A 57,671-nucleotide genomic window follows, 5' to 3' on the forward strand; every position below is an offset into this window, starting at 1 on the left:
GCTGTTGAGAACAATACAGAAGAATAAGGAGAGAACACATATGTCAGTACAACCAGGGATTAATAAACGCTTAGTGCTAACCGGTTTAATTATCGGGATGTTCTTTAGTGCACTTGAACAAACCGTAGTTGGGACAGCAATGCCAACTATTATCGCTGAGCTAAACGGTTTTTCTATTTTTGCGTGGGTAACCACGGCTTATTTAATTACTTCCACCACTGTTACACCAATCGTGGGGAAACTATCGGATTTATATGGTAGACGTTTATTGTATTTGATTGGGGTCATCATTTTCATTATCGGATCGGGCTTGTGTGCAACGGCCACTTCCATGGAGCAGCTCGTTCTATATCGCGGTCTTCAAGGGATTGGCGGAGGAATGATCATGCCCCTGTCCCAAACGATTATTGGGGATATCTTCACAGCTGAACAGCGTGCAAAGTGGCAGGGGGTATTTGGAGCATTATTCGGATTAAGCTCCGTGATCGGTCCATTTATTGGCGGTTTCATTGTGGACACCATCAGCTGGCACTGGATTTTCTTGATAAACGTACCATTTGGTTTATTATCGGCACTCCTATTGTTCATCGGTTTGAAGTATGAAAATGTAGGACGCCCGACAGATAAGGTAAGCATTGATTACTTGGGGATCATCACCCTGATTCCGGCGTTAGTGCTATTACTGATAGGGTTGAATTTCGGAGGAGACAAATTCGAGTGGACGTCAGGAACTAGCTTTCTGATTTTTGGTGGTGCCATCGTGTTACTGCTTCTGTTTGGTTTCATCGAAAACAAAGCAAAAGAACCAATCCTGGATCTAAGCCTGTTTAAGAATAGAGTGTTTGCGACGACGAATGCGTTAGGTTTCCTTCTTGGTCTGGGAATGTTCGGAGCGATTATGTTTGTACCGATGTTCATGCAGGGTATTCTCGGAGTTACACCAACCCAGGCAGGTTCTACGATGACTCCAATGATGATCGCGATGATTATGGCAAGTATCATCGGAGGCAGATTATTGCTGAAACTGAAATACCGCACCGTCCTTACGGCAGGTATGCTCACTACTGTAGTCGGCTTTTTCTTGATGAGTACGATGGGTCCGGATTCTAAAGAATATACAGCATACTTTTTTATGGTGGTCATGGGATTTGGAATGGGTCTGGTGATGCCAACACTTATGATTGCTGTTCAAAATGAATTTCCTAAGTCCCGATTGGGGGCTGTCACATCATCGGCCACCTTCTTCCGCTCGATCGGTGGAACGATTGGGATTACAGTATTGAACGCCGTTATGAATCAGTCACTTCAAGAGAATATGAAGGAAGTGACGGCACAGCAGGATAATCCAGCTGCAAGTCAAATCCTTGCAGGGTTAAGTGAGAAAACAGATGCCCTGTTCGGCCTGCTTGTCACACCTGGTTTACTGGAAGTTCCGAAAGAGATTGGCAGCATCGTGATTGCTTCCATTGAAACAGCATGGTCTGATGCCTTCACAACTGTATTCTTGACAGGTTTAATCTTTATCGCGATTGGCGTGGGAGTGGCCCTGTCAGTCGGAAATGGAAGAATCAAACGAGATAAAGAGTTGCAGGAAGAAGCGATCAAAGAGGAGACAACGCTTAAACCGGCCACTGAATAATAAGAAAAGCCTGCTTTGGAGTGATTTCAAAGCAGGCTTTTTGTTGGTTTTTCCGGCCTCGGTTGGCATAAGTAAGAATCCTATGCGAGAAAATCGTTATTTTATAGAAAATGACATAATCTTTTTACTCACTTATCAAATAAAAGCTATATTTTACTTGGTTCATAGAAACCTCCGATAGGATAACGGCGAAATTTTCATTTTAACGGCGATATTCCAAATATAACGGCGAAACGGATTCTCACGCCCCTCTATGCCTCGCACCAGAAAGATACCTTTCCCCAAGATCTCTTCTCACTCAGCAGCCTATGAATGCGTTTTGATGAAATTTTCTGAAAATATATTGACAATTTCCAACAGACACGTTATCTTTTGAGTAGATAAATATAACACATAATTACATAAACGAATTAATAACGTTATATAAATATATTTTTATATAGTGACAGGAGGCCGATACGTTGATTTTGCATGAGATTGAAACTGCCAGTCGATCGCAAATGGAACGCCTTCAACTGGAGAGATTACAACATATTGCTGCTTATGTGTATGAACGAGTCCCTTTTTATCGTGAGCAATTTGACAGGAGAGGTCTGAAGCCACAGGATATAACGTCTTTGTCAAACCTAAAAATGTTACCGCTTACAAAAAAGAATGATTTACGGGAGCATTACCCTTTTGGCCTGTTCGCGGTCAAGCGTAAAGAAATGGTAAGGGTCCATGCTTCTTCCGGAACAAGTGGCAAGCCAACGGTTGTAGGGTATACCCAGAACGATATCAACATGTGGGGGGGAATTGTGGCCCGGGCCATTGCCATGGCAGGTGGAAAACCGGGGGACGTCCTGCATAATGCATACGGATATGGACTGTTTACAGGAGGTTTGGGACTTCATTATGGAAGTGAGAAGCTTGGGATGATCACGGTGCCGGTATCAGGCGGAAACATGTCCAGACAAATTACATTATTGGAAGATTTTCAGCCCACGGTCATATGCGGCACGCCATCTTACGTTCTCAATTTAGCAGAATCAATGGAGGCACAGGGGAAGGATCCGGCTTCACTATCCTTGCGATATGGAATATTCGGGGCCGAGCCTTGGTCTAATGCGATGAGAGAAACATTGGAGAGAAAGATGGATATTAAAGCGTGCGACATTTATGGCTTAAGCGAAGTCATTGGACCAGGGGTTGCGATGGAATGTCACCAAGTCCAGGATGGTCTCCATATTGCAGAGGATCATTTTCTCGTGGAAGTCATTCATCCTGATACATTAGAGCCTCTCCCAGAAGGGGAAATCGGTGAGCTTGTGTTTACAAGTTTAACAAAAGAAGCCTTTCCAATCATCCGCTATAGAACCGGAGATATCGCTTCGATTCAGAACGGAACATGCTTATGTGGGCGAACAACGGTAAAGATGTCCAGAGTGAAAGGAAGAGTGGATGACATGCTCATCATCAGAGGTGTGAACGTGTTTCCATCTGAAATGGAACACTTCCTGCTTCAAATAAATGAGCTTGCACCACATTATCAGGTTCACTTAAAGAAGAAAGGGGCACTCGATTTAGTGGAGCTGCAGGTTGAAGTCACAGATGAATGCTTTCAAGGAGTGTCTAACGATTTAAATCATGAACACTTGAATCAATTGGAAGCAAAAGTGAAAAGCCTCATGAAAGATCGTTGCTATGTTTCCATGGATGTGAAAATCAGGGGACCGAAAGAAATCCCCCGTTCAGAAGGGAAAGCCATCCGGATTGTGGATCTTAGAGGAGAAGCCATGTATCAATAAATTTTTTTGAGAAAAAAAGTTATCACACAATAAAGTTCCCGCGTAGTAACTGTGTGATAAAGGAGGAGATACAATGAGTGACGTATTATCAAATCAACAACTGACAGACGAAGAGCGTATGGCTCATTTTATGAGAAAGATTGAAAATGACGAAAAGATCGAAGCGGATGATTGGATGCCGGATGAATATCGAAATGCACTGATCAAGCTGATTTCCATGCATGGGATCAGTGAAATCATGGGGGCACTTCCCGAGAAGGAATGGGTACCGAAAGCACCTACACTAAGAAGGAAGCTTGGAATCATGGCGAAGGTTCAGGACGAGATGGGCCATGGACAGCTTTTGCTTCGTGTAGCAGAAGATTTAATGAAGCCTTACGGGAAAACACGTGAGCACATTATGAGAGATTTGTTTTCAGGAGATTTAAAGTTTCATAACGTCTTTCACATGGAGGCACCTACCTGGGGAGACGCTGGATTGATCGGCTGGCTTGTGGACGGGGCAGCGATCATCACACAGACGAATATGCTCCATGCTTCATACGGTCCATATGCCCGTGCGCTAAAGCGGATTTGTGCGGAAGAAGTGTTCCACGCACAGCATGGTGAAGCCATCATCATGGCCCTGGCAGAAGGAACTCCCGAGCAAAGGGCATTAGTTCAGGATGCAGTGGACCGCTGGTGGGAATCGCTTCTTATGTTCTTTGGACCGGGTGATGCGAAAACGACAGGTTCCTCTAAACAGGACATCACTATTAAATACAACATCCGGACGAAAACAAATGAACAGCTGAGACAGGACTTTTTCACGAAATATGTTCCAAGGATGCTGTCGTTAGGACTGACACTTCCCGATGAGACAATGTATTTCGATGAAGAGCAGGATTTATGGATCTATAAGCAGCCCGACTGGGACCGCTTCAAGGAAATCATTCGGAACAAAGGTCCGAAATCAAAGGATCGCCTTCGTTTAAGAGAACTATCCTACGACAATAATGCGTGGGTTCGGGAAGCATTAAGCCCTAGTGACCAAGTAAGCTAGAAAGGAATGAGTTGGATGTCTGACAAGGGGCAGAACTTTTATCAGGAATTTGAAGTGTTTAGTAAGAGGACGGACGGTGCGCAGATGCAGCATCAATTCAGTCTGTTGGCACCCAACCATGAGCTTGCCATGGTGATGGCTCAAGAGAATTTCATGAGAAGAGAGCCGGTCTCGGATATATGGGTTGTGAAGCGGTCGGACGTCCGGATGATGACACCCGAGGAAAGAGAGAGTGTCGGTCGTCTTGATAATAAAGATTACCGAAACGCCAAAGGCTACGGTTATCTGAAGAAGAAGTGGAGACAGTACGAACAGGAAATGCTGGATGAGAAAGAAATCATGTCATGGGGAGAGTTGGTGAAGAAGAAATGAAAGTGAAAAGTCCAAATGACCTTCCGAACGCAGATTATAAAGAAGCGCTTCTGAGCCTGCTCTATCAACTGGCCGACGATGATTTCATCCTTGCTTACCGCGGTTCTGAATGGCTGGGACTCGCTCCTCATATTGAAGAGGATGTCGCGTTTTCCTCCATTAATCAAGACACGATGGGGCATGCCACCATGTTCTATCAGCTCCTTGAAGAATTAGGGGAAGGGGATCAGGACCATCTGGCACATGGAAGGAAGGCGTCAGAACGCAGAAATGCCATCTTACTGGAAGAAGTGAATGGTCCCGGAAACTACTTACAAGAACCCCGTTACGACTGGGCCTTTGCTGTTGTAAGACATTATTTCTACAGCGTCGCCAAAAAGGTGCGAATTGACTCGTTAAAGAACTCCTCCTATGAACCACTTGCCGAAATGGCGATCAAAATCAACACAGAATTATATTATCACCTGCTGCACTGGAAAACCTGGTTCATTCAATTAATGAATGCCGGCGGGGAAGCAAGGGAGCGAATGAATAAGGCGATTGAACGAGTATTAAATGAATTCCAGGGAGTTCTGACCCTGGGGCCAATGGGGAAAGAAATGTCCCTTATGGCTCTGATCGAAGGAGAAGAAAGCTTAACGAAACGATGGGAGCTGGCCCTTCAACCTGTCTTCCAATCTACTCAACTATCCTTTCCTCCGAATGTAAACATGAAAAAAGGGAATGGTCGCTTAGGTGAACACACCCCTGAACTGGATACGGCACTTTCTACATTAAGCGAAGTCTATAACACAAATCCCGCAGCAAGCTGGTAAAGGATGAAGGAATATGACTGCAACCGTTTTAGAAGTTCTTCAAACAGTGAAAGATCCTGAAATTGATTCCATCAGCATTGTAGATCTTGGAATGGTCAATCGCATACATCACCAGGAAGATGCCCTGATGATTGAACTCCTGCCAACCTTTGTAGGCTGCCCTGCATTGGAAATAATTAAAGGGAATGTGGAGAAGGCGTGTCGGGATCAGCTTGGAATTCAATCCGTGCAGGTTCAGTTCGTTTATTCTCCTCCCTGGACATCAGACAGGTTAACCGAAAATGGCCGGGAGAGACTGAAGGAATTCGGCATCGCACCTCCGCCTGAACAATTCAATGGGGAAGAATATTGGGAGATTCATTGTCCATATTGCGATTCCCCCTATACCTCCATGGAGAATCTGTTCGGTCCCACCGCCTGCAGAAGCATTCTATACTGCAAGCAATGCCGCAACCCGTTCGAAGCCATGAAACCAATATCGACAATGATGTGAAGTATCTATAAAACTACTGAAAATCAAAGGAGAGATTCCACTATGGTAAAACTAATCGCATTGTATAAGCACCCTGAAAACAAAGAGAAGTTCGATGAACATTACTTCAATACCCACGCTCCGATCACAGCAAAAATTCCTGGCCTTAAAAAGATGGATGTAACGAAAATCGTCGGTTCACCTATGGGCGGAGAAGGCAAATACTACTTAATGTGCGAAATGTATTATGACAATCATGAAGCGATGAAAGCAGCCATGAAATCCGATGAAGGCAAAGCTTCCGGGAAGGACCTTATGGGCTTCGCCGCAGAGTTAGTCACTCTTATGATCGGTGAAGAAGTGAATGAGTAAAGAGTACGAATATATCGTAGTGAGCGAGAGGGACGGACTTGGTTTTATTGAATTGAATAGACCTAAAGTTCTTAACGCCATCAATCGTCCTATGGTATCGGAGTTAGTCAATGCTTTCGAGGCATTCGACCGGAACGACAGTGTAAAAGCAATTGTTTTATCTGGTAGGGGCAGAGCCTTCGCTGCAGGAGCAGACATTGATGAAATGGCGGAAGACGGTGCCATAGATTTAGAGCTCTTGAATCAATTCACGGAATGGGACCGCCTTGCCTGGATCAAGAAACCGATCATCGGGGCGGTCCAGGGGTTTGCGTTAGGGGGCGGGTTTGAGTTAGCTCTTTGCTGCGACATTCTATTCGCTTCTGAGGATGCAAGCTTCGGATTCCCTGAAGTGAATCTTGGAGTCATGCCTGGAGCGGGCGGAACCCAGAGGCTCACCAAGCTGATAGGTAAATCAAGGGCGATGGAATGGTTGTTGTCGGGAGACATGTTTACAGCAACTCAAGCCCTTGAGTGGGGAGTCATCAACCGCGCGATTCCGAAAGAATTATTAATAGAAGAAACAGAGAAATTTGCGAAGAAATTAGCTGCCAAGCCACCGCTTTCCTTGAGATTGATCAAAGAATCTGTTCATAAAGCCGTTGATTCTTCGATTTATGAAGGGATGCAATATGAGCGGAAGAACTTCTATCTTCTTTTTGCCTCTGAAGATCAGAAAGAAGGCATGAAGGCTTTTGTGGAAAAACGCAGACCGGAATTCAAAGGAAAATAAGGGGGCTGCATCATGTTCGAAACCATTAAATATGAAGTGAAAAATAACGTAGCCTGGATTACCTTAAATCGCCCGGATAAACTGAATGCTTTCATTCGTCAACTCAATCTGGAAATCCAAAAGGCCATGAAGGACTCTTCACGAAATGAAGAAGTGAGAGCCATCGTGATTACAGGTGAAGGCCGGGCTTTTTGCTCGGGGCAGGATTTAAGTGAAGTAGATGAATCCATGGATCATGGAGAGGTGCTTAGAAATAATTACGGCCCTATGGTGAAAGAAATTGAGCAGTGTGAGAAACCGGTGATTGCCGCCGTCAATGGAGTGGCAGCAGGAGCGGGATTCAGCCTGGCCCTGGCGTGTGACTTCAGGCTCGTTTCAGAGAAGGCGAGCTTTGTGCAAGCATTTGTTCACGTTGGATTAGTACCGGATTCAGGTAACCTCTATTACTTATCGAAGATTGTTGGCTATGCAAAAGCGCTGGAACTGGCTGTTTTTGGCGAAAAAATAAAAGCAGAAGAGGCTGAAAAGCTTGGCTTGGTCACAAAAATCATCTCTCTCGACCAGTGGCAGGAAGAAACAGCTGCATTTGCCGAAAGAATCGCCGCCATGCCGACGAAAGCAATCGGCTTGATGAAGCGCTTATTAAAGGGGAGCGCGGATCTATCCTTTAACGAATACTTAGAAAAAGAAGCCTGTGCCCAGCGGATCGCAGGTCAGACAGAAGATCATCGCGAAGGTGTGGCAGCCTTCATGGAGAAACGAAGACCAGCCTTTCACGGAAAATAAATCAACCTAAAAGGAGATGGAGTTATGTCTACAGTTAAAGAGCAAAGCTTTGAAGTCCTTGAAATGAAAAGAGAGCATTATTCATTGGTGATCAACGGTCAACGTATGGAAAGCGTTTCGGGTGAAACCTTTACGACGTATAATCCAGCAACAGGTGAAGCCATTGCCACCGTATCACTTGCATCCGCCCAAGATGCTGAAAAAGCGGTTGAAGCAGCGAGAAACGCGTTTGACTACGGTAAGTGGAAGAAGTTCCCGATCAATAAGCGTTCCCGCGTGCTCAATAAAATTGCAGGCATTATGAGATCACGTTTTAATGAACTTGTCTCTCTTGAGATCATGGATAGCGGGAAATCACTATCCGCTGCACAAGGTCAAGTGATGCAAGCGATCGAAGACTTTGAATTCTATGCAGGAGCGATTGTGGGCCATCGTGGCACGGTCAATAATGTACCGGGTCAATTCATGAATGTTGCGGAGAAAGAGCCGGTCGGTGTATGTGCTCAAATCATTCCGTGGAATTATCCATTGATGATGGCAGCGTGGAAAATTGCACCGGCGATTGCTGCGGGCTGCTCGGTTGTCGTAAAACCTGCAACTCTTACACCGTTGACAGCCATTGTACTTGGTGAAATTTGTATTGAAGCAGGAGTTCCTGAAGGGGTTGTAAACGTCATTCCTGGTGCAGGTTCCACTGTCGGGAATTACTTAGTTGAGCATGAAAAGGTTGATAAGGTTGCCTTCACAGGGTCAACACCTATCGGTAAAAACATTATGGAAAAAGCGTCCCAAACGTTAAAGAGAGTGACTCTTGAATTAGGAGGGAAATCACCTAATATCGTTTTTGAAGATGCAGATGTTGATGCAGCAGTGGATGGTTCCCTGTTCGGAATCTTCTATAATACAGGTCAGTCCTGTGAAGCACGCTCCAGATTGTATGTACACGAAGATATCTACGATGAGTTCATGGAAAAGTTCGTTGAAAAGACGAAGAAACTGAAACTGGCTGACCCCAACGATAAAGGAACTCATATCGGTGCGATCATCAACCAGGAGCAGCTGGATACGATCGACGGTTATGTTCAATCTGCCAAAGAAGAAGGAGCCACAATCCTGGTTGGTGGAAGTCCTGCAAAAGTAGAAGGTTTCGAAAAGGGCTATTGGTATGAGCCGACCATCATTACGGACGTGAATCACGATATGAAGGTTGTAAAAGAAGAAATCTTCGGACCAGTCGTTGTGGTAATGAAATTCAAAGATGAAAAAGAAGGGATCAAAATGGCCAACGATAGTGAATATGGTCTCGGTTCAGCTGTTTGGACTCAAAACCATGGCCGTGCGACAAGAGTATCGAAAGCGATCCAAGCCGGAATCGTGATGGTGAACTGCCCGTTCTCCGCATTCCCGGGTACTCCATTCGGAGGCTACAAGCAGTCCGGATTCGGCCGTGAGCTTTGCGTTGAAACGCTCGACCTTTACACAGAAACAAAGAGTATCATTTCTTACTTCGGTAACCGTCCGTTAAATCCATTTGGTGTATAAGAAGACATTAACAAGCAGGGGTTGTCCTATCAGGGTCAACCCCTTATTGCAAGAAAGGGGAAACAAAACATGACACAGCATATTGTGGTAGTAGGTTCCGGTGTAATGGGAAGAGGAATTGCCTATGTAAGTGCAGTTGGAGGCTTCCGGACCACACTGGTTGATATTAAACAAGAACAGTTGGATCATGCCAGGAATGAGATTCAGCATATTTTTCAAAAAGGAATAGAAAGGAATAAGCTCACTCAGCAGCAGTACGTAGAAGCAAAAGAGCTTATGAGTTATTCAACGAATCTTTTGATTGCCGTACGGGATGCCGATGTGGTCATCGAAGCCGTTCCGGAAAAGACAGACATCAAGCGTGGCGTATTTGAAGTGCTGGACGCGCATGCCCCGGACTATTGCTACCTGGCAACGAATACCTCCACCATGAGCCCGACTGAAATCGGCTCCTTTACAAAACGGCCTGACAAAGTCATTGCCATGCACTTTTTCAACCCTGTACATAAAATGCCACTCGTTGAAATCGTGAAGGGATTGGAAACAAGTGATGAAACGGCGGAGGTCATCCAGCAAGTTGCCCGCCTGATGGGGAAAGAAACGGTGGTCATCAATGAGTTCCCTGGTTTTGTCACAAGTAGAATCTCTGCCCTCGTTGGGAATGAAGCCTTTTACATGCTCCAGGAAGGACTCGGTTCTCCTGAAGAAATCGATAAAGCGATCAAGCTCGGGTTAAATTATCCCATGGGTCCGTTTGAGCTGGGAGATTTAGTCGGACTGGATACACGATTGAATAATCTTAAGTACCTTCATGAAAAGCTTGGAGAAAAGTACCGCCCGGCCCCTCTTTTAGAAAAGTATGTGAAGGCAGGACGTCTTGGCCGAAAAACTGGTAAGGGCGTTTACGATTACTCGGAAACAATGGAAAAGGAGCACCAGTCATGAGAGAGGTTGTGATTGTCGATGCTGTCCGTACTCCGATTGGAAAGTACAAAGGCTCTTTAAAAGAGGTGCGTCCTGATGATTTGGGTGCACATGTTATTAAAGCCCTCGTCGAACGAAATCCCCTCGTCCCGGTGGATACGATTGAAGAGGTGGTACTTGGAAATGCAAACGGTGCCGGGGAAGACAACCGGAACGTAGCCCGGATGTCGACACTCCTGGCAGGCCTCCCAGTTGAAGTCGGGGCTACCACCATCAACCGTTTATGCGGTTCTGGACTGGACGCTGTGAACTATGCGGCTAGAGCCATTTTGGCTAATGAAGGGGATGTTTTCATTGCAGGCGGGACTGAAAGTATGACCCGTGCTCCCTACGTCATGGCAAAGCCTTCAAAGGATTTCCCAAGGGGCAATATGGAAATGTTCGATACGACGATAGGGTGGCGCTTCGTTAATTCCCGCCTGAAAGAAAAGTACGGAACCGATTCTATGCCGGAAACAGCCGAAAACGTGGCAAAACAGTTCGGCATTTCAAGGGAAGAACAGGATCACTTTGCTTACTGGAGCCAAATGAAAGCGAAACGTGCCATGGATGAAGAACGGTTTAAAGGAGAGATTGTTCCCGTCGAATTACGGGACCGTAGAGGGAATATCTCAATCTTCCAGATCGATGAACACCCAAGACCCGATACCAATAGTGACAAACTGCAGAAGCTTAAGCCCTTATTCCAAGGAGGAACAGTGACGGCAGGGAATGCATCCGGAGTCAATGATGGTGCATCTGCTCTCTTATTAATGAGCAGAGAGAAGGCTGAAGAATTAGGCGTTACACCGCTGGCCCGCTACATGACATCAGCCACCTCAGGGCTTGAACCTTCAGTGATGGGACTGGGACCGATCTATGCCACACAGAAGGTACTGAAACGGTCTGGCCTTGCCCTGGACCAAATCGGCTTAGTGGAGCTCAATGAAGCATTCGCTGCTCAATCCATCGCCTGCATCAGGGAGCTTGGGCTGAAAGAAGAAATCGTCAATGTGAATGGAGGAGCGATTGCCTTCGGTCATCCCTTGGGAGCAAGTGGAGCACGTATCCTTACCACCCTTCTGTATGAAATGAAAAAGAGAAAGGTACGGTACGGCTTGTCTACCATGTGCATCGGTGTAGGCCAGGGAATCGCGACATTAGTAGAGAATATAGAGTCTTAAGAGCCCAGTTTGTCCAGGGCTCTTTTTGTGATTAGAACATTTGATTTTTAGAAAAGATAGAAGTGAGGTGAGAGAATGGAATTTGAAATCATGACAAAAGAAAGTGAGATTCCATGTCTGGTCGTCGCTGATGAGGACAACGGCAGGTTCATGGTAAGAAAAGCCGACACGAGCGGGGAAGTGTTCAACAGCCAGGAAGAGCTTGTGGAATGGATCGAGACGAATTGGTCAAAAGAGCAGGTTGTAAATACGTATGATTTTGTGAAAATGCTGGAGATGTTGAGGATGTATCATTGAGGGTCGGGCTCTGTAAATGAGCCTGATTTTTTTGTGCTGTAGAAATAGAAAAATCAAGAATATTCATTTATTTTCATAGAATGTTTATGATAATATATAAACTAAACGTAAATTAAACGTCATAAACAAACGGAATATATCTAAAGGAGAGGCACCGATGAATACACGATCAATGATCTTTACACTATATGGGGATTATATACGACACTATGGCAACAAGATATGGATTGGCAGTTTGATTCGCTTGCTTAATGAATTTGGTCACAACGATCAAGCGGTCCGGGCAGCTATTTCGAGAATGAATAAGCAAGGTTGGGTTCAGGCAGAGAAACAGGGGAACAAAAGCTACTACTCCCTGACTGAACGCGGAGTGACCCGTATGGAAGAAGCGGCAAAGAGGATTTTTAAGCTCAAACCCGAACAATGGGACGGTAAATGGAGAATCCTTATGTACTCGATTCCTGAAGAGATTAGGAGCATCCGGGATGAACTGAGAAAGGAACTGGTTTGGAGCGGATTCGGAACTCTTTCGACGAGCACGTGGATTTCTCCCAACAATCTAGAAGTACAAGTACAAACCCTAATTGGAAAATACGATATTAAAGAATACGTCGATTTCTTCATTGCTGGATATGAAGGGCCCAATGAGAATCAACGATTGATCGAGAAAAGCTGGGACCTTAAAGAAATCAATGACCGCTACCAGGAATTCATTTCTCACTACAGTCAAAAATACATGATTGATAAAAGTAAAATCGGAAAAGGACAGATGAGCGATGCTGAATGCTTCGTTGAACGAACGAAGCTTGTCCATGAATACCGCAAATTCCTTTTCGTCGATCCAGGCTTACCAGAAGAGCTGCTGCCTGAAAAGTGGCTGGGAGCACACGCAGCCTCCCTGTTCGGAGAATACTACAAAGAACTCGCAGAACCAGCCTCCCGTTTCTTCGAAAGTGTCTTCGAAGACGGAAACGAGCTAAAAAACAAAGACCAAAGCTACAACGTCATGACCCATCCATTATTACTAGACTGACAAAAAACCACTTGCTGCTTCGGCAAGTGGTTTTTTTGAGGGACGGACCTCCGGAATCTACAAAATATATACTTGTCTAACAATTCCAAAAAGTATAACATTAATTTAACGAAGGGGGATTTTTATGAATAACCTATCCGAACTATTACATATAAAATATCCAATTATTCAAGGGGGAATGGGGAACATCAGCAATGCCCAGTTGACCGCAGCCATCTCGGAAGCCGGGGCACTCGGTACGATCGGAGTCGGAACGATGAGTATGGAGGAAGTGGAAGGGATTGTTGTTGAAACCAAGAAACGAACAAACAAGCCATTCGCATTAAACATCCCGATCTCCATCACCCCACACCTGCAGGAAATGATTCGCCTAGTGGTGACTCATCGAATACCAGTCGTTTCCCTGTCAGCTGGAAATCCCGCCCCACTCATCCCGTACTTTCATGAGCACAATGTTAAGGTGATTTGTGTCGTCGCATCTAAAAAGCAGGGCAAGAAAGCGGAAGACGCCGGTGCAGATGTGATCGTGGCGGAAGGTTATGAGGCTGCCGGGATCAACTCCAATCTGGAAACGACAACGCTTGCCCTAATTCCACAACTCGTGGATACTGTGGACATTCCTGTGGTCGCAGCAGGAGGAATAGGTGATGGAAGGGGACTCGCTTCCATGCTCGCGCTAGGTGCCAGTGGTGTGCAAATGGGAACGAGGTTCATTGCTACACAGGAAGCTCCTTTTCATGAAAACTATAAATCGACACTAGTGGAAGCAAAAGATGATAGCACGATCATCGTCGGGCGTTCTATCGGAAGGGTAAGAAGGGTCATGAAAACGCCTTATGCTGCACAACTGATTCAAAAAGAACAAGAGGGGGTCGAACTTGAAGAGTTCAGTCAAATGACCTCGGAGGATTATCATCGTGTAGGGGCACTTGAAGGCAAGCTGGATCAAGGCTTTATCAACGGAGGGCAGGTGTCTGGCCTTGTGTCAGATGTTCCGACTGTGAAGGAACTGGTAGAGAGAATGATAAATGATGCCCAGGGGATTTTTAGGAAGCTTTCGGGCAGCGGTGTGGAATCTTAATAGATTGTTGTGAAAGGGGCGCTTTTCCTTAATTGGGAAAGTGTCTTTTTTATGGTGGTGTTCACAATTTGGCACAAGTTTTGGTGAAAGTGGCACAAGTTTAGTAGATTTCAGCACAACAGTATGAAAAGAAGAGCGTGAAGTAGAAAAACTATAGCAAGAAACTATCGAAAATCCAGGATAATTGGAGTCCTTCAGAAAAATTTTCCCCGAATCCCTCTAGAAATCACTGCTAATACCGACTATACTAGTATTAATTTTTAAATTTTCGGAATATTATTGACTATTTTGTGACAGGAGTGATAATATAACGTTGTATTTACGCTGAAGATCATTTTTATCATACTTGGGTTTGCTAGTCTACTAGACTACTGATCATAAATTAGGAAGAGAAAAAGGGGGATTTCTGTGAAGAAGAAGAGTTTATTACTTGTTGTCATCTCAATGATGCTGGGAATGCTGGTTTTAGCGGGCTGTGGTAGTGATACAAGCTCAGGTGGAGGAGATGGTGAAAAACAATATGTTATCGGGGTAACCCAAATTGTGGAACATCCGTCTTTAGATGCAGCGTTTGAAGGTTTTAAGAAAGCTTTAGCTGAAAATGGCCTTGAAGAAGGTAAAAATGTGAAGTTTGATGTTCAAATTGCTCAAGGGGATCCTACAAATTCACAAACGATCGCCAAGAACTTCGTTGGTGATGGCGTCGACCTCATCTTTGCAAACTCAACCCCAAGTGCTCAGCACGCATTAAATGCTACAAAGGAAATTCCAATCGTGTTCACGTCAGTGACTGATCCCGTTGGTGCTGAATTAGTGAAATCCTTCGAGGAGCCTGGTGAGAATATCACAGGAACCACAGATACTCATCCTGAAGCAATCTCTAAGACAATTTCATTTATTACGGATGAAATGAAAGCGAAAAATATTGGTGTTATTTATAACTCAGGTGAACAAAACTCCGTTGTACAGGCTGAAGAAGTGAAAAAGCTTGCTGAAGAAAAGGGAGCAAAAGTTGTTGAAGCTTCTGTATCTACGTCAGCTGATGTAAAGCAAGCGGCAGAATCACTGGTAGGTCGTGTGGATGCGATTTACGTTCCTACTGATAATACGGTAGTATCTGCATTGGAATCAGTCATCAGTGTCTCAAATGATAAAGATATTCCTTTATTTGTGGGTGAACTGGATTCAATGAAAAAAGGTGCGATTGCAGCTAGTGGATTCAGCTACGAAGATCTTGGGTACGAAACGGGATTGATGGCTGCAAAAATTTTAAAAGGTGAAAAGAAACCTTCTGAAATCAATGTTGAGTATCCAAAGAATTTTAAGTTAATGATCAATAAGCAAGCTGCTGAAGAGCAAGGTGTAGAAGTCCAGGATACATGGTCTGATTTAGGAGAGTTTTACGAAGAGAAATAAGAGAGGATGATGATTCGTGCCAACAGCAATATTCGCATCCTTTGAATCTGGAATCATTTACGCTATTATGGCCCTCGGAGTCTACTTGTCCTTTCGGATATTGGATTTTCCTGATTTAACAGTCGATGGCAGCTTCGTTACGGGAGCCGCTGTCGCTGCCACCATGATTGTCAGTGGCGTAAATCCAGTCATCGCAACCATTACAGCGATTGTCATCGGATTTGTTGCAGGATGTATAACAGGATTACTTCACACATTTGGAAAGATTAATGCCTTATTATCAGGGATTTTAATGATGATTGCTCTTTATTCAATCAATCTCAGGATAATGGGACGATCGAATGTACCTTTACTTAGTCAGGATACTGCTTTTACAGGGGTGGAAGGATTCTGGTCACCACTCGGGATCGATGCCGCTCTCAATAAATTGTGGATGGCGGTCGGACTCGGGGAGCCTGTACCGGGAACATGGAGCATTTTATTCATCATGACGATCATTACCCTTGTCATTAAATTTTTAACGGATGGCTTTTTGAAAACGGAAGTTGGATTGGCCCTTAGAGCGACAGGAGATAATCAGCGAATGATCCGCAGCTTTTCCGCTAATACGAATCTAATGATCATTCTTGGCTTGGGAATCTCGAACGGGATGGTTGCACTATCCGGTGCGTTGATTGCTCAGTATAGCCGTTTTGCAGATGTTGGAATGGGTATCGGGATGATTATCATTGGACTTGCTTCCGTCATCATTGGAGAAGCCCTATTTGGAACGAAAACAATCGCCCGTACTACATTGGCTGTCATTGGAGGAGCGATCATCTACCGATTGGTCGTTTCCATGGCCCTTCGTGTCGATTTCCTGGAAACGGGAGATATGAAGCTGATCACGGCGACAATCGTGATTCTTGCACTTGTGATGCCTAAAGTGATGGATCGCTACAAGGATAAGAAACGAAAAGCTCAGCGAATGGCAGAACGAATAAACAAGGCTCCTATCACAGATGGAAAGGGTGAGAGCGGTGTTACAATTAAATAGAATTCACAAAGTATTTAATGAAGGGACACCTGACGAAAAAATCGCCCTTGATGACATCCAGCTGACTCTGAAACCAGGGGATTTCGTCACTGTGATTGGAAGTAACGGAGCTGGGAAATCGACATTGATGAACATCGTTTCAGGTGTGCTTCTGCCAGATATCGGAAATGTTCTCATCGATGATCATGACGTCTCGAAGGTTTCCGAGTATAAACGATCAAAGCTCATCGGTCGCGTGTTCCAGGATCCCATGGCAGGAACGGCGCCTTCCATGACCATAGAAGAAAACCTGGCTATGGCGTATTCACGAAATCGTACGCGTACCTTTAAAATGGGGGTAACCAAAAAACGGAGAGTGTTTTTCAAAGAAGTACTGGAAACTCTTCACTTAGGGTTAGAAAACCGATTGAATGCAAAGGTAGGATTATTATCAGGCGGGGAAAGGCAAGCGCTCTCTCTACTGATGGCGACATTTACCGAGCCGTCGATCTTATTGCTGGATGAGCATACGGCGGCATTGGATCCTGCTAGAGCTGATCTGATTACAAACCTGACAAAAGAGATTGTAGAGAAGTATAAGCTCACGACCTTAATGGTGACCCATAACATGCAGCAGGCGCTTGACCTTGGCAACCGATTGATCATGATGGATAAAGGTCAAATCATATTAGAGGTAAATGAAGAAGAGAAGAAGCACCTCACAGTCGAAGGACTTCTACATGAATTCCAACGGATCCGTGGAAGCAAACTCGCAAGCGACCGGGCACTTCTTTCATAAGATTAACAACCTTCTACAAAAAGCAACGGGACTTTGTTCCGTTGCTTTTTTGTGTTTGGAATATTTTAATTGTTTATCTGGAAGGGAGTCGCCTAGCGTTGGCGGCTAGAGGCTCGAGGTCATAAGTCAAACTTACCAAGAAGGCAAAAGACGCCTTTCCGGCAAGTTTGACTTATGCTTGTCGCCTCTGAGCAAGCCGCCTTCGCATTTGAGTGAGGGACGGACCTTCGGCTTCGCCGATAGGTCCGTCCCTCTGCATAACTTATATTAATATAATATTTTAAATTTTAACAATTTATTGACTATTTATAAAACAAAATGTTATTATATCGTTGAATTAACGTTATATAAAAATATATAATTTGTTGGTTTAAAGGGGGAAAGCAATGAAGTCTGGATTAGCAGAAGGACATACGGCAGTCGTCACGACAGAAGTAATCCCCAGCATGTATGCCCAGTTTGAAGGAAACGTCGTACATCCTGTGTATTCAACCGTCTCGATGGTTTACCACATGGAATGGGCATCGAGAAAAATCATTCTACCCTATTTAGAAGAACATGAAGAAGGTATGGGAGCCAAAGTGAACGTTGAGCATATGGCTCCGGCGAAAATCGGTTCCTCTCTTGAAATTAAAGCGAGCGTTATTAAATATGAACGAAATATCATCGTAACCGAAGTGACTGTCAGAGATAGAGAGAGTGACAGACTCATTGGAAAAGGTGAAGTAAAGCAAGTGGTCCTGCCAAAAGAAAAAATCAACGAAAGAATAAAAGAAAACTAGTTTTGACCACTTCTTGAATAAGAATGTAAAAGGAGGAAGCTTTAGTGCCTAACGTAACGACAAAAATGAAAGCGGTTCCAACAAGAGAGCTTGTGGGGGGAATAGAAATGGATATGTTTCAGAAAATACAAAATCATGAGCAGGTTGTATTCTGCAACGATGAAGAAACAGGACTCAAAGCCATCATCGCCATACATAATACCACTCTCGGCCCTGCACTGGGCGGATGTCGAATGAGACCTTATGCATCAGTGGATGAAGCATTGGAGGACGTTTTACGTTTATCAAAAGGAATGACTTACAAATGTGCCGCGGCCGATGTGGACTTTGGAGGAGGAAAAGCGGTTATTATCGGGGATCCTGAAAAAGACAAACATCCGGAACTGTTCCGTGCCTTCGGTCAATTCGTTGAATCCCTTAACGGACGATTCTATACAGGGACAGACATGGGGACCACGCCTGAAGATTTTGTTTATGCATTAAAAGAAACGAATTGTATTGTAGGCGTTAATGAAGAGTACGGAGGTAGTGGAGATTCATCCATCCCGACTGCCATGGGAGTGATCTACGGCTTGCAGGCAACCAACCAAAACGTGTGGGGTTCAAAGGATCTTCATGGAAAAAGCTACGCCATTCAAGGGTTGGGAAAAGTGGGATATAAGGTAGCCGAGCGTCTACTGGAAGAGGGAGCGGACCTCTACGTAACGGATATTAGCCAGAAATCCATCGATCAGTTGGTTTCCAAGGCGAAAAGTATGGGAGCAGCGATCAAGGTCGTAGGCGGGGATGAAATCTACTCAGTTGATGCGGATGTATTCATACCATGTGCAATTGGCGGGATCATCAACGATCATACGATTGATCAGCTGAAAGTAAAAGCGGTTGTAGGATCTGCCAACAACCAATTATTGGACCTGTCTCATGGAATGCAGCTGCATGAAAAAGGGATTCTTTACGCACCTGATTACATCGTCAATGCAGGCGGATTGATTCAAGTAGCTGACGAATTATACGAACCTAACAAAGAACGCGTACTCCAAAAAACAAGTGCCATCTATAACAGCCTCCAGAATATTTACCTGCAATCAGAAAACCAGCACATGACCACAGTCGAAGCAGCCAATCGTTTCTGTGAAGACCGCATTCATTCACGCACAAGAAGAAACAGCTTTTTCTCCCACGCAAAACGTCCGAAATGGTCGGTTAGGACATAAAAAAGCAAATCAAGAGTTTACCGTAACGACAAAAAAGCACCACAAGAGGTGATGAAATGATCGAGGAATTTAAATTGGTTCAGGTAATTGATCAACAAGGAGAATTACTTCAATGGGAGTATGAAAAGGATATTTCAGAAGACTTGGCCCGTACATTTTATCGGCATTTAATCAGGATCCGTACCTTTGATAGGAAGGCGGTGAGTCTCCAACGTCAGGGAAGGATCGGGACGTATGCTCCTTATGAAGGACAGGAGGCGTCCCAGGTGGGGAGCGCACTTGCCCTAAAGGACAAAGACTGGTTATTCCCATCCTATCGTGATCATGGCGCAACCATGACATTCGGACATTCCCTGCTTCATATCCTCCTATTCTGGAAAGGTCGGAATGAAGGATGTGTGCCCCCGGAAGGAAAGAATATTTTCACTCCCGGTATTCCGATAGCGACCCAGCTTCCACATGCGGTAGGGGCGGCTTATGCGGAGAAGAGAAAAGGAACACGTAATGCAGCCATTGTTTATTTTGGAGATGGTGCCACTTCAGAGGGTGATTTCCATGAAGGATTGAACCTGGCAAGCGTCTGGGAGGCCCCGGTTGTCTTTTTTAATCAAAATAACCACTATGCCATATCCGTTCCCATGCACAAGCAAATGAAAACGAAAACCATTGCCCAGAAGGCTCTTGCCTATGACATTCCAAGTGTTCGAATCGACGGCAATGATATTTTTGCTGTTTATTTTGAAACGTTGAAAGCATTGGAGAGAGCGAGAAATGGGGACGGACCTACCTTGATCGAGTCCGTGACGTGGAGATATGGTGCCCACACGACTGCCGATGATCCGACCAAATACCGTGATCAGCTGGAAAGTGAGAGCCGTCGCAGGGAGAACGATCCTGTTGATCGCTTAACGAGATTCATGAAGCATAAAGGCTGGATCGATGAAGAGTGGATGACGTCTGTTCAAAAGGAATGTGCGAAGGAAGTGGATCTTGCCGTCGAGGAGTTAGAAGCCTATCCAGCAGCAGATCCGAGTGTGATCTTTGATTATGTGTTTGCCACCCCAACGTGGACGATTCAAGAACAAAAAGAAAAGCTCCTTGAGCTATTGAGAGGTGAGTAGAATGAGCACCTTAACAAAAATGAAGACGCTGACGATGGTTCAAGCCATCACGGACGGTATGAGGGTGATGCTTGAGGAAAACGAGGATGTCCTATTGATGGGTGAAGACATCGGAACGAATGGTGGTGTGTTTCGGGCAACGGACGGTCTTCAACAGGAATTTGGGGAAGACAGGGTTCTCGATACACCTTTAAGTGAAGCAGGGTTTATTGGAGCGGCTATTGGTATGGGGTTAAACGGTTTTCGTCCTGTAGCTGAGGTCCAATTTCTGGGGTTCATCTATCCAGCATACGAACAGATCATGACCCATGCTTCCCGGTTGCGTTCCCGTACTCTTGGTCATTTCACCTGTCCATTGGTGATACGTGCTCCTTATGGTGCTGGAGTCAGAGCCCCTGAAATTCACTCCGATAGCACGGAAGCGCTATTTACACATATGCCGGGAATTAAAGTCGTTTGTCCCGCAACACCGTATGATGCGAAGGGACTGTTGATTGCTGCCATTGAAGATCCGGATCCCGTTCTCTTCTTGGAGCCTATGAGATGCTACCGATCTTCACGTGAAGAAGTACCGGAGGAAAAGTATACGGTGGAAATCGGGAAAGGAAAAGTAGTCAAGGAAGGTGAAGATGTCACGATCATCGCATGGGGGGCCATGGTGAAGATAGCTGAGGATGCTGCTAAGGAAGCGACAGGTAAAGGCATTTCCTGCGAAGTGCTTGATCTAAGGACACTCTATCCCCTGGATAAGGACCTCATTTCAAGTTCTGTCCAGAAAACGGGAAGAACCGTGATCGTCCATGAAGCCCATGCCACCGGTGGAGTCGGAAATGATGTGCTGGCGATTATCAATGACACATCCTTTTTATATCAAAAAGCGCCGACTGAACGGGTGACTGGATTCGATACCCCTGTTCCTTATTTCGGATTTGAAGATTTCTATCTACCTGACAGCAAACGTGTATTAGCTGCAGTGGAAAAAGTAGCACGCTATTAGACAAGGAGGGAGTCCATGGAAGTTAAGCTTCATGATATTGGGGAAGGCATGACCGAAGCCAATATCAATCACTTTCTTGTGAAAGTGGGAGATGTCGTAAAAGCCGATCAACCATTAGTAGAGGTTCAAACAGATAAAATGACTGCGGAGATTCCGGCACCTTTTTCAGGTGTGATCAAGGAATTTACGGTAAGTGAAGGGGAAACGATTCCAGTGGGATCCACTGTTCTGTTAATGGATCATGAACAAGTGAAACAGACTGGAGGCGAGCGATCCATTTCACAAACAACTCAAGTGTTGAAGAAAAGAAGGATCCTTGCATCCCCGTATACGAGGAAAATAGCAAGGGAGAATGGTATCAACATAGAGGAAGTGGTTGGTTCCGGAGTGGGAGGCAGAATCCTTGATGAAGACATTTTCCTTTATATGAAAGGAGAAAGTCATACATCTCCACAGCCAGTGGAAGAATCTAAATCCGTCACACCTGCAGCATCAAAAGAATCCGGCACAAAGACCATTCCTTTTCGAGGCAGACGCAAACAAATTGCTTCTAAAATGTCACAGTCACTCAGAACGATCCCGCACTGTACCCATTTTGAAGAAATCGATGTTACGAATCTGCTATCCTGGAAAGATACCATGAAAGTGAGCGGCGGGTCCATTTCCGTTGGAGCTTATTTTATCAAAGCCATTTCTGTCTGTTTGAAAGAGTTTCCAATCTTCAATGCCCGTCTCAATGAACAGGAGGAGTGTGTCGAGCTCCAGTCCCATCACAATATTGGAATCGCTGTAGATGCAGACGAAGGACTGATTGTCCCCGTCATAAAACATGTTGAAGGGAAAACAATGAAGGACATCCACAGAGAAATGAAGACATTGACCATTAACGCACAGGAAGGCAAGTTAACGATGAAAGATATCAAAGGCGGAACCTTCACGGTCAGTAACGTAGGGCCCCTGAACGGGTCGATCGGAGCCACTCCGATCATTAACGAACCGGAAGTTGCCCTCCTCGCTTTCCATAAGACGAAGAAACGCCCTATGGTGAATGATAAGGATGAAATTGTCGTCCGCTCCATGATGAATGTGTCTATGTCGTTTGACCACAGAGTGGTAGATGGCGGAACGGCCGTGAAGTTTACAAATCGATTACGGGATTTGATCGAACAGCCCGAGTCCATGCTTTTGGAGTTGATGTAAATGGTAGTGGGAGAGATCACAGAAGATAAAGAGATTGTCGTCATCGGGGGAGGTCCAGGCGGCTATCATGCAGCCATTCGAGCTGCGGGTTTAGGACTGAATGTGACGCTGATCGAAAGAGAAGAGCTGGGCGGGACCTGCTTGAATAAAGGCTGCATTCCATCAAAAGTCTTTACCCATTTTGCCCAAGAATTCAAAAAGACGAAGCACCTGAAAGAGATGGGGATGGAGTTTGGGGAAGTAGAAGCAAATCTTTCTACTCTTCAAAGCTATAAAAATAAAAAAATCACACAGCTTCGAAAAGGTGTGGAATCCCTTTGTAAAGCGAATAAGATTGAGATCGTAAAGGGTTCTGCATCCTTCCTGTCAGAATCCCGCATTGGAGTTGAAAACGGTCATGAGTTTTCCCTCTTTAATTTCAAGCAGTCCATCGTCGCGACTGGTGGTGAATTTCATTACCCGGAGGGGATAGAATTTAATTCGACTCTTGTACTGAAGGAGAGAGAAATTTTTCAGCTGGAGGAAATACCAGAGGAACTCATCGTATACGGGGGCGATTATATTTCCTTAGAGATCGCGTCTGTTTTCTCCCTATTGGGCAGCAGCGTCACGCTTATTTTAAATGATGAATTTTCATTTGACTCTTCTATTTCAAAAGAGCTATTCAGGCAATTGAAAAAGCAGAAAATCAATGTGATCAAGAATTCGACCGTGCAAACTGCGAGCCAAACAGAAGGGAAAGTCATGGTGAGGCTGGACAAAGAGAACGGGGAAGTGGTTTCTTTGGAAGGCTCTCATTTTGTGGGGAGCGGAATAGTAAAGCCGAATATAAGCGACCTTGGCCTTGACCGTCTGGGCCTTGAGCTGACAGAAGAAGGCTATATCCATACGGATTATCAGGGAAGAACCTCCATTCCAACTATATGGGCGATCGGCGATGTAACGGAAGGTCCGTCCCTCGCAGTCAAAGCGATCAAACAGGGGAAGGCGGCTGCAGAGGCGATGGCTGGGCTAGAGGTGGAGGTAGATCTGCAGTTTGTGCCGACGGTGGTGCAGATGAGCCCGCCAATTGCGTGTGCGGGCCTTACCGAGGAGGAAGCACGAGAGGAAGGTTATTCGGTTAGAGTGAGTGAGAACCCTGTCAGAGGAAACGGGTACGCTCAGCTGACGGATGAAAAGGATGGATTCGTGAAAGTCGTGTCAGACAGTGAAACGGATTTGATTCTTGGGATTCATATAATGGGGATGGGAGCAGCCGAGTTGATCACCTCAGGGGTGCTTGGCCTTGAAATGGCAGCGAGAGATGAGGACTTTCGCTTTCCTGTATATCCTCATCCAAGTATGAACGAAAGCTTATTAGAAGCGGTTGAAGGATTAAAGGGAGACGCCGTGCACATGCCTACCCGAAAAAAAGAGCTGGCGAGATAAAGTGAGGGACACGCTTTTACGCAGAGAAGCGTTTAAGCTTTACTAGCGACTCTTGAGAAGTTCTAGAAAACTATTTAATATAATATTCAGAATAAATTAACGTTTAATGGAGGGTTCAGGATGCAAGAGAATGTAGCAAAAAAGCAGGTTAAAGTAGAAGATGTCTTCCCGGTAAGAGATGTCGATTATTTAGAGTATTATACGGGAAATGCAAAGCAGGCCGCCCACTTCTTCTGTACGGCATTCGGATTTAAGACCGTTGCCTATTCAGGACTGGAAACAGGAAATCGTGACTCAGTATCCTATGTACTGCAACAAAATAAAGTACGATTGGTGATTACAGGAAGCCTGCACGAAGGCAGCCGGGTGTCCCAATTCGTGAAGCATCACGGGGACGGCATTAAAGATATCGCCCTTGTGGTGGATGATGTTGAAAAGGCTTACACTGGAGCGGTGTCCCGCGGCGCGATTGAAATCATGCCCCCTTCTACGCTCGAAGATGATAACGGAAAACTGAAAAAAGCCATCATTGGTACATACGGGGATACGATTCACACCCTTGTAGAACGTAAAGATTATAAGGGGATCTTCATGCCAGGCTTTGAAAAGTATGATTCTTCGCTGAAAAATGAAGATGCAGGCATCATCGCTGTCGATCATGTAGTAGGAAACGTGGAGCGCATGGAAGAGTGGGTGGAGTATTACGAAAAAGTGATGGGCTTTAAGGAAATGCGTCATTTTACGAATGAAGATATTACAACAGAATACTCTGCCCTTATGTCGAAGGTGATGCATAACGGCGGTCGAATCAAATTCCCGATCAATGAGCCGGCCGAAGGAAAACGCAAATCACAAATCCAGGAATACCTTGAATTCTATGGTGGTCCCGGCGTTCAGCATATTGCCATCTTAACCGAAGACATCGTGAAAACAGTCGGTATTTTAAAAGAAAACGGGGTGGAATTCCTTAACACGCCGGATTCCTATTACGACATGCTTTCAGAGCGTGTAGGGGAAATCGACGAAGAGATTTCTAAAATCAAAGAGTTGAATATTTTAGTAGACCGTGATGACGAAGGCTACCTGCTTCAAATTTTCACAAAACCAATCGTGGACCGTCCAACCCTATTCATTGAAGTGATTCAACGAAAAGGTGCAAGAGGATTCGGAGAAGGAAACTTCAAAGCATTATTCGAATCCATCGAGCGGGAGCAGGAACGCAGAGGAAACCTATAAAAATAAAAAAATAGATAGATAGAACATATATAACGGGGGTCAAAGGACCGGTCAGGGGGTTAACTCATGAAGAGATTAGCTGCTTCTACTCATAATATCGTACAGATTGCGGGTACTATATTTGAACGAGAAGATAAGCTAACACGTGAGTCAACCCCCTTCATCCATGAGGAAGGCGGGGATTCATGTATGGCACTGAAGTTCAAAACAAGAGAAGCGGTCTCACATATCGCTCCATATGTGCTGGGGAAAACGCTCTCAGACTTACAGAAGGAGCATGGTCTGAGCTCTATCAGAAAGCTATCAGAAAATGAAAACATATATGGCTGCTCTTCAAAAGTGAAGCAGTGGTTTAAAGAAAACGGAAGCGACTTGTTTTTGTATCCAGACGGAGCTGCCGTCGACCTTAGTCATAAGGTAGCGACATTTTTAGGAGTGCCTAAGGAACAGCTCGTGTTTGGGAATGGCTCGGATGAAGTGATCCGATTATTGACGAGGGCCTATTTGAGTAACGGTGACGCAGCCATTATGGCGGACGTTACTTTTCCCAGGTATCAAACCAATGTGTTCTTAGAAGGGGGCACCCCGATTATCGTTCCTTTAGTCAACGGTACTCATGACCTGCAAGCGATGCACGACCAGATCACCCCGAGCACCAAGATGATCTTTGTGTGTAATCCCAATAATCCTACCGGGACCATCGTCGGAAAGAAAGAGCTCCTGGAATTTATCGGGAGGGTACCGTCGCATATATTGGTGGTAGTGGATGAAGCCTATATGGAATACGTCACAACCGATGATTATTTAGAAACCTTGCCGCTGCTGTCAACATTCGAAAATCTGATTGTTCTTAGAACATTTTCAAAGATATATGGCCTTGCGGGATTAAGAGTCGGTTTCGGCGTCATGAACCAAGAAATAGCTGAACAGCTCCGAAAAGTGAAAGATGTCTTCAATGTAAATACGGTTGCTCAGAAGTCAGCGATCATCGCCATTGAAGATCAGGCATTTATAAGAGAGTGTACTCATAAGAACGAGCAGGGTCGCCTCTTTTTAGAAGGGGAGTTTGACCGTCTGGGTGTATCCTATTTCCCCTCTCAATCGAACTTTATCATGGTGGATACCGGATTGAATGGTGACATGGTCTCATATGAGCTTGTGAAAAGGGGATTGGTCGTCCGTTCAGGAACTCTTCTTGGGTACCCAACGACCGTACGGGTCACGATTGGAACAGAAGAGGATAACAAGAGGTTCATACAAGCGTTGGAAGATATTTTACAAAGTGAAGGGGTGAAATAGATGGATATCAAACCGCATACTCTTCAGTGGCAGGATGCTTATAAATTAATGATTGGCTCGATTTTACCGCGTCCGATTGCGTTCGTTTCATCTCTTGATGAAGGAGGGAATGCGAATCTTGCACCATACAGCTTTTTTACGGCCATTTGTGCCGACCCGATGCTCGTCTGCTTCTCTCCCATGAGAAAGGGAAAGGATGGCAGCAAAAAAGATACCCTTGAAAATATCGAGAAGACGAAGGAATTCGTCATCAATATCGTCAGTGAAGAGTTCGTGGAGAAAATGAATAATTGTGCCATCGAATATGAATCTGGCGTTGATGAATTCGAACAAGTCGGTCTGACGAAGGAAGAGTCCATCATGGTAAAGCCTCCTGGAGTATCTGAAAGCAAGGTTCAATTAGAATGCGTTCTTCATGAGGTTCTCCACTTCGGCGATCATCCTGGTGCAGGGAGTCTTGTGATCGGGAAGGTAGAATGCGTCAGAATCGATGACGAACTCTATTACGACGGCAAAATAGATTCAGAGAAGTTAAAGCCGGTAGGAAGACTGGCTGGACAAATGTACACCAAACCATTATCCGATTCATTTGAATTGATCCGAAAAAGGTGATGACACGTGAAGCTGGTTAGCTTTTTAAAAGAAGGAGAAGTAAGAGCGGGAAAAGTTCAGGATGAACTTGTCGTAGACATCCATGCTGTGAGCGGAGGTTTGCTCCCTAAAGATATGTTATCCATCATCGAGCTTGGAGGCGAAGGCCTAAAACGGATGAAGGAGCTCGGCACCTTTTCAGAAAAAGACAAAGGAGTGTATTCACTACGTGATGTCACCCTGTTGTCGCCGATTCCAAGGCCTGTCAGCATACGTGATTTCTATGCATTTGAAGAGCATGTGAAAACGGCACGTAAACGGAGGGGACTCGATGTGGTTCCAGAATGGTATGACATCCCCGTCTTTTATTTTACCAATCACTTAGCTGTAAAAGGTCCTGGCGATCACATCGCAAAACCTGCTGGATGTGAGTGGCTCGATTATGAATTGGAAATCGCCTGCGTTATTGGCAGAGAAGGAAAAACCATTTCAAAAGAAAACGCAGAAGACCATATATACGGCTATTTCATCATGAATGATTGGAGTGCCAGAGACATCCAGAAGCATGAGATGAAAGTAGGACTTGGACCCGCGAAAGGAAAGGATTTTGCCACTTCTTTCGGTCCTTATTTAGTGACGAAGGATGAACTGGAAACCTATCGCAAGGGAAACCGTTTTGATCTTCCTATGTCGGCAAAAGTGAATGGGATACTTTTATCCGAGGGGAATTATCAGGACATCCATTATACTTTTGCAGACATGATCGAGCGTGCCTCGCAAGACGTCACCCTGTATCCCGGCGAAGTGATTGGATCTGGAACTGTTGGAACAGGATGTATATTGGAGCTGGGTCCTGAAACGCATCCATGGTTGAAGTCGGGGGACTTGGTGGAATTAGAGATTAGAGGATTAGGAGTCTTGAGTAATACGATTGCAAAGAAAAGAGAGGAGGAGAACCATGTACTATCGTCAACTGGGGAAAATACCTCACAAACGTCACACCATGTTTAAAAAGGATGATGGCACGCTCTACAGGGAGCAGGTCATGGGGACGAAGGGGTTCTCGGGAACACAGTCGATTCTGTATCATCATCATTTGCCGACGGCTGTGGCGAAGACAGAGTATTTAGGAAGTTATATGCCGGAGTTTGAGGAAGAGGGTGCTCTCCGTCATCGACATTTCTTTACAGACAGAGTCGAGAAAAAAGGCTGTGCCTTAAAGAGCCGTGAATATTTACTCGGTAATTCGGACTTATTGATTGGAACAGCCTATGTCACAGAAAAGATGACAAGCTTTTACCGAAATGGTGATGGAGATGAAATGCTATATATCCATTTTGGTAAAGGGCAGGTAGAGACGATGTTCGGAACCCTCACCTATGGAAAAGGGGATTATGTGGTGATTCCGATCGGGACCATCTACCGTGTCGTTCCTGAAGAAGAGACGAAGATGCTGATCGTCGAGTCCTTCAGTCAGATTACCACACCTCGCCGTTATCGAAATGAGTACGGACAATTACTCGAGCACAGTCCGTTTTGTGAGCGGGATTTACGAGGGCCTGAGAAGCTTGCAACGATGGATGAAGAAGGAGAATTCGAAGTGATCACCAAATCAAGGGGAGCGCTTCATTCCCATGTGTTAAATCATCATCCACTGGACGTCGTCGGCTGGGATGGTTATCTTTATCCTTGGGTATTCAACATTGAGGACTTTGAGCCGATCACAGGACGTGTGCATCAGCCGCCTCCTGTTCATCAAACGTTTGAAGGGCATAACTTCGTTGTCTGCTCATTTGTTCCAAGACTATATGACTACCATCCGGAATCGATTCCGGCTCCTTATAATCACAGCAACGTGAACAGCGATGAGCTGCTGTACTATGTGGAAGGAAACTTCATGAGCAGAAAGGGAATCAAAGAAGGATCGATTACCCTCCATCCGAGCGGGATTCCACACGGTCCACATCCAGGAACGACAGAAGCCAGTATCGGGAAAAAAGAAACCCTGGAGCTTGCCGTTATGATCGATACTTTCAAACCGTTGAAGATCGTTAAAAAAGCAAAGGATGTCGAAGATCCGAATTATATGTTTACATGGGTGTAAAGGAAGAATCAATCCAAAGACCGTCCGGTTACTTGGGTTGATTCTTTTTTATTTATATACAGTTTAATATAGTGGCGACTGCTTTTTGGGAGAATATATTTCTTTATGAAAGATTATTCATTCCTGTAGAAAAAATAAAATTACATTCTGGTTTGAAAGGCATTACGGATTATGGGAATGAAAGGTTTTAATAGAATTCATTACATATTGGTGATCGTCTTACCAGATTAATAATCATTCATCCCTACAAATTAATAGAAAAATGAATTCTCAATTATGAAAAAGCAGTGAGAATATATCAGTCAGATACACACAGGTCTAAACTCCCCTAAACCCCCATTCCCATAGGATTTTGTCGAAAAATATCTGATTGGGCTCCTCATGGGATCTGAAGCGTCATTCACCCTGTTAATAAAAAAAATCCAAAATATTTTTTTCTCCCAATAAACTCTATAAGGACAAAGATGTAAGCGTTTACTTATAATCAGATAAATCTAAATAGTCAAAAAATTTACGAAAAGCCTGTTGACCTTCCCGGGAAACGGGAGTAATATTGTCCTCAATAAAAAAATATGAACCAGCAGGAAGCAACAACCACAACTTATTCCAAACTGCTGTTCAACAGGCTCCAAAGCAACTGGAGAAATCGTCCTTCAGTGCAAAAATAAAATTCGAAAAATTAAATAAATTCTCACCAGGAAAGGAATGATTAACATGAACGAACAATGGATCTACTTAGACGGGCAATACGTAAAAAAGGAAGACGCAGTTGTATCTGTGTACGACCATGGTTTTCTATATGGAGATGGAGTGTTCGAAGGGATTCGAATGTACGATGGGAATGTGTTCCGTCTAGAAGAACATGTTGATCGCCTTTATGACTCTGCGAAATCAATCATGTTGCATATCGAAGTATCGAAAGAAGAGATGTGTGACATTATCGTCGATACATTGAAAAAGAATCAACTAGAGAATGCCTACATACGTGTGGTCATTTCTAGAGGTGTTGGAAACTTAGGGTTGGATCCATTTACTTGTAGAAAACCACAAATCATTGTCATTGCAGAACAATTAGCCCTGTTCCCTAAAAGCTTATACGAAACAGGCATCGATATCGTTACAGTAGCAAGCCGCCGTAACCGTGCAGATGTTCTTTCACCAAAGGTTAAATCCTTAAACTACTTAAATAATATTCTGGTAAAAATCGAAGCCAATCTGGCTGGTGTAAGTGAAGCGTTAATGCTTAACGATCAAGGATATGTAGCTGAAGGATCAGCCGACAATATCTTCATTGTCAAAAAAGGAAAAATCTTAACCCCGCCCGGATATGTAGGGGCCCTTGAAGGAATCACCCGTAATGCAATCATCGAGATTGCCGAAAAGCTCGGATTCGAGATGAAGGAAGAAGTCTTCACCCGTCATGATGTATATACAGCGGATGAAGTGTTCTTAACTGGGACAGCCGCAGAAGTCATTGCCGTTGTAAAGGTTGATGGCCGCGTAATCGGTGAAGGGAAACCTGGAAAGTATACAACCCAATTATTGCAGGAGTTCAGAAACACTGTCACGCAAGATGGAAGAAAAGTTTACAAACAAAATGCTCAAGTTGGCTAAGTTGGAGGTGATGACGTGCGAAGTGACATGATCAAAAAAGGAATCGACCGGGCTCCTCACCGCAGTTTACTGTACGCTACGGGAGTGAAGCTTGAAGACTTGGAAAAACCATTCATCGGGGTGTGTAACTCATACATTGATATCATTCCCGGTCATATGCATTTAAACGGATTTGCCCAAGTGGTAAAAGAAGCGATCCGGGAAGCGGGCGGCATTCCATTCGAATTCAATACAATCGGTGTTGACGATGGGATCGCCATGGGACATATCGGGATGAGGTACTCATTACCAAGTCGGGAACTGATCGCCGACTCAGCAGAAACCGTCATCAATGCTCACTGGTTTGACGGAGTGTTCTACATTCCAAACTGTGACAAGATCACACCGGGAATGCTCATGTCGGCAGTCCGGACGAATGTCCCTTCTGTCTTTGTATCGGGAGGCCCGATGGAAGCGGGGGTTTCGAGCGAAGGGAAGCCATTATCACTCGTATCCGTTTTCGAGGGAGTTGGGGCCCATCAGTCAGGAAGGATGACGGCTGAACAGCTTCTTGACATAGAAGCCAATGCATGTCCGACTTGCGGATCATGCTCGGGGATGTTCACAGCGAACTCCATGAATTCCCTGATGGAAATGCTCGGGATGGCTCCTCCGGGAAATGGAACAATCGTTGCCACCTCTGATGAGCGACATCAGTTAATCAAGGATGCGGCCAAATATTTAGTGGAAATGGTAAAGAAGGATATTAAACCAAGAGACATCATTACGGAAGATACAATCGACGATGCATTTGCTTTAGATATGGCTATGGGAGGTTCCACCAATACCGTCCTTCATACACTAGCCATTGCGAATGAGGCGGAGATTGATTACGACATCAACCGTATCAATAAAGTCGCAGAACGAGTACCTTATTTATCCAAGATAAGCCCAGCCTCTGATTACTCCATGCAGGACGTTCATAATGCTGGAGGGGTCAGCGCCATTATTAAAGAATTATGTGAAATGGGGGCTGTACACAAGGATCGAATCACGGTAACAGGAAAGTCCCTTTATGAGAACGTACAAGATGCTCATATTCAAAATGACGATGTCATCCGTCGCAGGGACAACGCTCACAGTCCAGTCGGAGGATTATCCGTACTCTTTGGAAATATTGCTCCAAATGGTGGGGTCATCAAAGTCGGAGCAGTCGACCCGTCCATCAAAACCTTTATGGGTGAAGCGATTGTATACGAATCCCAGGATGACGCCCTTGCTGGAATTGAAAGTGGAGAAGTGAAAGAAGGGCATGTAGTGGTGATCCGTTATGAAGGGCCAAAGGGTGGTCCGGGGATGCCGGAGATGCTGGCACCAACGGCAGCCATTGCAGGAAGAGGCCTGGAAAAGAAAGTGGCACTCATGACAGACGGTCGATTTTCAGGAGCATCACGAGGCATTTCAATCGGTCATGTCTCACCGGAAGCTGCTGAAGGAGGACCAATCGGTGTTGTTGAAAATGGAGATCCCATCTTCATAGATTTAACGAATCGAACGATTTCCCTCATGGTTTCAGAAACGGAACTTCAGTTCAGGCAAAAGGAGTGGGTACAGCCCCCTCCGAAGATCAGAAAAGGTTACTTAGCACGATATGCCAAGCTTGTAACATCAGCTAGTACAGGTGGAATTTTGAAAACGGAATAAAGTAAAGCGTTGAAGAGGTAAAAGGGTTGGAAATCGTATTTTCAGAGAGCTGGTGGTGCTGCAAACCAGTAATACATCCAATACCGACATCCCCTCTGAGTATCGTTCTGAACCTCTAAAAGTAGGAACGATCGAGTAGATGCTACTCGTTACAAAAACAAAGGCTGGTGAAACCGATCAGCCTGCAAAGGGAGATGATATCCGTTATCTCTGAATTAGGGTGGTACCGTGGAAAGGATGAAGACCTTTTCGCCCCTGCGAAAGATGAACTCTGTCGTAGTGGGTGAAAAGGTCTTTTTTGTTTGGGAAATTGGATTGATATAGCTCAGGCGGTTCCCCGCCGGTGCTTTTAATATATCCAGCTCCGGCGGCTAGGCCCTCGAGGTCATAAGTCAATCTCGCCAAAAAGGCAAAAGGCGCCTTTTCAGCGACCTTGCCTTATGCATGTCGGGCCTGACCAAGCCGCCTGTGCTTTTAATAAAAGGAGGAGATAGGAAATGAGAGCGAAAGTAGAGGCAGAACCGGCTTCACAGACACTAACAGAAAACGTCAACGGTGCTGATATGCTCATGAAAGCTTTAAGGGAGGAAAAGGTTGAGATTCTGTTTGGATATCCTGGGGGAGCGGTCTTGCCGATTTACGATGCTCTTTACAAAGCCCCGATCAAGCACGTACTTGCCCGCCATGAGCAGGGGGCCATCCACGCGGCGGAAGGATATGCCAGGGTGTCAGGGAAACCGGGTGTGGTGATTGCCACATCGGGACCGGGAGCTACGAATCTTGTGACAGGGATTGCAGATGCCATGATGGATTCATTGCCTCTGGTGGTCTTTACTGGGCAGGTGGCTTCAGGGGTGATCGGAACTGATGCATTCCAGGAAGCGGACGTTGTTGGCATTACGATGCCGATCACAAAGCATAATTATCAGGTTCGGGATATTAAAGACTTACCGAGGATTGTGAAGGAAGCCTTTCATATCGCATCAACCGGAAGGCCTGGACCCGTACTCGTCGACATTCCGAAAGACTTGACCCTGCAGCAAGCGTATCCGGCACACGAAGTAGAAATGGACTTACCGGGGTATCAGCCTAACTTTTATCCAAATCCCCTCCAAATCAAGAAACTGGTGGATGCCATTAAGGTTTCCAGACAGCCGGTCATCTTAGCCGGGGCAGGAGTACTTCACGGAAAGGCAACAGAAGAACTGAAGAGTTTCGCAGAGCAATATGACATTCCTGTGATTCATACCCTTTTAGGTTTAGGCGGATTTCCTGCTGATCATCCGTTGTTTCTAGGTATGGCAGGGATGCACGGATGCTATGCAAGCAATATGGCCATTCATGAATGTGACTTGCTCATCAATATCGGAGCAAGATTTGATGACCGGTTAACAGGGAATCTTGCTACCTTTGCACCACGGGCCAAAGTGGTCCATATCGACATCGATCCAGCTGAGATCGGGAAGAATGTTGAAACACAGATACCAATCGTTGCCGATGCGAAACAGGCACTTGCTAAACTCCTTCAACATGAAACGGAAAAGCCCGATTTCGATGCCTGGCATCAGCATCTTAAGTCATATAAACGGGAATATCCTTTCTGGTATAACCAGGCTCACGATGTGCTCTCTCCTCAACGCTTGATTGAACAGGTATACGAAATGACGAACGGGGAAGCGGTTGTCACCACGGACGTGGGACAGCATCAAATGTGGGCGGCACAATACTACTCCTTCAAAAAGCCGAATAATTGGGTCACATCCGGAGGGCTTGGCACGATGGGATTCGGATTTCCGGCAGCAATCGGAGCCCAGTTAGCAAACCCATCAAGTACGGTGGTTGCCTTTGTAGGAGATGGCGGATTCCAAATGACTCTGCAAGAGCTGATACTGCTAAAAGAGCTGAACCTTCCCGTTAAGGTGGTTATTCTTAATAACGGTACACTGGGAATGGTGAGACAGTGGCAGGAAACCTTCTTTGAAGAAAGATACTCTCAATCGGTGTTCTCCACCCAGCCTGATTTTGTGAAACTGGCTGAATCGTACGGAATCAAGGGGTATCAAGTGAAAACCCAGGAGGAAGTCGATTCTGTTTTAAAAGAAGCCTTAACGAGTGATGAACCAGTGCTCATTGATTGCTGGGTGAATCCAAAGGAAAATGTCTACCCGATGGTAGCTCCAGGTAAGGGATTACACGAAATGTTAGGAGTGAAACCATGAGGAAACGGATTGTAACGGCTCTCGTTCATAACCGGAGCGGTGTATTAAATCGAGTAACCGGATTGTTTACAAAGCGTCAGTTCAACATCGAAAGCATTTCAGTCGGCTATACAGAAGTCGAAGGAATTTCAAGAATGACTTTTGTCGTCAATGTAGAAGACGATCGCAAAATCGAACAGCTTTTAAAACAGCTGCATAAACAAATTGATGTCCTCAAGGTTTCAGACATCACCGATCAAGGAGTCGTCGCAAGAGAATTGGCACTCATCAAAGTGTTAAGTACAGGGCAGACGAGATCCGAAATCAATGGAATCGTAGAACCCTTCAGAGCCGCCATCATTGATGTGGCAAGAGACAGCGTAACCGTCCAGGTAACAGGTGAAACATCCAAGATAGAAGCCATCATTGATCTATTAAGACCTTATGGCATCAAAGAAATCGCCCGAACAGGCATCACAGCTTTCGCAAGGGGCAATGGGAAATCAGTTACGGAAATAAAACAGTATTCAATCGTGAATTAGAAGCTGTAGCGATGAAAATCACATTTAAAAAAACTTACTATTCAAAAAATGGAGAGGATGAGGGAAATGGTAAAGGTATATTATAACGGAGATGTGAATGAAGAGGTTTTAAAAGGGAAGAAGGTAGCGGTTGTTGGTTATGGCTCACAAGGTCACGCACATGCTCAAAACCTGAAGGAAAGCGGATTTGATGTTGTAGTGGGATTGAGAAAAGGAAAGTCGTGGGACCAGGCGGAAAAGGACGGATTCGATGTCTACTCCGTCCGCGAAGCAAGTGAACAGGCAGATGTCATCATGGTTCTTCTGCCGGATGAGCATCAGCCGAAAGTATATGAAGCAGAAATCAAACCGGCCCTGTCACCAGGTAAAGCACTGGCATTTGCACACGGATTTAATATCCATTTCCATCAAGTCGTTCCTCCGGAAGATGTAGATGTATTCCTGGTAGCGCCGAAAGGACCGGGACACCTGGTAAGAAGAACATTTGAAGAGGGAGCCGGAGTACCAGCACTCTTTGGGGTTTATCAAGATGCTTCAGGTCAAGCAGGTGAACTGGCCCTTGCGTATGCAAAAGGGGTAGGTGCCGGACGTGCAGGGATTCTTGAAACATCCTTCCAGGAAGAAACAGAAACCGATCTATTCGGGGAACAGGCGGTTCTGTGTGGAGGAGTGACATCCCTTGTAAAAGCAGGATTCGAAACGCTGGTCGAAGCCGGTTATCAAAAAGAGGTCGCCTATTTCGAGTGTTTACACGAATTGAAGCTGATCGTTGACCTAATGTATGAGCAAGGATTAGAAGGAATGCGTTACTCGATCTCCGACACAGCCCAATGGGGAGACTTCGTTTCAGGTCCGCGAGTTGTGAACGAAGAAACGAAAGCCCGCATGAAGGAAGTATTAACGGATATCCAAACAGGGAAATTTGCGAAGGGATGGATCTTGGAGAATCAGGCGAACCGTCCAGAGTTTAACGCGATCAACCAGCGTGAAAGTCAGCACCCGATTGAAGTGGTTGGAAAAGAGCTTCGTAAAATGATGCCTTTTGTACAGAAACCTTCTACTAAAGAAAAGGAAGTGGTTGCGAGTGCGAACCATTGAGATTTTTGACACAACCCTACGAGATGGTGAACAGTCAGCGGGCGTAAATCTGAATACGATTGAAAAAATCGAGGTTGCGAAGCAGCTTGAAAGGCTGGGAGTAGACGTCATTGAAGCCGGGTTTCCTGCAGCTTCCAAAGGAGACTTCGATGCCGTGCAGCGGATCGGTTCCACGATCAAGAACAGCTCTGTTACGGGGCTTGCTCGTGCTCAACAGCGGGACATCGATGCGGTATGGGAATCGCTTAAAGGAACGGCAGAACCAAGGCTGCATGTGTTCCTGGCCACCTCTCCCATTCACATGACTCATAAGCTGAAGATGACACCGGATCAGGTCATCGATACAGCGGTCCAGGCCGTTCAGTACGCGAAGAAATTTTTCCCGGTGGTTCAGTGGTCGGCAGAAGATGCGTGCCGGACAGACTTGAATTTCTTGGTGAAGATCATGGAGAGAGTCATTGCAGCAGGGGCTTCGGTCATTAACCTTCCTGATACGGTAGGGTATATTACCCCTCATAAATACGGTGAATTGTTTCGGTACGTAAGAGAAAACGTTCCGAATATCAATGGAGTAAAGCTATCTGCTCATTGTCATGATGATCTGGGAATGGCCACGGCCAATTCACTGGCTGCTATTGAAAACGGAGCGGATCAAATCGAAGGAACGATCAATGGGATTGGGGAAAGAGCTGGGAATGCTGCTCTGGAAGAGATCGCAGTCGCTCTTAGAATCCGGGAAGATTTTTACGGTGCGACAACCCGCCTGAAGCTGGATGAAATTAAGAAAACAAGCTCTCTTGTCAGTAAGCTGACGGGGATGAGAGTACCGGCTAACAAAGCGGTTGTTGGTGATAATGCTTTCGCTCATGAATCAGGTATTCATCAGGACGGAATGCTGAAGGAAAAAACTACGTACGAAATCATCACCCCTGAACTGATCGGAGTGAATGCAACCCGACTGGTACTGGGAAAACACTCAGGACGTCACGCCTTTAAAAATAAAGTGGTTGAATTAGGATTTGAACTTTCAGATGAGAAGCTTAATGAAGCATTTCATGCATTCAAGGATCTGGCTGATAAGAAGAAGGAAATCGTCGATGAAGATCTCTTCAGCATCCTGACGAATAAGCAAACGGAAATGGCCGAAGCTGTCGGATTTACATTAGAAAGAATGCAGGTCCAATACGGCATGGGCAATATCCCGACGGCTACGATCGAATTGAAGTTTGAAGACGGCAGCGTAACCCAGCTCGCTTCAACGGGTTCAGGAAGTGTAGAAGCCATCTACAATACAATCGAAAAAATCCTGCCAAGTCCTTCCAGATTATTAGATTACAAGATCAACTCAGTCGGAGGGGGCCGGGATGCCCTTGCAGAAGTATATGTCCGACTCGAATATAACGGAGAAAAGACAAGCGGACGCGGAACCGCCCAGGATGTATTAGAAGCATCAGCACGTGCTTACCTGAATGCAGTGAACCGATCAGCACAACGGAAATTACAGTCCAGGGAGAAGGAAGCAGTAGAAGCCAGCTTGTAAGCTTGAGAAGCCTTGTATTCCAAGGCTTCTCCCATAAAACCAATTAAAATGGGAGGTAATTCTAATGAAGAAAAAAATCGCTGTACTACCAGGAGACGGTATCGGTCAAGAGATCATGGACGGGGCATTAGAAGTACTGAAAGCAGTGGGTGATTGGTTCGGTCATGAGTTCGAGGTAGAAAAGGGTCATATCGGTGGCTCTGCCGTTGATCGCTTCGGTACACCATTACCTCCTGAAACAATCAAGCTTTGTAAAAATAGTGATGCCGTATTGCTTGGGGCTGTAGGAGGACCAAAATGGGAGCATCTTCCGAAAGAGCTTCGTCCTGAAAAAGGGCTCCTGGCCATCCGTAAAGAGTTCGACTTATTCGCGAACCTGCGTCCGGTTAAAGCATTTGAAAGTTTACTGGGTGCTTCCCCGTTAAAGCGTGACATCGTTGAAGAAGTAGACCTAGTGATCGTTCGGGAACTGACAGGGGGATTGTACTTCGGTCAGCCGTCCGGTCGTCAAGGAAACAGGGATGAAGTAGCCGTCGATACACTGGTCTATGAAAAAAGTGAAATCGAACGGATCGTTCATAAAGCCTTCAAGCTGGCTCAAAAACGCAAGAAAAAATTAACGTCCGTTGACAAGGCAAATGTTTTGGAAACAAGTCGAATGTGGCGGGAAGTCGTGAATGAAGTGGCTCCTGAATACCCTGATGTGGAAGTGGAACACATGCTGGTCGATGTCGCTGCCATGAAGCTGATGTATCAGCCGAAGCAATTCGATGTACTGGTGACTGAGAATATGTTCGGGGATATCCTGAGTGACGAGGCCTCCATGATCACAGGCTCACTGGGAATGCTGCCTTCCGCCAGTTTAAGAGGAGACTCCTTCGGTCTTTACGAACCGGTACACGGGTCTGCACCTGATATCGCTGGAAAAGGAAAAGCAAATCCACTGGCTATGATTCTATCGGTTGCCATGATGCTGCGTCATTCCTTTGGCTTAAAAGAAGAAGCTGAAATGATTGAAATGGCCGTTCAGGAAGTATTGAATGCCGGATACCGTACAGGAGATCTTTGGACGATGGGTCGTGGAACCGTTGTAGGAACGGGTGCCATGAGTCAGCTGGTTGTGGAGAGGTTGGAAGCGGATCATGCGCTGTCTTCGATCTTGGCGGCGTACTTGTATGATAGAATTTGCTGGGATTGCTTTTGTGTAAGCAATTAGATAATAAAGAAGTTGATTGGAGCGGAAATCAACCACTGCTCACTCAGCAACCATTCAACCAAAACAGTCTTAACTGAATAATAATCTTACGAAACCAGGAGGGAGTTCATGGCAGGGAAAAATATCATCGAAAAGATATGGGAAAAACACATTGTGCACAGAGAAAAGGGAAAGCCGGATTTATTGTATATTGATCTGCACCTTGTACATGAAGTAACGTCTCCCCAAGCATTTGAAGGTCTTCGCTTAAAGAATCGCAAGGTGAGAAGACCGGATTTAACGTATGCCACGATGGATCATAACGTACCGACGAGAGAGCGTCACATCATCAGGGATGAAATTGCTCGGCTGCAAATGGATACGTTGAAGAAAAATTGTCAGGAATTCGGCGTCACTCTAGCCGATATTCACCATCCTGATCAAGGGATTGTCCACGTTATCGGACCTGAGCTCGGTTTGACACAGCCAGGGAAAACGATTGTATGTGGAGACAGCCATACTTCAACACACGGAGCGTTCGGAGCACTGGCCTTTGGGATTGGGACGAGTGAAGTGGAACATGTATTGGCAACCCAAACCCTCTGGCAATCGAAGCCAAAAACACTTCAAGTCGAAGTGTCCGGAGAGTTGGGATTCGGTGTCACGGCCAAAGACGTAATCTTAAACATCATTTCTACCTACGGGGTAGGATTTGGAACCGGTTATGTCATCGAATTTACGGGTGACGTGATCCGCAATCTATCAATGGAAGAAAGAATGACCGTCTGTAATATGAGCATTGAAGCAGGAGCCAAGGCAGGTTTAATCAGTCCCGACGAGACGACCTTCGAATATTTAGAAGGAAGAGAATATCTGCCTAAGGATAAACCGTTTGAACAATGTAGAGAAGAGTGGCGATTGCTAACGAGCGACAGTGACGCAACTTATGATCACAAAATTGAGGTGAAGGGTGAAGAAATCGAACCTCATGTAACTTGGGGAACGAACCCTGGAATGGGCGCGGGGATTTCAAGGTCCGTCCCTCACCCAGGGGAGTACCGGGATCCTTCTGAGAGAGAAGGGGTTGAAAGGGCGCTTCAATACATGGGGCTCGAGGCGGGAATGAGAATCGAGGACATTGAGGTTGACTATGTGTTCATTGGTTCGTGTACGAATTCACGCTTGAGTGACTTGAGAGCGGCGGCTGAGGTGGTAAAAGGGCATACTGTAAAGCAGGGCGTGACCGCTTTGGTTGTTCCGGGCTCGTTTAAAGTGAAGAAAGAGGCTGAAGAGCAAGGCATTGATACCATTTTTAAAGAAGCTGGTTTCCAGTGGAGGGAAGCTGGCTGCAGCATGTGTCTGGCTATGAATGATGATATCGTGCCCCCAGGCAAACGCTGTGCATCCACTTCCAACCGGAACTTTGAAGGCCGGCAAGGTAATGGCTCTAGAACGCATCTACTCAGCCCATCCATGGCCGCTGCGGCTGCTGTGACCGGAAAACTGACAGATGTACGAAAGCTTGAAAAAATGCCGATTTCTTAGGAGGTGAAAAGATGGCAATCAATCATGTGGAAGGAAAAGTGTTTCCTCTTAGGAGAGACAATGTAGATACCGATCAAATCATACCAAAACAATTCTTAAAAAGGATCGAGCGTAAAGGCTTTGGTCAGTATTTGTTTTATCATTGGCGGTTTGAAGACGACGGGAAATCGCTAAGAGACGACTTCTCATTAGATACACCTCAGTATGAAAACGCCGAGATTCTCCTTGGCGGAAAGAATTTTGGGTGCGGTTCTTCGAGGGAACACGCCCCCTGGGCCCTTCAGGACTATGGGTTTAAAGTGATCATAGCGAAAAGCTTCGCAGATATTTTTTATAACAATTGTTTGAAAAATGGGATCCTTCCGATTCAACTGGATGAAAAAACAGTGGATGCGCTTATGAAAAATGAGAGCGATGTAGATTTATATAAAATTGAAGTGTCCCTTGAGCATCAGACGATTTGTGATTCAGAAGGATTACGCGTCTCTTTTGACATTGATCCTTACTGGAAGACGATGCTTCTGAAAGGACTGGATGAGATTGATTTGACGTTACATTACGGAAATAATATTGAAGAATACGAAAAAAATTATGAGGTGAGTAGCTTGGGAATTTAATGGATAACACTGAAGTTGTAGAAGCGATGGAAAGAATCAGTCATCAGGTGCATCGAACACCGTTAAAGCAATCATCGACGCTGAATACGTTCACTGGTGGAGAGATCTATTTGAAAATGGAGAACCTGCAGCGAACAGGTTCCTTCAAAGTAAGAGGCGCAATGAATAAAATCATGTCATTGTCTGAAGAAGAAGCGGGAAGAGGCATCATTGCCGCATCTGCAGGAAATCATGCCCAAGGTGTGGCACTGGCTTCCTCCCTGCGCGGAGTTCCGTCGAAAATCTTCATGCCGAAACGAACACCTTCCACAAAAATAGCGGCAACGAAACATTACGGAGCTGAAATTGTCCTGACTGGAGACACCTATCAGGAAGCTTACGGGGCAGCACTTGAAGAGAAAGTCAAAAATGGCTCAACGTATGTTCATGCATTTGATGATCATAAAGTGATGGCTGGGCAAGGGACAGTCGCACTGGAAATGCTTCAGCAACTCAGTGATTTAGACATGATCCTGGTACCTGTTGGCGGAGGCGGTCTGTTGGCCGGAATGGCACTGGCCGTTAAAACCTTTAACCCGCGAGTGAAAATCGTTGGCGTACAGGCACTGGGAGCACCGGCTACGTATAACTTTTTTACAGGCAGAAACAAAGGATCCCTGGAGCATGTGCACACCATTGCCGATGGCATCCTGGTGAAGAAGCCTGGAGAACTCACGTTTCCGATCATCCGAGAACTTGTAGACGATATGGTCACCGTTACGGATGAAGAAATCTCCTATAGCATCATGTTTATGCTTCAACGGGAAAAAACGCTGGTTGAAGGAGCAGGAGCAGCATCCTTAGCGGCAGCCATGTGCCAAAAGCTCAAGGTACATGGAAAGAAAGTCGGCTGTGTCATCAGTGGCGGTAATGCCGATCCAAGCAAGATTCCTGTGTATCGGGATCTATCCAAAATGGCCAGACAGCTGCATCATATTGTGTAAAAGAAGGGCGGCTCTTAACTGCGTGTTAGTTAGGAGCGGTCCTCTGTTATTAATAGGGGTTTTTACTTTGTTCACAATTTGGCGCAACAAAGTCGGAAAGTGGCACAAGTTTGGCGGGAAGTGGCACAACAACCGAGGGATAGCACTCTAAGGCGTACAAAATCAGCTCAAATTTTGCCTGAAGTTCCCTACGAAACACTGTTCATGTCACAAAAGAGTGAAAATAGAAAGATTTATAAACAAAACAAGCTAATAATCTACCGGAATTGAAAGCTCTTACATTCTAAAAATACGTAAATACCTATTGTAATAGGTAATTTTTTCTACTATAATGTCCACTATACAAGAACAAATGTACATCAGAAATAAACAAATGGAGGTTTTCGGCTTATGGAATCAATTTCAATCGGACTTTTAGGACTCGGAACGGTGGGAGCCGGAGTGGTGAAGATTGTAGAGAATCATCAGGATAAACTGTCCCATCAAATTGGCTGCCCTGTAAAGGTAAAGAAAGCCCTTGTTCAGGATTTAGAGAAAAATAGAGGGCTGGAAATGGAAAACAACATACTGACCTTAAATCCTGAGGAAGTCCTGTTTGATCCTGAAATTGATATTGTGGTCGAGGTAATGGGAGGAATTGAAGAAACGAAGGAACACCTCCTCCATGCGCTGCACCAGAAGAAGCATGTCGTAACGGCAAACAAGGATCTTATGGCGCTTCACGGACCGGAATTATTGAGAGCAGCCTCAGAAAACGGCTGCGACCTATTCTACGAAGCCAGTGTCGCAGGCGGTATCCCGATTTTAAGAAGTTTAGTAGATGGCCTCGCCTCGGATCGAATCACTAAAATGATGGGAATCGTCAACGGAACAACCAACTTTATTTTGACGAAGATGACGAAAGAGGGACGGACCTTCGATGATGTCCTCCGGGAAGCCCAGGATTTAGGCTATGCAGAAGCGGATCCGACGGCAGATGTCGGCGGTTTGGATGCGGCGAGAAAGATGGCCATCCTTTCAACGTTAGGGTTTTCCATGAACGTTGATTTAGCGGATGTGAAAGTGAAAGGCATTACAGAAGTGACGGGTGATGATATCCAATATGCCGAGCAATTCGGCTACACAATGAAGCTCATCGGCTATGCTCACCGTGAAGGGGAAAGTGTCGAGGTGAGTGTGGAGCCTACCTTGCTACAAAATGAGCATCCACTGGCATCGGTTCATGATGAATATAACGCAGTCTACGTATACGGGGAAGCGGTTGGTGAAACGATGTTTTACGGCCCGGGAGCGGGAAGTCTTCCGACTGCCACAGCCGTTGTATCAGATATGGTAGGAATCATGAAGAATATGAGATTGGGAGTCACTGGTAAGAGTGCCGTGAATCCGCAATTCCCTAAAAAATTAAAAGAACGGAATGAAATTCATTCAAAATATTTCTTGCGGCTGCACGTTCAGGATGAAGTAGGCGTCTTAGCAAAACTCACTTCCATCTTCTCCAATCATGGCGTCAGTTTCGAAAAGATTCTTCAGAATCCGTTAGACAGTGACGAATTTGCTGAAATTGTCCTTGTGACTCATAAAGCATCTCTTGATCATTACGAAGATATTCTTATGGAGCTTAAGGATTATGAAGCCATTCATTCGATTGAAAGTTCATACCGAGTAGAAGGGGGAGACAAAGGATGAGGTGGAAAGGGTTATTGGAGCAATATGGGGAACATCTTCCATTAAATGATGACACTCCTCTTTTAACTTTAAATGAAGGGAATACTCCCTTAGTTGAATTAAAGACGTTGTCCCGGGAATGGGGCATCGAATTGTATGCAAAGGTAGAGGGTGCAAACCCTACCGGCTCCTTTAAAGATCGCGGAATGGTTCTCGCCGTTGCCAAAGCGGTAGAGTCAGGCAGTTCGACGGTCATTTGCGCCTCTACTGGAAATACCTCTGCTTCAGCCGCAGCCTACGCAGCAAGGGCAGGAATCAAATGTATCGTGGTCATCCCCGAGGGGAAAATCGCTCAAGGGAAATTAGCTCAAGCTGTCATGTATGGTGCCGAAGTTATTTCGATCGAAGGAAATTTTGATGAAGCCCTGGAAATCGTCCGTGAGTTAAGCAAAACCGAATCTGTCACTCTTGTGAATTCAGTGAATCCGTATCGTTTGGAAGGACAGAAAACGGCCGCTTTTGAAGTCATTGAAGGATTAGGTGAAGCCCCTGATGTGCTTGCGATCCCTGTCGGTAATGCAGGAAATATTTCAGCTTATTGGAAAGGATTCAAAGAATATCACCATCTTAAAGCTTCAACTTTACCACGAATGTTTGGCTTCGAAGCATCTGGAGCAGCAGCTCTGGTCCATGACAGGGTCTTTCCTCAGCCTGAAACGATTGCCACTGCGATCCGAATCGGGAACCCGGCAAGCTGGTCATTAGCTGTAGACGCTCTGGAGGAATCAAACGGACATATTGATGAAGTAACCGATGACGAAATTCTAGAGGCCTATCAGCTGCTTGCAAGTAAAGAGGGGATCTTTGCCGAGCCCGCTTCATGTGCATCGATTGCAGGACTAAAGAAATCATTAGATAAAGGATTGATCAAAGAAGGATCAAAAGTAGTGGCGGTGCTGACAGGTAATGGCTTAAAGGATCCGGTTACGGCCATGGATTGCAGTCCGGTCACACCGGCGAAGTTGCCAAACGATCGTGAAATCGTGAAGGACTACATCAAAGGGACAATCGGCGTATGAAAAGACGTGATCCCCGCTCCTGGAAGATCATTGTCCCGGGAAGCACAGCCAATTTAGGCGCTGGATTTGATTCTCTGGGCTTGGCGTTAAATGTATTTTTAACGGTCGAGGCACATGAAGCAGAAGATTGGCAAGTGATTCCCCTTTCTTCTGCCCTTGAGGTCTTTCCTGCTGATGAGACACATTTTATTGTTGAAATCGTGAAAGAAGTGGCAGATGACTATGGTAAGAAGCCGTCTCCTTGTCACCTCTACGTGTCGAGTGATATTCCTTTAACGAGAGGGTTAGGCTCCAGTGCAGCAGCGGTTGTGGCGGGCATTGAACTTGCCAATGCCCTGTGTGAGCTGAATCTCACACAAGAAAAGAAACTGGCACTTGCGAATCGATTTGAAGGTCATCCCGATAATGTAGGGGCGTCACTCTATGGTGGGTTTGTGGTCAGCTGTCAGCATGAAACGGGTGTGAGTCTCTTATCGGTGCCTGATCTTCCTATTGATGTGATTTGTGTAATCCCTAAAGCTGAACTGAAAACATCGGAATCCAGAAATGTACTTCCGGCCAGTCTTTCCTTTGAAGAATCCGTGGAGGCAGGCGCGATTTCAAACGTATTGGTGGCTGCGTTCCTGACCGGTGACTGGGAAACGGTTGGGAAGATGATGAAGCGAGACAGGTATCATCAGCCCCACCGGAGAAAGCTGCTTCCTCACTACGATGCAGTAGAAGAGGTAGCGGGCCGGTTCGGGGCATTCGGTGTCGCCTTAAGTGGTGCCGGGCCGACGATTGCCTGTTTTGTGGAACGGGAAGCAAGTGGTTGGCTCGCACGGCAGCTGGAACAGTCCTTCCCAAGCATGGACGTCCGGAAACTATCCATCTCCTCATCGGGAAGCAGCATCACCACCCAACAACCAAAGGTCCGTCCCTCATCGCTTTAAACGAGTGAGGGACGGACCTTGTTTTGTGTTGTTTTTGCGCACTGTTCTTCCAGGTCCTGGGGTCTTTGTTGAGCAGTCTTGAGCTTTATTTGTTTTATTTCTCCAGGGTAATCATAAAGCAATTCTCTGTTTCATTTACGATCAGGTAGTAGGATGATTGATGAGTCATGCCCATTTCTTCACGGATTTCCTTTGGGATGTGGACGGTACCTTTTTCTGAGATGTATCGCTTGTTATGTGTGGAGTCTTTGAACGCTCTCTTAATATAGATGCAGTTGTTTTGATAGACGAGTTCCGCAAGTTTTCCGGGTACTAGTCCAAACTGTTGTCTCCATTTATGTGGGAGGGTGATTGATCCGCTCTTACTGAATGTTTTGCTTCCATACATCATGCTCAACATGTCGCATCACCTGCTTTCACTATCATTGCTTCTCTATTTTCCTTTTAAATGAAAAATAAACACAATTTTGAAAAAACAGGAAGATGGTTGGGTACGTTTAATAGGAGGGGGACAGAGGAATAAAAAGGTATAACCCATTGTTTGGAGGTGCTACCCATCGAACCAATCCACATCCTGTTCTTGCTTGTAATCGGCTACAGTGTATATACCATTGATAAAAAGAAAAAGAATGTTCCTGTTCCGGTTGTTTTACTTCTGCTTGGAATCGGACTGTCGTTCATACCTGCCTTTTCTGACGTCACCCTAACGAAAGACATTATCTTTGAATGGTTTTTACCCGCACTATTATTTATTTCGGCATACCAATTTTCACCAAAAGCCTTAAAAAAGCATGCGGGAATCATCTCTCTCTTAAGTACGATCGGCATCATCATCACGATCCTCTTAATGAGTGTGCTTTTCTATTACGGTTTACATCAGTGGCTCTCTATTTCATATGTAGAAGCTCTCTTGATCGCAACAATCCTAACGCCTACTGATCCAGTTTCCGTTGTGTCGATATTGAAGGAATCTTCCAGTCGCCAAGACATAGCAGATATAGTAGAAGGGGAGTCAATGATCAATGATGGTACAAGCATCGTTCTCTTTACGGTCGTGGCAGGTATCTACTTTGGGGAACAAACTTTTTCAGCTTCTTTGTTCCTTTGGGAGTTTCTTTTAGTTTCCTTAGGAGGAGTCGTGATTGGTGTTACACTCGGCTGGCTGGCGAGTAAGGCCATCCATTTCACAACGGACTCCAGGTACCAGATCATGCTTAGCATCATTCTTGCTTACGGAACCTTTTACATAGGGGAAGAGCTTGGCGTTTCAGGTGTGCTGGCTACAGTATCCTCAGGGATCGTGCTTTCTTATGAATACGGAAGAACGATTAAAGAAAATCATTTCAGGAAGGATCTGGATGGTTTCTGGTCCGTCATTGAACCGACCATTCTAACCTTTTTGTTCCTACTAATCGGGATCCAGGCGACACAGTATTTGTCTTTCTCATTATTCGGGTGGATCTTCTTCCTATTTATACTCTCCTTACTCGTGCGCTATGTTATTATTATTGGTGTTGTCAAAATGAAGAAAACGTGGAGAAAAACGTACGGATGGAAGGAAGTATTCATATTAACCTGGTCTGGCATCAAAGGCACCATGTCTGTTGCCTTGTTACTTGGCATGGATGGACAAGGACCCCAGCTTCTGAACTCCTTAACATTTGGAGTCATCCTGCTTTCTCTCATCATTCAAAGTGTAGGAATTTACCCTTTGTCTACTTTCTTTTTGAAAAGAAAATAAGTCGTCAAAGAATTTATGATAAATTGGTAAGAACTGAGAAACCATAGGAGAAAGACTATTTTGAATTTAGGTGAAACCTCCAAAATGAAACAAGCAAAAGACATTGCCTTAAGAATTTCTGTCACCTATGTGCTATTAGGCGTTGTGTGGATTATATTGTCCGACTATTTTTCCATGATTCTCGCTCATGAAAAGCTAAGTATGTATATATATTTTCAGCGCTATAAAGGCTGGTTATTTACACTTGTAACAGGTATCATTATTTTTCTATTGGTATACAGGAGAACCTATGAATTAATACTCTCCAATGAAAAATTAAAGAAGAAAGAGAAACAACTCCAAATAAGGAATCAGCATTATCATTCCTTATTTGAACAAAATCCTGACGCGGTATTGGAGCTGACCCTGGATGGAAATGTGGTGTCCGTGAATTCTGAAGCAGAAGGATTGCTTGAATCCACCCATGAAGAGCTGAAAGAAGTGAAATTCAGCAAATTTTTGGATGAAGGCGAGATGAAACGAGTAACTGAGTACTTTTTTCAGACCTTCAAAGGCTGGGCGTCAACCTTTGAAACGACCATTCATTTAGCCAATGACAAACGGAAAATCCTGCGATGTTCTCTTGTCCCGATTATCATTAATCGAAAAGTGACAGGAATTTTTGCCATTGCAAGGGACATCACTCTTCATCGTGAAAATGAAGAAATGGTGGTCGCTTCCGAAAAGCTTTCTGTCATTGGACAGCTTGCGGCTGCCGTAGCGCATGAAATCCGCAACCCCCTAACATCTTTGAAAGGGTTTATCCAGCTTATGCAAACAAGCAATAGAATCAACCATGATCATTTGGACATTATGCTCTCTGAAGTGGATCGGATTGACCTGATCTCAGGGGAGATGCTGATACTTGGTAAACAGCAGGAAGTCCATTTTCGTCATGAAAAGCTGGATGACATCCTCAGACAAGTACTGGTACTAATGGAAGCCCAAGCCCATCTTGATAATGTATCCATTCAATATGAAAACAAGGTGGAAAAACCGTTATATGTGTTGGGGGAAGGAAATCAGCTTAAGCAGGTGTTCATTAACATTATTAAAAATGCGGTTGAATCCATACCTGACTATAAAGATGGAATCGTTTCGATCACATTGGAAGAGCGGGCATCGGCTGCCCATGTAATTGTGACGGATAATGGAGTCGGCATGGACCCTGAAAGAATCGGGCACCTTGGAGAACCATTCTATTCAACGAAAGAAAAAGGGACGGGCCTTGGACTGGCCGTTTGTCAAAAGATTATTGAACGACATAAAGGACATTTACACTTTCAAAGTGAAATAGAAAAAGGAACCGCAGTGGAAATCAGCTTGCCAATCGTGGATCAAGAGATTCTGACTGCCTCTCGCGGATTAAGAAAGGACTAATAGCATGAACTCTATATCAACCATTATTAAGACACCGTCAATCCAGAAGAACTGGGAAGAATCCGGCTTCACTTCATTAACCCCTGTACAGGAGCGTGTAGTACCTCTCATCATGGAAGGGAGAGATGTTGTTTGTGAATCTCCGACGGGAACAGGGAAGACGCTTGCGTATCTGCTTCCGATCATCCAAGCCATTGATCCATCAAGAAAACAGGCTCAAGCTGTCATCCTTGCTCCATCACGAGAGCTTGTCATGCAAATCCAGCAGGAAATCCAGAAATGGGCGAAGGGTACCGACGTCACGAGCGCGGCGTTCATTGGAGGAGCGAACATTAAGAAGCAAGTAGAGAAACTGAAGAAAAAGCCACATATCGTAGTGGGAACAACGGGTCGCTTGATCGAATTGATGAAAATGAAAAAGCTGAAGATGCATGAAGTGAAAACCATCGTCGTCGATGAGTTCGATTTAATGATCTCATCAGAACATATCCGTGAAGTGAAGGATATCATCAAAGCCACCTTAAAAGAGCGTCAGGTTCTATTCTTCTCGGCCACTTTATCAGACCAAACCGAGAACGTAGCAGAATCATTATTGCAAAACCATGAAATCGTCAAAATGGAAGCCAATCTCGATAACCCGAAAGTGGATCATGTGTATGTATACAGTGAGCTGAGAGACAAAATGGAAGCTCTAAGAAGCATTTCATATTTCAAAGGAATCAAAGCACTTGTATTTTTCAATCAACTGGAGAAGCTCTCTGAAATAGAAGAAAAGCTGAAGTATAAGGGAGTCGAGCTGGAAGTATTGGCAGGGGAATCAAACAAGATGGAGCGTAAGCAATCACTGGACCGCTTCCGTTCAGGAAAAGTGTCCATGCTTCTGACAACAGACGTGGCAGCACGCGGCCTTGATATCACAGACGTCACACACGTTGTCCATTACGACTTCCCAAGCGATACAAAACAATACATTCACCGCTCAGGAAGAACCGGTCGCATGGGAGCGGAAGGAACCGTCATCTGTCTCGTATCCAAACGCGAGCTGAGCTTCCTCGAGAAACTGAGCAAAGAACTCAACCTCCCATTCCAAGAAAAAACCATTCGAGGCGGGGGACTTCAAGCACCGGAACAAAAATAAGATGAATAAATAGAGGTCCGTTGAGGGACGGACCTCTGTTTTTGACTGGATGTGGTGATGTCTACCCATCCCAAATTTTAACCCTATCTCCCATACACAACGTTACCATCCATCATTGTCATCCAAACACCAGTCTCCAGCATTTCCTCTGCTTCCACATCATACAAATTCCGGTCCAAGACGACTAAATCCGCTTTCTTTCCGACTTCGATCGTTCCTAAATCATGCTCTCTGAAGTTTCCGTAGGCAGGGGATTTCGTATAATGAATCAATGCATTTGCTAATGAAATCTTTTCATGAGGATTCCAGCCGCCTTGAGGAGTTCCGTCCTCATGCTTTCTGGTAACCGCCCGGTAAAGACCAAGCATGGGATTCAGGTCCACAATCGGAAAGTCCGTTCCGAAAGCGATACTGGCCCTATGATTCTGCAAGGATCCAATCGGCCAGGTGAATCGAGCCCTTTCCGGACCAAGCCTGTCTAAGTAGGCATGTGTATCCATAGACCCTGATGTCAGATGTTCAGGCTGAATGGATGCAATGACGCCTAACTTCGCAAACCGATCGAAGTCACTTGGACTGCATACTTCAATATGCTCGATTGTATGGCGTGAATCCCGCACCCCGTTTACACTCCGGGCATGCTCATACAAATCCAGTCCCAACCGGACCGCAGCGTCGCCACATGCGTGCAGGCGGATCCTGAAACCTTCCCGGTCTGCGTCTTCAATCCATTTTTGGTAAACGTGAGAATCATAAATTGTGCCGCCGGTTTCAGAAGGACGGTCCGAGTACGGCTGAAGCAAAAAGCCCGTATAGGTGAGGGGGACACCATCCAGGAACTGCTTCGAGCCGGAAAATTGAAGTTTATCGGATTGATACTTTTCCCTGAATTGAATACCACGCTCAAGGTTTCCGTCCAAAACATCCAAAAAATGAATTCTCGTCGTCAGTGTTCCTTTTTCCTCAAAGGTCCTATAAAAAGCTGGATCCCCCAAAGTATATCCGGGAAGAGGAAGCATATCAGAAACAGAGGTTATGCCGTAGGATGAAGTCTTAGCCAACATCCCGTTCATCAGCCTGGTTTTCTTTTTTTCATCAAACTTAAAAGCTTCAATGACATACTGAACAGCGGTCTCATACAAAAAGCCGGTCGGCTCCCCATGCTCGTCTTTTTCAATCTTTCCAAAAGGGGGTTCAGGAGTATCCCGATGAATTCCCAATTTCTGAAGAGCAGCTGTATTCAGCCATGCACTATGAGCTTCTTCATTCAGAAGCACAACGGGACGGTGGGGCATGTACTGATCCAGAGAGTGACGGGAGGGAAGAGTCTGCCCAGGCCAGCGTACGTGATGCCAGCCGAATCCAAGGACCCATTCTTCATCTGGATGGTCCTTTGCATACTCCGCAACCATTTTTGCCGTCGCTTCTTCTGAATGGCCGAATGTCAGCTGACAGAATCCCTCGAACATCGCCCCTAAAAACAAATGGAGATGAAAGTCATGAAAACCTGCCATCACCAGGCGGTTTCCAACATCCCATGTTTCTGTCGATGGTCCTGTAAAGCTTATCATCTCTGTACGGGGACCAACTCCAATAATACGGTCATCCCGAACGGCCACGAACCCATCAAAAGGGAACACAGCATTTCCCGTAAATATGGATTTACTTACAATGATCTTATGAGCTTTATGATCCATCCTCGCCTCTCCAATCTTTTTCAAGATGCTAAATCGATTGTAACCAGAATAAGGAAAAAATACAAACAAACGTTTCTCATCACGAGTATAAGGTTTTATGAAAAATTCAATTTTCAAGAAGGCATTAAAAAATACAATGTTGAATAGTAAAAGAGAACAAGAAGAAAAGGAGAATGATTATGCTGACAAGAACCTTCCCTGTACTTGAAACAGAAAGATTCCGCTTAAGACAGATGGAAGAAGGGGATGCTCCCCAAGTATTTGATTATTTTTCAAAAGATGAAGTTACACGATATTATGACTTAGAATCGTTTCAAGAAGAAAAACAAGCTGTTGAGATCATCAATAAATGGAGCGAGAGGTTTCAGGTGAATGAAGGGATCAGATGGGGGATTGCTCTAAAAGAAACAGACGAAATCATCGGAAGCTGCGGTTTTCATCAATGGGAAAAAGAACACTTCAAGGCCGAGGTGGGATTTGAGGTTCATCCAACGTATTGGAAACAAGGGGTTATGACCGAGGTTTTAAGACCGATCCTGCAGTACGGGTTTGAAGAAATGTCTCTTAATAGAATAGAAGCGTTTTATGATCCGGAAAATACAGCTTCAAAGAATTGCCTTGAAAAAGCGGGGTTTACGTTTGAAGGAGTATTGAGAAAAGCGGCATTTGAAAAGGGTATCTTTTGCGATGCAGCTGTTTGTTCCCTGTTAAAAGAAGAGTTTTAAACAAAATTTAAGACGCTGCTTATGTCTATATCACATAAACAGCGCCTTAACTTAAGTAAACCTTATTCAATTAACTTTACTATCCTTTCTTACTAATACACATACTTAACATTGTTTTTGAATTAATGGTATTGCATGTATTATTTAGTTTATTTTCTCTTGCCGCTGATTTCCCCACACGCCCACATGTTACGAAGATAGTTTTCACGGGCTATCTTCTTGCGTACCATGATGTTAGCATGCTTCGCTTACACTCTTCATTGGAATCATCTCCTGAAATAAGATTGCGCATTCCCGCATATCCACACATCTTGAAATCAGTTTTCACGGGCCGATCTCAAAAGCGAGATGTGATGCTGACATGCTTTGCTAGCTTACTTCATTGGAATCACGCCTTCCTTTAAAGTTTGTGTTTGTTAATCATTTATTAATTATATATTAACAAATTATAAAATTAATGCAAATGTTCAGAATAATCAATATAATGGGATCTGGGCTGTTTTTAACGATGAAATAGTGGGTTATCTCACTTTATCTCAATCTTTCTTATTTTTAAAAAGCTTTTTCTAATAAAGCGAGTAGTAGTTGATTTCCGCTACAGGTGCTCGCTTTCCGCGGGGCGGGCGGATAGCATCCCCAATATAGGCTGCAGATTCTCTCCCGTGGTTTTTATATAGCTTCTGAAAAAAAGTTCAATATAATGTTGACCGTTCCTTTCCGCTCCAGGCACTTTCTTTCCGCGGGGAGGAAGTCGAGCCTCCTCGGGCTTTGCCCTGTGGGGTCTCGACTTTTCCTCTATTTCCCGCAGGAGTAAAGTGCCTTCCGCTCCAATCCACTCTATGCAACTACATTTTTATTGCCTATAAATATGGACAGACAAAAACATTAAAGCTCATTTTGAAAATATGAAATGAGAAAAAACAGAGCCATTAATCTAATCTTCTATTAAGATAATATTTTTCCAAGTCCAATTCCCTATTCACTAGCAGTTCCATTTGTTCTAGATGATGTGTTTCCACGACGGGATCGAGGTGGGACCAGTGAACTTTATTGACGAAGTAATAGTTTCTGATTTTCCTGAGGATGACAAGGGAGTGGGGGAAGTGATCGAATTCTGCTTTTATACTGTTGAAGCGGGTAAAGCCCCATTTTGTTAGATTCATCATTTATCACCTAATGTTTTATTACCTTTTCTTTCAATATGTTAATCCTCAAGGAGCATATCCGATTTAAACAAACGTTTGATTAGTTCTACAAAACATTTATTCTACTAGGGTTCAAGGGATTAAACAATCGTTTAACAGTATTTACATATCTAGTAGTCTATCCCTATCGTCCTGAGATTGTCATTGCTATTTTTGAAGGGCTCTTGTTATGATGAGAAGGTTATGAATCGTAAAGGAAAGCTAGGAGAATGAGCTTTGAATAAAGTATTGACGAACTATTCTATTTACCCATATGAAGCGGAAAAGAAGGAAATTCCGGTAGCGCCACTACATAAAGGCGAAACGACGAAACAGCTGATATCCTCTCATGAAGAGGACGCTTTTTTCTTTCGGACGATGGAGGAGGCAGGCATTCATTTGAATGCTTCTCAGATAGAGGCTGTGCGTCATGTGAAGGGACCGTGCTTAACCCTTGCTGGAGCCGGGACTGGAAAGACAACAGTTCTCGTTTGCCGGGCAGGCTACTTGATGACCGTGAAAGATATTCAGCCGAGGAATATTTTACTTGTGACATTTACAAAGAAAGCGGCAGAAGAAATGAAGCAGAGGATTTCAAGCCTGCCGGGGACGGAAGCGGGCGGACAGGTTCATGCCAGTACGTTTCATGCTCTGTTTCTTTATTTATTGAGATCCCGTCATTACACACAAGAAGTGATCGGGAACGAGCGCTATAAACAAATTATCTTGAAGCAAATTCAGAGAGAAATGAATATATATGACCCTTATGATGCGGAGACGCTCCTCGCAAAACTCTCTCATTATAAGCTGAATCAAAAAGATATCAGGGACCTTCCACAGAAATCCAAATCAGAAAAAGAAGTGCGAGACATTCTCTTAAAATATGAAGAGTGGAAGCGAATGAATCATAAGATGGATTTTGATGATATTTTGACAGAGGCATATCAATTATTACTTTCGAATCCCAACCTTTTGACCTCTCTTCAGCATCGTTTCCAGTACGTGATGGTAGATGAATTCCAGGATACGAATCTTGTACAATATGAGCTTATGAAGTTGATTGCCGCTCATCGGAATTTGTTCGTAGTAGGGGATGATGATCAAACGATCTACACCTTTAACGGCGCAAGAAACGAATTTATTTTGGATTTTGATGAAGAGTTCCCGGATGCAAGGGTTGTAACATTGAAGGAGAACTACCGATCTGATGCCTATATTATAGGGCTCGGGAATGAAGTAATTGGAAGGAATGATCACCGCCGGAAAAAAGAGCTCATTGCCACGAAAATAGAAGGGCAGAAGCCTCTTTATTCAAGACCGGCAACTGCTGATGAAGAGGCCGTTTGGATCACAGAAGAAATCCATCGGTTAATAGAAGAAGGCTATACGTACGGGGATATGACGATTCTTCACCGCACGATGAGCAGCGGGCGGGCGGTCTTTGAGCAACTGCTATTAAAGGAAATTCCTTTTACGCCATATAATCAAAAGGATTCCCTCTTCTATGAAAACTGGACGGTGAAACCGGTGGTGGATTACTTGCGGCTATCGATGGTTCCAAGGAACTTTTCAGCCATGGAATCACTACTGCCGACTCTTTTTATAAGAAGGGACCGGGGGATGGCTCATATTCTGGAGGAAGATCGTAAGGAGAGAAAGAAATATCCTCTTATCCATTTAACGACATTATCAGGATTGAAGCCGTTTCAGATAAAGAATATAAAAGAACGGATGAAATTTCTAAAGTCGATCGGAGACCAGTCACCGGAAGCTGCAATCAAACGGATCAGGAAGGAATTCTATCATCAATACATCGATGCCCAGGAATCTCATGTGGTAACAGAACAGAAGGAACTCATTAAAGAAATGCTGGACGAGCTTGAAGGATCGGCGAAGCGTTTTGATACGATTTCCAGTTTTATTACTTTTATTGATGAAATGAAAGCAAAGTATGAGGAAATCTATACAAATCAGAGTCAAAAGAAGAACACGAACAGCGTTTCCCTCATGACGATCCATCGTTCCAAAGGTTTGGAATTCCCCGTCGTGTTTTTAATCGGGGCCATTGAAGGGAACCTTCCTCATAGCTCAGCCCTGAATGCCAATAAGCTTGAAGATAAGGTATACAAAGATCCGAATCAAAGGGAAAAGGCTTTGGGTGCAGTAGAGGAAGAAAGGCGGCTCGCTTATGTGGCCATCACAAGAGCAAAAGAAAAATTATTTATTTCTTCTCCTGCTTATTATCAAGGGGAGACGCGGAAGTGTTCACGCTTTATTGCGGACTTATTTAGGAATGAACCCCACACGGATCAGCCGAAAACATCTAAAAAGGCGAGGAGTGGGAAGGTGAGTAAAATCTTGGCCTGGGTTTGCACAAATACCAAGTGCATTGCCTGGCAGAGACCGGAAACCCATGAGGATACGGAATCCAAGGTTTGTCCCCTTTGCTCGAGTCCCATGAAGCTTGGTGAAAAGGAAATCACTGAATAAAAAAAGAGCCCGGGCGTCCTGGAAGACAGGACGTCCGGGCTTTTTGATTTACTGACCGTAAAGATGTCAACCGTTATACGAATTTATCGGCCTTTATAGAAAGATATCAACCTTTATTAGGATTTATCAATTGTTCTTTCAATTTATCCACCGTATTTTCAAACTATCGACCGTTCTACAAAAAATGACGAATTTCACTAGCGGTCATTGAAGGACCAAACCATCATTGTGAAAAATGATCATGATCATGAGAGTCGATTTTTTTCGCATCATTTGAATCCAAAGCTTGTCTTAAGAAATAAATAAGAATACCCAAAATCATCCCAAGCATTACGACTAAACCCAAAGTGATTGTAATTCCCATTTTGCCGCCTCCTTTTTAACATAACTATGGTCCAATTTCCATCAATTTAAACCTCTATATCGTTAGTCTATGAATAGGAGGAGGCAATATATGCGATTTAATATCATTTATAGGCAGAATCAATTCAGTAAAAAGGAACTATTTTCTAAATATGCTCATAATTATAGAACATATGTTCGTTTTTTATGTTAAAATATATGTACGGTGTACATAGCTGGGTGGGCAAGAGGCAGCTCCCTGAAGATGGGAGGTGATGAGCAGGAATGATCGAAACGGCAGACGTACTACAATTGATGATTGCCTTTGGTACATTAACAGTAGCAATAATCGCAGTCACGCAACAAAAAAAGAAGTAACCCACCCACTATGACAACTGCAAGGGAAAGGTTACTTCTATTTTATTAAAGGATAAATTGCTCACGGCAATGTATACTGTCAGAGTTCTGGTGGCAGCCAGGACTCTGTATTTAATCAATGAACTTTTCTCTTATATTATACAAAATGTAGGGAAAACCTGTAAAGGAATCTTATCATGTCAGGTCCATTAATATTGCTCGAACGGGAGATCCATCTCCTTCTTTAAGAGGAAGGGGAAGAGCCACCAATTCATATCGTCCAGGCTCCACATGGTCAAGAACAATCCCTTCCAATATTCCGATGTCATGATGCCGTAATGAATGGTGAGCAGTCAGCTCCTTACTATCCAATGGATCGACTGAAGGAAGATCTACTCCAATCAAATCAATCCCTTTTTCCTTCAAAAAAGGTGCGAGCCCTTTCGCAATGTGAGGAATGCGTTCAGGAAACTGCTCGGGATTCTTCCATGCATTCGTCTTGAAAAGTACCTTCTTAACTCCTGA

54 protein-coding genes and 1 other annotated feature (2 of these 55 cut by a window edge) are annotated in these 57,671 nt (G+C 44.7%); of the genes, 49 read left to right on the forward strand and 5 right to left on the reverse strand.

The window, feature by feature from the left end; genetic code table 11:
- The 43 genes from Q1B03_RS11835 to thrB form a co-directional block, all read left to right on the forward strand.
- Nucleotides 1-27, forward strand: partial view of a MarR family winged helix-turn-helix transcriptional regulator gene (locus Q1B03_RS11835; protein ID WP_299741394.1) — the 3' end only. Its footprint begins 429 nt before the window's first position; only the last 27 of its 456 coding nucleotides appear in the window; its start codon lies off the left edge, out of view; it ends in the stop codon at nucleotides 25-27.
- Nucleotides 28-40: 13 nt separating this feature from the next.
- Nucleotides 41-1,639, forward strand: coding sequence for an MDR family MFS transporter (locus Q1B03_RS11840; RefSeq protein WP_299741395.1), 1,599 nt, complete (start codon nucleotides 41-43; stop codon nucleotides 1,637-1,639).
- A gap of 461 nt (nucleotides 1,640-2,100) precedes the next feature.
- Nucleotides 2,101-3,426 carry a phenylacetate--CoA ligase family protein gene (locus Q1B03_RS11845; RefSeq protein ID WP_299741396.1) on the forward strand — a complete coding sequence of 442 codons (1,326 nt, stop codon included), beginning with the start codon at nucleotides 2,101-2,103 and terminating at the stop codon, nucleotides 3,424-3,426.
- Nucleotides 3,427-3,499: 73 nt separating this feature from the next.
- On the forward strand, nucleotides 3,500-4,468 hold the full coding sequence (gene paaA, locus Q1B03_RS11850; RefSeq protein WP_299741397.1) for a 1,2-phenylacetyl-CoA epoxidase subunit PaaA: 969 nt from the start codon (nucleotides 3,500-3,502) through the stop codon (nucleotides 4,466-4,468).
- Between the two features lie 15 nt (nucleotides 4,469-4,483).
- Entirely contained in the window at nucleotides 4,484-4,840 is a 357-nt protein-coding gene (gene paaB / locus Q1B03_RS11855; RefSeq protein WP_113968566.1) for a 1,2-phenylacetyl-CoA epoxidase subunit PaaB, read from the forward strand.
- Entirely contained in the window at nucleotides 4,837-5,655 is an 819-nt protein-coding gene (gene paaC / locus Q1B03_RS11860; protein WP_299741398.1) for a 1,2-phenylacetyl-CoA epoxidase subunit PaaC, read from the forward strand. The genes paaB and paaC overlap by 4 nt, the downstream gene beginning before the upstream one ends.
- A 13-nt stretch (nucleotides 5,656-5,668) precedes the next feature.
- The gene (paaD, locus tag Q1B03_RS11865; RefSeq protein WP_299741399.1) at nucleotides 5,669-6,148 is read left to right on the forward strand and encodes a 1,2-phenylacetyl-CoA epoxidase subunit PaaD; all 480 of its coding nucleotides are present in this window, start codon (nucleotides 5,669-5,671) and stop codon (nucleotides 6,146-6,148) included.
- 42 nt (nucleotides 6,149-6,190) lie between these two features.
- Nucleotides 6,191-6,499, forward strand: coding sequence for an EthD family reductase (locus Q1B03_RS11870; RefSeq protein WP_113968569.1), 309 nt, complete (start codon nucleotides 6,191-6,193; stop codon nucleotides 6,497-6,499).
- Nucleotides 6,492-7,271: an enoyl-CoA hydratase/isomerase family protein gene (locus Q1B03_RS11875; protein WP_299741400.1), complete on the forward strand. Its 780-nt coding sequence runs from the start codon at nucleotides 6,492-6,494 to the stop codon at nucleotides 7,269-7,271. The genes Q1B03_RS11870 and Q1B03_RS11875 overlap by 8 nt, the downstream gene beginning before the upstream one ends.
- Before the next feature lie 12 nt (nucleotides 7,272-7,283).
- Entirely contained in the window at nucleotides 7,284-8,057 is a 774-nt protein-coding gene (locus tag Q1B03_RS11880; RefSeq protein ID WP_299741401.1) for an enoyl-CoA hydratase-related protein, read from the forward strand.
- Nucleotides 8,058-8,081: 24 nt separating this feature from the next.
- Nucleotides 8,082-9,599 (forward strand): aldehyde dehydrogenase, encoded by a 1,518-nt coding sequence (locus Q1B03_RS11885; RefSeq protein WP_299741402.1) that lies wholly within the window; start codon nucleotides 8,082-8,084, stop codon nucleotides 9,597-9,599.
- Nucleotides 9,600-9,668: 69 nt separating this feature from the next.
- Complete coding sequence (locus Q1B03_RS11890) at nucleotides 9,669-10,544, forward strand: 3-hydroxyacyl-CoA dehydrogenase (protein ID WP_299741403.1); 876 nt, start codon at nucleotides 9,669-9,671, stop codon at nucleotides 10,542-10,544.
- Nucleotides 10,541-11,746, forward strand: a complete 1,206-nt coding sequence (locus Q1B03_RS11895) for an acetyl-CoA C-acyltransferase (RefSeq protein WP_299741404.1) — start codon at nucleotides 10,541-10,543, stop codon at nucleotides 11,744-11,746. The genes Q1B03_RS11890 and Q1B03_RS11895 overlap by 4 nt, the downstream gene beginning before the upstream one ends.
- 75 nt (nucleotides 11,747-11,821) lie before the next feature.
- Nucleotides 11,822-12,043, forward strand: a complete 222-nt coding sequence (locus tag Q1B03_RS11900) for a hypothetical protein (RefSeq protein WP_299741405.1) — start codon at nucleotides 11,822-11,824, stop codon at nucleotides 12,041-12,043.
- Nucleotides 12,044-12,200: 157 nt separating this feature from the next.
- Nucleotides 12,201-13,076 (forward strand): phenylacetic acid degradation operon negative regulatory protein PaaX, encoded by an 876-nt coding sequence (paaX, locus tag Q1B03_RS11905; RefSeq protein ID WP_299741406.1) that lies wholly within the window; start codon nucleotides 12,201-12,203, stop codon nucleotides 13,074-13,076.
- 124 nt (nucleotides 13,077-13,200) lie between these two features.
- Nucleotides 13,201-14,157 carry a nitronate monooxygenase family protein gene (locus Q1B03_RS11910; protein WP_299741407.1) on the forward strand — a complete coding sequence of 319 codons (957 nt, stop codon included), beginning with the start codon at nucleotides 13,201-13,203 and terminating at the stop codon, nucleotides 14,155-14,157.
- A 444-nt stretch (nucleotides 14,158-14,601) separates the two neighbouring features.
- Entirely contained in the window at nucleotides 14,602-15,573 is a 972-nt protein-coding gene (locus tag Q1B03_RS11915; protein ID WP_299742623.1) for an ABC transporter substrate-binding protein, read from the forward strand.
- A gap of 16 nt (nucleotides 15,574-15,589) precedes the next feature.
- Nucleotides 15,590-16,609 (forward strand): ABC transporter permease, encoded by a 1,020-nt coding sequence (locus tag Q1B03_RS11920; RefSeq protein ID WP_299741408.1) that lies wholly within the window; start codon nucleotides 15,590-15,592, stop codon nucleotides 16,607-16,609.
- The gene (locus Q1B03_RS11925; RefSeq protein WP_299741409.1) at nucleotides 16,593-17,387 is read left to right on the forward strand and encodes an ABC transporter ATP-binding protein; all 795 of its coding nucleotides are present in this window, start codon (nucleotides 16,593-16,595) and stop codon (nucleotides 17,385-17,387) included. The genes Q1B03_RS11920 and Q1B03_RS11925 overlap by 17 nt, the downstream gene beginning before the upstream one ends.
- Before the next feature lie 386 nt (nucleotides 17,388-17,773).
- Entirely contained in the window at nucleotides 17,774-18,169 is a 396-nt protein-coding gene (locus Q1B03_RS11930) for a thioesterase family protein (protein WP_299741410.1), read from the forward strand.
- Nucleotides 18,170-18,276: 107 nt separating this feature from the next.
- Nucleotides 18,277-19,383, forward strand: coding sequence for a Glu/Leu/Phe/Val dehydrogenase (locus tag Q1B03_RS11935; RefSeq protein ID WP_299742626.1), 1,107 nt, complete (start codon nucleotides 18,277-18,279; stop codon nucleotides 19,381-19,383).
- 56 nt (nucleotides 19,384-19,439) lie between these two features.
- Nucleotides 19,440-20,504, forward strand: coding sequence for a pyruvate dehydrogenase (acetyl-transferring) E1 component subunit alpha (gene pdhA, locus Q1B03_RS11940; RefSeq protein ID WP_299741411.1), 1,065 nt, complete (start codon nucleotides 19,440-19,442; stop codon nucleotides 20,502-20,504).
- Nucleotide 20,505: 1 nt separating this feature from the next.
- On the forward strand, nucleotides 20,506-21,501 hold the full coding sequence (locus Q1B03_RS11945) for an alpha-ketoacid dehydrogenase subunit beta (RefSeq protein ID WP_299741412.1): 996 nt from the start codon (nucleotides 20,506-20,508) through the stop codon (nucleotides 21,499-21,501).
- 15 nt (nucleotides 21,502-21,516) lie between these two features.
- Nucleotides 21,517-22,701 (forward strand): dihydrolipoamide acetyltransferase family protein, encoded by a 1,185-nt coding sequence (locus tag Q1B03_RS11950; RefSeq protein ID WP_299741413.1) that lies wholly within the window; start codon nucleotides 21,517-21,519, stop codon nucleotides 22,699-22,701.
- Nucleotides 22,702-24,129 carry a dihydrolipoyl dehydrogenase gene (lpdA, locus tag Q1B03_RS11955; protein ID WP_299741414.1) on the forward strand — a complete coding sequence of 476 codons (1,428 nt, stop codon included), beginning with the start codon at nucleotides 22,702-22,704 and terminating at the stop codon, nucleotides 24,127-24,129.
- Between the two features lie 120 nt (nucleotides 24,130-24,249).
- Nucleotides 24,250-25,365, forward strand: coding sequence for a 4-hydroxyphenylpyruvate dioxygenase (hppD, locus tag Q1B03_RS11960; protein ID WP_299741415.1), 1,116 nt, complete (start codon nucleotides 24,250-24,252; stop codon nucleotides 25,363-25,365).
- A 66-nt stretch (nucleotides 25,366-25,431) separates the two neighbouring features.
- Complete coding sequence (hisC, locus tag Q1B03_RS11965; protein WP_366141291.1) at nucleotides 25,432-26,664, forward strand: histidinol-phosphate transaminase; 1,233 nt, start codon at nucleotides 25,432-25,434, stop codon at nucleotides 26,662-26,664.
- Complete coding sequence (locus Q1B03_RS11970) at nucleotides 26,665-27,276, forward strand: flavin reductase family protein (RefSeq protein WP_299741416.1); 612 nt, start codon at nucleotides 26,665-26,667, stop codon at nucleotides 27,274-27,276.
- Between the two features lie 6 nt (nucleotides 27,277-27,282).
- Nucleotides 27,283-28,266, forward strand: coding sequence for a fumarylacetoacetate hydrolase family protein (locus tag Q1B03_RS11975; RefSeq protein WP_299741417.1), 984 nt, complete (start codon nucleotides 27,283-27,285; stop codon nucleotides 28,264-28,266).
- Nucleotides 28,214-29,359 carry a homogentisate 1,2-dioxygenase gene (locus Q1B03_RS11980; protein ID WP_299741418.1) on the forward strand — a complete coding sequence of 382 codons (1,146 nt, stop codon included), beginning with the start codon at nucleotides 28,214-28,216 and terminating at the stop codon, nucleotides 29,357-29,359. Before Q1B03_RS11975 ends, Q1B03_RS11980 begins: the two co-directional genes overlap by 53 nt.
- Before the next feature lie 714 nt (nucleotides 29,360-30,073).
- The gene (ilvE, locus tag Q1B03_RS11985; RefSeq protein WP_299741419.1) at nucleotides 30,074-30,973 is read left to right on the forward strand and encodes a branched-chain-amino-acid transaminase; all 900 of its coding nucleotides are present in this window, start codon (nucleotides 30,074-30,076) and stop codon (nucleotides 30,971-30,973) included.
- A gap of 15 nt (nucleotides 30,974-30,988) precedes the next feature.
- The gene (gene ilvD, locus Q1B03_RS11990; RefSeq protein WP_299741420.1) at nucleotides 30,989-32,656 is read left to right on the forward strand and encodes a dihydroxy-acid dehydratase; all 1,668 of its coding nucleotides are present in this window, start codon (nucleotides 30,989-30,991) and stop codon (nucleotides 32,654-32,656) included.
- Nucleotides 32,657-32,916, forward strand: a binding site (T-box leader). It abuts the gene before it with no gap.
- Between the two features lie 237 nt (nucleotides 32,917-33,153).
- Complete coding sequence (gene ilvB, locus Q1B03_RS11995; RefSeq protein ID WP_299741421.1) at nucleotides 33,154-34,875, forward strand: acetolactate synthase large subunit; 1,722 nt, start codon at nucleotides 33,154-33,156, stop codon at nucleotides 34,873-34,875.
- Complete coding sequence (gene ilvN, locus Q1B03_RS12000) at nucleotides 34,872-35,396, forward strand: acetolactate synthase small subunit (RefSeq protein ID WP_299741422.1); 525 nt, start codon at nucleotides 34,872-34,874, stop codon at nucleotides 35,394-35,396. Before ilvB ends, ilvN begins: the two co-directional genes overlap by 4 nt.
- A 66-nt stretch (nucleotides 35,397-35,462) precedes the next feature.
- Nucleotides 35,463-36,494 carry a ketol-acid reductoisomerase gene (gene ilvC / locus Q1B03_RS12005; RefSeq protein ID WP_299741423.1) on the forward strand — a complete coding sequence of 344 codons (1,032 nt, stop codon included), beginning with the start codon at nucleotides 35,463-35,465 and terminating at the stop codon, nucleotides 36,492-36,494.
- A complete protein-coding gene (locus tag Q1B03_RS12010; protein ID WP_299741424.1) occupies nucleotides 36,481-38,034 on the forward strand; it encodes a 2-isopropylmalate synthase in 1,554 nt (517 codons plus the stop codon). Before ilvC ends, Q1B03_RS12010 begins: the two co-directional genes overlap by 14 nt.
- Before the next feature lie 64 nt (nucleotides 38,035-38,098).
- On the forward strand, nucleotides 38,099-39,250 hold the full coding sequence (gene leuB / locus Q1B03_RS12015; protein WP_299741425.1) for a 3-isopropylmalate dehydrogenase: 1,152 nt from the start codon (nucleotides 38,099-38,101) through the stop codon (nucleotides 39,248-39,250).
- Nucleotides 39,251-39,358: 108 nt separating this feature from the next.
- The gene (gene leuC, locus Q1B03_RS12020) at nucleotides 39,359-40,774 is read left to right on the forward strand and encodes a 3-isopropylmalate dehydratase large subunit (protein WP_299741426.1); all 1,416 of its coding nucleotides are present in this window, start codon (nucleotides 39,359-39,361) and stop codon (nucleotides 40,772-40,774) included.
- Between the two features lie 11 nt (nucleotides 40,775-40,785).
- Nucleotides 40,786-41,391 (forward strand): 3-isopropylmalate dehydratase small subunit, encoded by a 606-nt coding sequence (gene leuD, locus Q1B03_RS12025; RefSeq protein ID WP_299741427.1) that lies wholly within the window; start codon nucleotides 40,786-40,788, stop codon nucleotides 41,389-41,391.
- Nucleotides 41,391-42,374 (forward strand): threonine ammonia-lyase, encoded by a 984-nt coding sequence (gene ilvA / locus Q1B03_RS12030; RefSeq protein WP_299741428.1) that lies wholly within the window; start codon nucleotides 41,391-41,393, stop codon nucleotides 42,372-42,374. Before leuD ends, ilvA begins: the two co-directional genes overlap by 1 nt.
- Nucleotides 42,375-42,764: 390 nt before the next feature.
- Nucleotides 42,765-44,063 carry a homoserine dehydrogenase gene (locus Q1B03_RS12035; RefSeq protein WP_299741429.1) on the forward strand — a complete coding sequence of 433 codons (1,299 nt, stop codon included), beginning with the start codon at nucleotides 42,765-42,767 and terminating at the stop codon, nucleotides 44,061-44,063.
- Nucleotides 44,060-45,121, forward strand: coding sequence for a threonine synthase (thrC, locus tag Q1B03_RS12040; RefSeq protein ID WP_299741430.1), 1,062 nt, complete (start codon nucleotides 44,060-44,062; stop codon nucleotides 45,119-45,121). Before Q1B03_RS12035 ends, thrC begins: the two co-directional genes overlap by 4 nt.
- Nucleotides 45,118-46,053 carry a homoserine kinase gene (thrB, locus tag Q1B03_RS12045; RefSeq protein ID WP_299741431.1) on the forward strand — a complete coding sequence of 312 codons (936 nt, stop codon included), beginning with the start codon at nucleotides 45,118-45,120 and terminating at the stop codon, nucleotides 46,051-46,053. Before thrC ends, thrB begins: the two co-directional genes overlap by 4 nt.
- A 94-nt stretch (nucleotides 46,054-46,147) precedes the next feature.
- Here the strand turns inward: thrB and Q1B03_RS12050 are convergent, their stop codons facing one another.
- Nucleotides 46,148-46,453, reverse strand: coding sequence for an AbrB/MazE/SpoVT family DNA-binding domain-containing protein (locus Q1B03_RS12050; protein ID WP_299741432.1), 306 nt, complete (start codon nucleotides 46,451-46,453; stop codon nucleotides 46,148-46,150).
- A gap of 147 nt (nucleotides 46,454-46,600) precedes the next feature.
- Between Q1B03_RS12050 and Q1B03_RS12055 the strand changes: the two genes are divergently transcribed.
- The 3 genes from Q1B03_RS12055 to Q1B03_RS12065 are packed head-to-tail and all read left to right on the forward strand — an operon-like array spanning nucleotide 46,601 to nucleotide 50,351.
- Entirely contained in the window at nucleotides 46,601-47,794 is a 1,194-nt protein-coding gene (locus Q1B03_RS12055) for a sodium:proton antiporter (protein ID WP_366141298.1), read from the forward strand.
- A gap of 60 nt (nucleotides 47,795-47,854) precedes the next feature.
- A complete protein-coding gene (locus Q1B03_RS12060; RefSeq protein WP_299741434.1) occupies nucleotides 47,855-49,213 on the forward strand; it encodes an ATP-binding protein in 1,359 nt (452 codons plus the stop codon).
- A gap of 4 nt (nucleotides 49,214-49,217) precedes the next feature.
- On the forward strand, nucleotides 49,218-50,351 hold the full coding sequence (locus Q1B03_RS12065) for a DEAD/DEAH box helicase (RefSeq protein ID WP_299741435.1): 1,134 nt from the start codon (nucleotides 49,218-49,220) through the stop codon (nucleotides 50,349-50,351).
- A gap of 83 nt (nucleotides 50,352-50,434) precedes the next feature.
- Here Q1B03_RS12065 and Q1B03_RS12070 read toward each other — a convergent pair whose 3' ends face one another.
- Nucleotides 50,435-52,048, reverse strand: coding sequence for an amidohydrolase (locus Q1B03_RS12070; protein WP_299741436.1), 1,614 nt, complete (start codon nucleotides 52,046-52,048; stop codon nucleotides 50,435-50,437).
- Between the two features lie 179 nt (nucleotides 52,049-52,227).
- Here Q1B03_RS12070 and Q1B03_RS12075 point away from each other — a divergent pair, with 179 nt between their 5' ends.
- Nucleotides 52,228-52,773 (forward strand): GNAT family N-acetyltransferase, encoded by a 546-nt coding sequence (locus tag Q1B03_RS12075; protein ID WP_299741437.1) that lies wholly within the window; start codon nucleotides 52,228-52,230, stop codon nucleotides 52,771-52,773.
- 929 nt (nucleotides 52,774-53,702) lie between these two features.
- Here the strand turns inward: Q1B03_RS12075 and Q1B03_RS12080 are convergent.
- Nucleotides 53,703-53,939, reverse strand: coding sequence for a hypothetical protein (locus Q1B03_RS12080; RefSeq protein ID WP_299741438.1), 237 nt, complete (start codon nucleotides 53,937-53,939; stop codon nucleotides 53,703-53,705).
- Nucleotides 53,940-54,194: 255 nt separating this feature from the next.
- On the opposite strand from Q1B03_RS12080, the gene Q1B03_RS12085 reads away from it, so the two are divergent.
- The gene (locus Q1B03_RS12085) at nucleotides 54,195-56,447 is read left to right on the forward strand and encodes a UvrD-helicase domain-containing protein (protein ID WP_299741439.1); all 2,253 of its coding nucleotides are present in this window, start codon (nucleotides 54,195-54,197) and stop codon (nucleotides 56,445-56,447) included.
- Between the two features lie 223 nt (nucleotides 56,448-56,670).
- On the opposite strand, the gene Q1B03_RS12090 is transcribed toward Q1B03_RS12085, so the two are convergent.
- Entirely contained in the window at nucleotides 56,671-56,811 is a 141-nt protein-coding gene (locus Q1B03_RS12090; RefSeq protein WP_299741440.1) for a hypothetical protein, read from the reverse strand.
- A 263-nt stretch (nucleotides 56,812-57,074) separates the two neighbouring features.
- Between Q1B03_RS12090 and Q1B03_RS12095 the strand changes: the two genes are divergently transcribed.
- Nucleotides 57,075-57,167 carry a putative holin-like toxin gene (locus tag Q1B03_RS12095; RefSeq protein WP_220154057.1) on the forward strand — a complete coding sequence of 31 codons (93 nt, stop codon included), beginning with the start codon at nucleotides 57,075-57,077 and terminating at the stop codon, nucleotides 57,165-57,167.
- 174 nt (nucleotides 57,168-57,341) lie between these two features.
- On the opposite strand, the gene kynB is transcribed toward Q1B03_RS12095, so the two are convergent.
- Nucleotides 57,342-57,671, reverse strand: partial view of an arylformamidase gene (gene kynB, locus Q1B03_RS12100; protein ID WP_299741441.1) — the 3' portion only. The gene runs 294 nt beyond the window's last position; only the last 330 of its 624 coding nucleotides appear in the window; its start codon lies beyond the right edge, outside the window — the gene reads right to left on this strand; its stop codon occupies nucleotides 57,342-57,344.

Source organism: uncultured Rossellomorea sp. (assembly GCF_947488365.1).
Lineage (GTDB): Bacteria > Bacillota > Bacilli > Bacillales > Bacillaceae_B > Rossellomorea.

What these genes read in the sequence shown, in the direction of transcription:
- Q1B03_RS11840 (WP_299741395.1), top strand. Translation starts at nt 41, where the DNA reads ATGTCAGTACAACCAGGGATTAATAAACGCTTAGTGCTAACCGGTTTA.
- paaA (WP_299741397.1), top strand. Translation starts at nt 3,500, where the DNA reads ATGAGTGACGTATTATCAAATCAACAACTGACAGACGAAGAGCGTATG.
- paaB (WP_113968566.1), top strand. Translation starts at nt 4,484, where the DNA reads ATGTCTGACAAGGGGCAGAACTTTTATCAGGAATTTGAAGTGTTTAGT.
- paaC (WP_299741398.1), top strand. Translation starts at nt 4,837, where the DNA reads ATGAAAGTGAAAAGTCCAAATGACCTTCCGAACGCAGATTATAAAGAA.
- paaD (WP_299741399.1), top strand. Translation starts at nt 5,669, where the DNA reads ATGACTGCAACCGTTTTAGAAGTTCTTCAAACAGTGAAAGATCCTGAA.
- Q1B03_RS11870 (WP_113968569.1), top strand. Translation starts at nt 6,191, where the DNA reads ATGGTAAAACTAATCGCATTGTATAAGCACCCTGAAAACAAAGAGAAG.
- Q1B03_RS11875 (WP_299741400.1), top strand. Translation starts at nt 6,492, where the DNA reads ATGAGTAAAGAGTACGAATATATCGTAGTGAGCGAGAGGGACGGACTT.
- Q1B03_RS11880 (WP_299741401.1), top strand. Translation starts at nt 7,284, where the DNA reads ATGTTCGAAACCATTAAATATGAAGTGAAAAATAACGTAGCCTGGATT.
- Q1B03_RS11885 (WP_299741402.1), top strand. Translation starts at nt 8,082, where the DNA reads ATGTCTACAGTTAAAGAGCAAAGCTTTGAAGTCCTTGAAATGAAAAGA.
- Q1B03_RS11890 (WP_299741403.1), top strand. Translation starts at nt 9,669, where the DNA reads ATGACACAGCATATTGTGGTAGTAGGTTCCGGTGTAATGGGAAGAGGA.
- Q1B03_RS11895 (WP_299741404.1), top strand. Translation starts at nt 10,541, where the DNA reads ATGAGAGAGGTTGTGATTGTCGATGCTGTCCGTACTCCGATTGGAAAG.
- Q1B03_RS11900 (WP_299741405.1), top strand. Translation starts at nt 11,822, where the DNA reads ATGGAATTTGAAATCATGACAAAAGAAAGTGAGATTCCATGTCTGGTC.
- paaX (WP_299741406.1), top strand. Translation starts at nt 12,201, where the DNA reads ATGAATACACGATCAATGATCTTTACACTATATGGGGATTATATACGA.
- Q1B03_RS11910 (WP_299741407.1), top strand. Translation starts at nt 13,201, where the DNA reads ATGAATAACCTATCCGAACTATTACATATAAAATATCCAATTATTCAA.
- Q1B03_RS11915 (WP_299742623.1), top strand. Translation starts at nt 14,602, where the DNA reads ATGATGCTGGGAATGCTGGTTTTAGCGGGCTGTGGTAGTGATACAAGC.
- Q1B03_RS11930 (WP_299741410.1), top strand. Translation starts at nt 17,774, where the DNA reads ATGAAGTCTGGATTAGCAGAAGGACATACGGCAGTCGTCACGACAGAA.
- Q1B03_RS11935 (WP_299742626.1), top strand. Translation starts at nt 18,277, where the DNA reads ATGGATATGTTTCAGAAAATACAAAATCATGAGCAGGTTGTATTCTGC.
- pdhA (WP_299741411.1), top strand. Translation starts at nt 19,440, where the DNA reads ATGATCGAGGAATTTAAATTGGTTCAGGTAATTGATCAACAAGGAGAA.
- Q1B03_RS11945 (WP_299741412.1), top strand. Translation starts at nt 20,506, where the DNA reads ATGAGCACCTTAACAAAAATGAAGACGCTGACGATGGTTCAAGCCATC.
- Q1B03_RS11950 (WP_299741413.1), top strand. Translation starts at nt 21,517, where the DNA reads ATGGAAGTTAAGCTTCATGATATTGGGGAAGGCATGACCGAAGCCAAT.
- lpdA (WP_299741414.1), top strand. Translation starts at nt 22,702, where the DNA reads ATGGTAGTGGGAGAGATCACAGAAGATAAAGAGATTGTCGTCATCGGG.
- hppD (WP_299741415.1), top strand. Translation starts at nt 24,250, where the DNA reads ATGCAAGAGAATGTAGCAAAAAAGCAGGTTAAAGTAGAAGATGTCTTC.
- hisC (WP_366141291.1), top strand. Translation starts at nt 25,432, where the DNA reads ATGAAGAGATTAGCTGCTTCTACTCATAATATCGTACAGATTGCGGGT.
- Q1B03_RS11970 (WP_299741416.1), top strand. Translation starts at nt 26,665, where the DNA reads ATGGATATCAAACCGCATACTCTTCAGTGGCAGGATGCTTATAAATTA.
- Q1B03_RS11980 (WP_299741418.1), top strand. Translation starts at nt 28,214, where the DNA reads ATGTACTATCGTCAACTGGGGAAAATACCTCACAAACGTCACACCATG.
- ilvE (WP_299741419.1), top strand. Translation starts at nt 30,074, where the DNA reads ATGAACGAACAATGGATCTACTTAGACGGGCAATACGTAAAAAAGGAA.
- ilvB (WP_299741421.1), top strand. Translation starts at nt 33,154, where the DNA reads ATGAGAGCGAAAGTAGAGGCAGAACCGGCTTCACAGACACTAACAGAA.
- ilvN (WP_299741422.1), top strand. Translation starts at nt 34,872, where the DNA reads ATGAGGAAACGGATTGTAACGGCTCTCGTTCATAACCGGAGCGGTGTA.
- ilvC (WP_299741423.1), top strand. Translation starts at nt 35,463, where the DNA reads ATGGTAAAGGTATATTATAACGGAGATGTGAATGAAGAGGTTTTAAAA.
- leuB (WP_299741425.1), top strand. Translation starts at nt 38,099, where the DNA reads ATGAAGAAAAAAATCGCTGTACTACCAGGAGACGGTATCGGTCAAGAG.
- leuC (WP_299741426.1), top strand. Translation starts at nt 39,359, where the DNA reads ATGGCAGGGAAAAATATCATCGAAAAGATATGGGAAAAACACATTGTG.
- leuD (WP_299741427.1), top strand. Translation starts at nt 40,786, where the DNA reads ATGGCAATCAATCATGTGGAAGGAAAAGTGTTTCCTCTTAGGAGAGAC.
- ilvA (WP_299741428.1), top strand. Translation starts at nt 41,391, where the DNA reads ATGGATAACACTGAAGTTGTAGAAGCGATGGAAAGAATCAGTCATCAG.
- Q1B03_RS12035 (WP_299741429.1), top strand. Translation starts at nt 42,765, where the DNA reads ATGGAATCAATTTCAATCGGACTTTTAGGACTCGGAACGGTGGGAGCC.
- thrC (WP_299741430.1), top strand. Translation starts at nt 44,060, where the DNA reads ATGAGGTGGAAAGGGTTATTGGAGCAATATGGGGAACATCTTCCATTA.
- thrB (WP_299741431.1), top strand. Translation starts at nt 45,118, where the DNA reads ATGAAAAGACGTGATCCCCGCTCCTGGAAGATCATTGTCCCGGGAAGC.
- Q1B03_RS12050 (WP_299741432.1), bottom strand. Translation starts at nt 46,453, where the DNA reads ATGTTGAGCATGATGTATGGAAGCAAAACATTCAGTAAGAGCGGATCA.
- Q1B03_RS12065 (WP_299741435.1), top strand. Translation starts at nt 49,218, where the DNA reads ATGAACTCTATATCAACCATTATTAAGACACCGTCAATCCAGAAGAAC.
- Q1B03_RS12070 (WP_299741436.1), bottom strand. Translation starts at nt 52,048, where the DNA reads ATGGATCATAAAGCTCATAAGATCATTGTAAGTAAATCCATATTTACG.
- Q1B03_RS12075 (WP_299741437.1), top strand. Translation starts at nt 52,228, where the DNA reads ATGCTGACAAGAACCTTCCCTGTACTTGAAACAGAAAGATTCCGCTTA.
- Q1B03_RS12080 (WP_299741438.1), bottom strand. Translation starts at nt 53,939, where the DNA reads ATGATGAATCTAACAAAATGGGGCTTTACCCGCTTCAACAGTATAAAA.
- Q1B03_RS12090 (WP_299741440.1), bottom strand. Translation starts at nt 56,811, where the DNA reads ATGGGAATTACAATCACTTTGGGTTTAGTCGTAATGCTTGGGATGATT.
- Q1B03_RS12095 (WP_220154057.1), top strand. Translation starts at nt 57,075, where the DNA reads ATGATCGAAACGGCAGACGTACTACAATTGATGATTGCCTTTGGTACA.